Origin of the sequence: Methylobacterium sp. 17Sr1-1 (genome assembly GCF_003173775.1) — a bacterium.
Classification (GTDB): Bacteria; Pseudomonadota; Alphaproteobacteria; order Rhizobiales; family Beijerinckiaceae; genus Methylobacterium.
The window spans coordinates 1,274,304-1,329,237 of record NZ_CP029552.1 but is presented as its reverse complement, the minus strand read 5'-3'; the positions used below and the strand labels follow the sequence as shown (position 1 = coordinate 1,329,237).

51 protein-coding genes, 3 tRNA genes and 1 pseudogene (2 of these 55 only partly in view) are annotated in these 54,934 nt (G+C 70.7%); 21 read left to right on the top strand and 34 right to left on the bottom strand.

The annotated features are described in order from the left end of the window. Nucleotides 1–755: the 5' portion of a bifunctional demethylmenaquinone methyltransferase/2-methoxy-6-polyprenyl-1,4-benzoquinol methylase UbiE gene (gene ubiE / locus DK412_RS06020; protein ID WP_109971214.1), read on the bottom strand. The gene continues 4 nt to the left of window position 1, outside the view; 755 of the gene's 759 nt are visible here — the first part of the coding sequence; it begins with the start codon at nucleotides 753–755; its stop codon lies off the left edge, out of view. A gap of 119 nt (nucleotides 756–874) precedes the next feature. Here ubiE and mutM point away from each other — a divergent pair, with 119 nt between their 5' ends. Beyond that, a complete protein-coding gene (gene mutM / locus DK412_RS06015; protein ID WP_109971213.1) occupies nucleotides 875–1,765 on the top strand; it encodes a bifunctional DNA-formamidopyrimidine glycosylase/DNA-(apurinic or apyrimidinic site) lyase in 891 nt (296 codons plus the stop codon). A 374-nt stretch (nucleotides 1,766–2,139) separates the two neighbouring features. Here mutM and DK412_RS06010 read toward each other — a convergent pair whose 3' ends face one another. Genes DK412_RS06010 through DK412_RS05985 form a run of 6 tightly spaced genes read right to left on the bottom strand, consistent with a single transcriptional unit; the run spans nucleotide 2,140 to nucleotide 7,564 of the window. Continuing rightward, complete coding sequence (locus DK412_RS06010; protein ID WP_109971212.1) at nucleotides 2,140–2,889, bottom strand: SDR family oxidoreductase; 750 nt, start codon at nucleotides 2,887–2,889, stop codon at nucleotides 2,140–2,142. A gap of 16 nt (nucleotides 2,890–2,905) precedes the next feature. Continuing rightward, nucleotides 2,906–3,562, bottom strand: a complete 657-nt coding sequence (locus DK412_RS06005) for an ATP-binding cassette domain-containing protein (RefSeq protein WP_109971211.1) — start codon at nucleotides 3,560–3,562, stop codon at nucleotides 2,906–2,908. Continuing rightward, entirely contained in the window at nucleotides 3,549–4,319 is a 771-nt protein-coding gene (locus tag DK412_RS06000; protein WP_109971210.1) for an ABC transporter ATP-binding protein, read from the bottom strand. Before DK412_RS06000 ends, DK412_RS06005 begins: the two co-directional genes overlap by 14 nt. After that, on the bottom strand, nucleotides 4,316–5,248 hold the full coding sequence (locus DK412_RS05995; protein WP_109971209.1) for a branched-chain amino acid ABC transporter permease: 933 nt from the start codon (nucleotides 5,246–5,248) through the stop codon (nucleotides 4,316–4,318). The genes DK412_RS06000 and DK412_RS05995 overlap by 4 nt, the downstream gene beginning before the upstream one ends. A 28-nt stretch (nucleotides 5,249–5,276) precedes the next feature. Next, nucleotides 5,277–6,209, bottom strand: a complete 933-nt coding sequence (locus DK412_RS05990; protein ID WP_109975085.1) for a branched-chain amino acid ABC transporter permease — start codon at nucleotides 6,207–6,209, stop codon at nucleotides 5,277–5,279. Between the two features lie 14 nt (nucleotides 6,210–6,223). Further along, complete coding sequence (locus DK412_RS05985; protein ID WP_109971208.1) at nucleotides 6,224–7,564, bottom strand: ABC transporter substrate-binding protein; 1,341 nt, start codon at nucleotides 7,562–7,564, stop codon at nucleotides 6,224–6,226. A 523-nt stretch (nucleotides 7,565–8,087) separates the two neighbouring features. On the opposite strand from DK412_RS05985, the gene DK412_RS05980 reads away from it, so the two are divergent. Continuing rightward, nucleotides 8,088–9,086, top strand: a complete 999-nt coding sequence (locus DK412_RS05980) for an SDR family oxidoreductase (RefSeq protein WP_109971207.1) — start codon at nucleotides 8,088–8,090, stop codon at nucleotides 9,084–9,086. Nucleotides 9,087–9,124: 38 nt separating this feature from the next. Continuing rightward, complete coding sequence (locus tag DK412_RS05975) at nucleotides 9,125–9,448, top strand: YnfA family protein (RefSeq protein ID WP_109971206.1); 324 nt, start codon at nucleotides 9,125–9,127, stop codon at nucleotides 9,446–9,448. 7 nt (nucleotides 9,449–9,455) lie between these two features. Here the strand turns inward: DK412_RS05975 and DK412_RS05970 are convergent, their stop codons facing one another. From DK412_RS05970 to DK412_RS05930, 9 genes are all read right to left on the bottom strand, one after another. After that, the gene (locus tag DK412_RS05970; protein WP_109971205.1) at nucleotides 9,456–10,454 is read right to left on the bottom strand and encodes a helix-turn-helix domain-containing protein; all 999 of its coding nucleotides are present in this window, start codon (nucleotides 10,452–10,454) and stop codon (nucleotides 9,456–9,458) included. A gap of 325 nt (nucleotides 10,455–10,779) precedes the next feature. Then, entirely contained in the window at nucleotides 10,780–12,351 is a 1,572-nt protein-coding gene (locus DK412_RS05965; protein WP_109971204.1) for a GMC family oxidoreductase N-terminal domain-containing protein, read from the bottom strand. Between the two features lie 10 nt (nucleotides 12,352–12,361). Next, nucleotides 12,362–12,658, bottom strand: a complete 297-nt coding sequence (locus DK412_RS05960) for an antibiotic biosynthesis monooxygenase family protein (RefSeq protein ID WP_109971203.1) — start codon at nucleotides 12,656–12,658, stop codon at nucleotides 12,362–12,364. 10 nt (nucleotides 12,659–12,668) lie between these two features. Continuing rightward, nucleotides 12,669–14,183 (bottom strand): amidase, encoded by a 1,515-nt coding sequence (locus tag DK412_RS05955; RefSeq protein WP_109971202.1) that lies wholly within the window; start codon nucleotides 14,181–14,183, stop codon nucleotides 12,669–12,671. Nucleotides 14,184–14,509: 326 nt separating this feature from the next. Next, nucleotides 14,510–15,211, bottom strand: a complete 702-nt coding sequence (locus DK412_RS05950; protein WP_109971201.1) for an ATP-binding cassette domain-containing protein — start codon at nucleotides 15,209–15,211, stop codon at nucleotides 14,510–14,512. Nucleotides 15,212–15,221: 10 nt separating this feature from the next. Next, a complete protein-coding gene (locus DK412_RS05945; protein WP_109971200.1) occupies nucleotides 15,222–15,950 on the bottom strand; it encodes an ATP-binding cassette domain-containing protein in 729 nt (242 codons plus the stop codon). An 80-nt stretch (nucleotides 15,951–16,030) separates the two neighbouring features. Beyond that, nucleotides 16,031–17,077, bottom strand: a complete 1,047-nt coding sequence (locus DK412_RS05940; protein ID WP_109971199.1) for a branched-chain amino acid ABC transporter permease — start codon at nucleotides 17,075–17,077, stop codon at nucleotides 16,031–16,033. Between the two features lies 1 nt (nucleotide 17,078). After that, nucleotides 17,079–17,945, bottom strand: coding sequence for a branched-chain amino acid ABC transporter permease (locus DK412_RS05935; RefSeq protein WP_109971198.1), 867 nt, complete (start codon nucleotides 17,943–17,945; stop codon nucleotides 17,079–17,081). A gap of 210 nt (nucleotides 17,946–18,155) precedes the next feature. Further along, the gene (locus DK412_RS05930; RefSeq protein WP_109971197.1) at nucleotides 18,156–19,388 is read right to left on the bottom strand and encodes an ABC transporter substrate-binding protein; all 1,233 of its coding nucleotides are present in this window, start codon (nucleotides 19,386–19,388) and stop codon (nucleotides 18,156–18,158) included. A gap of 294 nt (nucleotides 19,389–19,682) precedes the next feature. On the opposite strand from DK412_RS05930, the gene DK412_RS05925 reads away from it, so the two are divergent. The 3 genes from DK412_RS05925 to DK412_RS05915 are packed head-to-tail and all read left to right on the top strand — an operon-like array spanning nucleotide 19,683 to nucleotide 22,256. Then, complete coding sequence (locus DK412_RS05925) at nucleotides 19,683–20,723, top strand: ABC transporter substrate-binding protein (protein WP_109971196.1); 1,041 nt, start codon at nucleotides 19,683–19,685, stop codon at nucleotides 20,721–20,723. A 10-nt stretch (nucleotides 20,724–20,733) separates the two neighbouring features. Further along, entirely contained in the window at nucleotides 20,734–21,489 is a 756-nt protein-coding gene (locus DK412_RS05920) for an ABC transporter permease subunit (RefSeq protein WP_109971195.1), read from the top strand. Further along, a complete protein-coding gene (locus DK412_RS05915) occupies nucleotides 21,477–22,256 on the top strand; it encodes an ABC transporter ATP-binding protein (RefSeq protein ID WP_109971194.1) in 780 nt (259 codons plus the stop codon). Before DK412_RS05920 ends, DK412_RS05915 begins: the two co-directional genes overlap by 13 nt. A 183-nt stretch (nucleotides 22,257–22,439) precedes the next feature. Here DK412_RS05915 and DK412_RS05910 read toward each other — a convergent pair whose 3' ends face one another. Then, complete coding sequence (locus tag DK412_RS05910) at nucleotides 22,440–23,510, bottom strand: hypothetical protein (protein ID WP_109971193.1); 1,071 nt, start codon at nucleotides 23,508–23,510, stop codon at nucleotides 22,440–22,442. Then, entirely contained in the window at nucleotides 23,507–24,973 is a 1,467-nt protein-coding gene (locus tag DK412_RS05905; protein WP_109975084.1) for an FAD-binding oxidoreductase, read from the bottom strand. Before DK412_RS05905 ends, DK412_RS05910 begins: the two co-directional genes overlap by 4 nt. Before the next feature lie 127 nt (nucleotides 24,974–25,100). Here DK412_RS05905 and DK412_RS05900 point away from each other — a divergent pair, with 127 nt between their 5' ends. From DK412_RS05900 to DK412_RS05880, 5 genes are all read left to right on the top strand, one after another. After that, nucleotides 25,101–25,799 (top strand): fumarylacetoacetate hydrolase family protein, encoded by a 699-nt coding sequence (locus DK412_RS05900; protein ID WP_109971192.1) that lies wholly within the window; start codon nucleotides 25,101–25,103, stop codon nucleotides 25,797–25,799. 127 nt (nucleotides 25,800–25,926) lie between these two features. Next, entirely contained in the window at nucleotides 25,927–26,397 is a 471-nt protein-coding gene (locus DK412_RS05895) for an NUDIX domain-containing protein (RefSeq protein WP_109971191.1), read from the top strand. Nucleotides 26,398–26,499: 102 nt separating this feature from the next. Next, nucleotides 26,500–26,574 (top strand) — tRNA-Gly (locus tag DK412_RS05890). A gap of 28 nt (nucleotides 26,575–26,602) precedes the next feature. After that, a tRNA-Gly gene (locus DK412_RS05885) sits at nucleotides 26,603–26,677 on the top strand. A gap of 24 nt (nucleotides 26,678–26,701) precedes the next feature. Further along, nucleotides 26,702–26,776: transfer RNA gene (locus DK412_RS05880), tRNA-Gly, on the top strand. Between the two features lie 117 nt (nucleotides 26,777–26,893). Here the strand turns inward: DK412_RS05880 and DK412_RS05875 are convergent. Beyond that, nucleotides 26,894–27,352 carry a helix-turn-helix domain-containing protein gene (locus DK412_RS05875; protein ID WP_109971190.1) on the bottom strand — a complete coding sequence of 153 codons (459 nt, stop codon included), beginning with the start codon at nucleotides 27,350–27,352 and terminating at the stop codon, nucleotides 26,894–26,896. 128 nt (nucleotides 27,353–27,480) lie between these two features. On the opposite strand from DK412_RS05875, the gene DK412_RS05870 reads away from it, so the two are divergent. Then, a complete protein-coding gene (locus tag DK412_RS05870) occupies nucleotides 27,481–28,164 on the top strand; it encodes a glutathione S-transferase family protein (RefSeq protein ID WP_109971189.1) in 684 nt (227 codons plus the stop codon). A 564-nt stretch (nucleotides 28,165–28,728) separates the two neighbouring features. Here the strand turns inward: DK412_RS05870 and DK412_RS05860 are convergent. The 5 genes and pseudogenes from DK412_RS05860 to mnmA form a co-directional block, all read right to left on the bottom strand. After that, a pseudogene (locus tag DK412_RS05860) lies at nucleotides 28,729–29,624 on the bottom strand (LysR substrate-binding domain-containing protein). Nucleotides 29,625–29,669: 45 nt separating this feature from the next. After that, nucleotides 29,670–31,106, bottom strand: a complete 1,437-nt coding sequence (locus DK412_RS05855; protein WP_109971187.1) for a HAMP domain-containing sensor histidine kinase — start codon at nucleotides 31,104–31,106, stop codon at nucleotides 29,670–29,672. Between the two features lie 160 nt (nucleotides 31,107–31,266). Continuing rightward, the gene (locus DK412_RS05850) at nucleotides 31,267–32,121 is read right to left on the bottom strand and encodes a TVP38/TMEM64 family protein (RefSeq protein ID WP_109971186.1); all 855 of its coding nucleotides are present in this window, start codon (nucleotides 32,119–32,121) and stop codon (nucleotides 31,267–31,269) included. Next, a complete protein-coding gene (locus DK412_RS05845; RefSeq protein ID WP_109971185.1) occupies nucleotides 32,118–32,771 on the bottom strand; it encodes a class I SAM-dependent methyltransferase in 654 nt (217 codons plus the stop codon). Before DK412_RS05845 ends, DK412_RS05850 begins: the two co-directional genes overlap by 4 nt. A gap of 105 nt (nucleotides 32,772–32,876) precedes the next feature. Further along, nucleotides 32,877–34,025: a tRNA 2-thiouridine(34) synthase MnmA gene (mnmA, locus tag DK412_RS05840; protein ID WP_109971184.1), complete on the bottom strand. Its 1,149-nt coding sequence runs from the start codon at nucleotides 34,023–34,025 to the stop codon at nucleotides 32,877–32,879. Nucleotides 34,026–34,287: 262 nt separating this feature from the next. On the opposite strand from mnmA, the gene DK412_RS30550 reads away from it, so the two are divergent. The 9 genes from DK412_RS30550 (at nucleotide 34,288) to DK412_RS05790 (ending at nucleotide 42,976) form a co-directional block, all read left to right on the top strand. After that, on the top strand, nucleotides 34,288–35,583 hold the full coding sequence (locus tag DK412_RS30550; RefSeq protein ID WP_245447445.1) for a flagellar hook-length control protein FliK: 1,296 nt from the start codon (nucleotides 34,288–34,290) through the stop codon (nucleotides 35,581–35,583). Nucleotides 35,584–35,619: 36 nt separating this feature from the next. Next, a complete protein-coding gene (locus DK412_RS05825) occupies nucleotides 35,620–36,300 on the top strand; it encodes a flagellar hook capping FlgD N-terminal domain-containing protein (protein ID WP_093566344.1) in 681 nt (226 codons plus the stop codon). A 112-nt stretch (nucleotides 36,301–36,412) separates the two neighbouring features. After that, a complete protein-coding gene (locus DK412_RS05820) occupies nucleotides 36,413–36,688 on the top strand; it encodes a DUF1153 domain-containing protein (RefSeq protein ID WP_048436039.1) in 276 nt (91 codons plus the stop codon). Between the two features lie 528 nt (nucleotides 36,689–37,216). Then, on the top strand, nucleotides 37,217–38,857 hold the full coding sequence (fliF, locus tag DK412_RS05815; protein WP_109971183.1) for a flagellar basal-body MS-ring/collar protein FliF: 1,641 nt from the start codon (nucleotides 37,217–37,219) through the stop codon (nucleotides 38,855–38,857). A gap of 161 nt (nucleotides 38,858–39,018) precedes the next feature. Next, nucleotides 39,019–40,068, top strand: a complete 1,050-nt coding sequence (gene fliG / locus DK412_RS05810; protein WP_109971182.1) for a flagellar motor switch protein FliG — start codon at nucleotides 39,019–39,021, stop codon at nucleotides 40,066–40,068. Between the two features lie 46 nt (nucleotides 40,069–40,114). Further along, on the top strand, nucleotides 40,115–40,753 hold the full coding sequence (locus DK412_RS05805) for a FliH/SctL family protein (RefSeq protein ID WP_109971181.1): 639 nt from the start codon (nucleotides 40,115–40,117) through the stop codon (nucleotides 40,751–40,753). Nucleotides 40,754–40,799: 46 nt separating this feature from the next. Continuing rightward, nucleotides 40,800–41,150, top strand: a complete 351-nt coding sequence (gene fliN, locus DK412_RS05800; RefSeq protein ID WP_109971180.1) for a flagellar motor switch protein FliN — start codon at nucleotides 40,800–40,802, stop codon at nucleotides 41,148–41,150. A gap of 45 nt (nucleotides 41,151–41,195) precedes the next feature. After that, nucleotides 41,196–42,557, top strand: coding sequence for a sigma-54 dependent transcriptional regulator (locus DK412_RS05795; protein WP_109971179.1), 1,362 nt, complete (start codon nucleotides 41,196–41,198; stop codon nucleotides 42,555–42,557). A 239-nt stretch (nucleotides 42,558–42,796) separates the two neighbouring features. Continuing rightward, entirely contained in the window at nucleotides 42,797–42,976 is a 180-nt protein-coding gene (locus DK412_RS05790; RefSeq protein ID WP_109971178.1) for a hypothetical protein, read from the top strand. A 225-nt stretch (nucleotides 42,977–43,201) separates the two neighbouring features. Here the strand turns inward: DK412_RS05790 and DK412_RS05785 are convergent, their stop codons facing one another. From DK412_RS05785 to DK412_RS05740, 10 genes are all read right to left on the bottom strand, one after another. Further along, nucleotides 43,202–43,453 carry a hypothetical protein gene (locus DK412_RS05785; protein ID WP_109971177.1) on the bottom strand — a complete coding sequence of 84 codons (252 nt, stop codon included), beginning with the start codon at nucleotides 43,451–43,453 and terminating at the stop codon, nucleotides 43,202–43,204. Between the two features lie 128 nt (nucleotides 43,454–43,581). Next, nucleotides 43,582–45,129, bottom strand: coding sequence for an ATP-binding cassette domain-containing protein (locus DK412_RS05780; RefSeq protein WP_109971176.1), 1,548 nt, complete (start codon nucleotides 45,127–45,129; stop codon nucleotides 43,582–43,584). Nucleotides 45,130–45,163: 34 nt separating this feature from the next. After that, nucleotides 45,164–46,090 carry a branched-chain amino acid ABC transporter permease gene (locus DK412_RS05775; RefSeq protein WP_109971175.1) on the bottom strand — a complete coding sequence of 309 codons (927 nt, stop codon included), beginning with the start codon at nucleotides 46,088–46,090 and terminating at the stop codon, nucleotides 45,164–45,166. A gap of 35 nt (nucleotides 46,091–46,125) precedes the next feature. Further along, a complete protein-coding gene (locus DK412_RS05770) occupies nucleotides 46,126–47,001 on the bottom strand; it encodes a branched-chain amino acid ABC transporter permease (RefSeq protein WP_109971174.1) in 876 nt (291 codons plus the stop codon). Nucleotides 47,002–47,118: 117 nt separating this feature from the next. Continuing rightward, nucleotides 47,119–48,384 carry an ABC transporter substrate-binding protein gene (locus DK412_RS05765; protein ID WP_109971173.1) on the bottom strand — a complete coding sequence of 422 codons (1,266 nt, stop codon included), beginning with the start codon at nucleotides 48,382–48,384 and terminating at the stop codon, nucleotides 47,119–47,121. Nucleotides 48,385–48,885: 501 nt separating this feature from the next. After that, entirely contained in the window at nucleotides 48,886–49,491 is a 606-nt protein-coding gene (gene leuD, locus DK412_RS05760) for a 3-isopropylmalate dehydratase small subunit (protein ID WP_109971172.1), read from the bottom strand. 1 nt (nucleotide 49,492) lies between these two features. Further along, the gene (leuC, locus tag DK412_RS05755; protein WP_109971171.1) at nucleotides 49,493–50,899 is read right to left on the bottom strand and encodes a 3-isopropylmalate dehydratase large subunit; all 1,407 of its coding nucleotides are present in this window, start codon (nucleotides 50,897–50,899) and stop codon (nucleotides 49,493–49,495) included. A 264-nt stretch (nucleotides 50,900–51,163) separates the two neighbouring features. Next, entirely contained in the window at nucleotides 51,164–52,552 is a 1,389-nt protein-coding gene (locus DK412_RS05750; protein WP_109971170.1) for an FAD-dependent oxidoreductase, read from the bottom strand. Then, a complete protein-coding gene (locus DK412_RS05745) occupies nucleotides 52,549–53,160 on the bottom strand; it encodes a cysteine hydrolase (RefSeq protein WP_109971169.1) in 612 nt (203 codons plus the stop codon). Before DK412_RS05745 ends, DK412_RS05750 begins: the two co-directional genes overlap by 4 nt. Further along, nucleotides 53,157–54,934 carry the 3' portion of a hydantoinase/oxoprolinase family protein gene (locus DK412_RS05740; protein WP_109971168.1) on the bottom strand. Its footprint extends 289 nt past the window's final position, so the window shows 1,778 of its 2,067 coding nt (coding positions 290–2,067); its start codon lies beyond the right edge, outside the window; its stop codon occupies nucleotides 53,157–53,159. Before DK412_RS05740 ends, DK412_RS05745 begins: the two co-directional genes overlap by 4 nt.

The following is a 54,934-nucleotide window of genomic DNA, read 5'->3' as shown; positions in this document are numbered from 1 at the left end:
GCGAGCTTCCAGCCGGAATGGATGGCGCAGATGCCGCCCGAGAGCGGCCGGTGGGTGACGTGCCCGAAGCCCGCCTCCTCGATCATCCGGGCGAAGGAGCCCGGCGTCGGGAAGCGGCGGATCGACTCGACGAGGTACTGGTAGGATTCCTTGTCGCCGGCGACCAGCGAGCCGAGCCGCGGGATGACCTTGAACGAGTAGGCCTCGTAGATCTTGTCGAGCCCCGGCACGTCGACGTGGGAGAATTCGAGGCACAGGAAGCGCCCGCCGACCTTGAGCACCCGGTGGGCCTCCTGGAGCGCCAGCTCTATCCGCGGCACGTTCCTTATGCCGAAGGCGATGGTGTAGGCGTCGAAGGTCTCGGGCGGCAGCGGCAGCGACTCGGCGTTGCCGGCGACGAAATCGATCCGCGAGCCGTAAGCATGGCCGGCGCGCTCGCGGCCGACGCCGAGCATCGCCTCGTTGATGTCGAGGACGGTGACCTTGGTGTCGGGCCCGCCGGCTTCCAGCGTGCGGAACGCGATGTCGCCGGTGCCGCCGGCGACGTCCAGCAGCCGGAACGGCCGGGTGCGCGAGGGCCGTAAGCTCGACACGAAGGCGCTCTTCCACGCCCGGTGCAGGCCCCCCGACATCAGGTCGTTCATCAGGTCGTAGCGCTTGGCCACCGAGCGGAAGACCTCGTTGACGCGGTCCTGCTTCTCCGCGAGCCGGACGCGCTCGAAGCCGAAATCGGTGCTGGTCTCGTCGCCGGCCATGCCATCAGGTCCCCTGTCGTGGCGGCCTGCATAGCGAAGCCGGTGAGAAATCACCATCTTGGCCTGCATCTGCGAGGGGTGCGCTTCGTCGCGCCCACCTCCTTCTCCACGGAAGAGCGATGCCCGAACTGCCCGAAGTCGAGACGGTGCGCCGCGGCCTGGAGCCGGCGATGGTCGGCGCCCGCGTCACCGAGGTCGTGCTGAACCGGCCGAACCTGCGCTTTCCCTTCCCAGCCCGTTTCGCCGAGCGGGTGCGTGGCCACGAGGTGACCGCCCTGTCGCGGCGCGCCAAGTATCTCGTCGCCGACCTCTCCTCCGGCGAGGCGCTGATCATGCATCTCGGGATGAGCGGGCGCTTCGACGTGCAGTTGCCCGACGGCCGCACCGTCTCGCCCGGCGACTTCTACCTCGACGGGGCGCAGGGGCAGGGCAAGCACGACCACGTCCGGTTCGCGCTCTCGAACGGCGCCCGGGTCGTCTACAACGACGCCCGTCGCTTCGGCTTCATGGACCTCGTGCCGTCGGCCGACCTCGCGACCTGCCGCCACTTCGCCGGCATGGGCATCGAGCCGCTCGGCAACGAGCTGTCCGGCGAGACGATCGCGGGCCTGTTCGCGGGCAAGCGCACGCCGCTGAAGGCCGCGCTCCTCGACCAGCGGCTGATCGCGGGCCTCGGCAACATCTACGTCTGCGAGGCCCTGCACCGGGCGAAGCTCCACCCGGAGGCGCCGGCCGGCACCCTGGCGGACGCGGCCGGCCGCCCGACCGCGAAGGCCAAGCGCCTCGCCACCGTGATCCGCGACGTGCTGACCGAGGCGGTGGCGGCCGGCGGCTCGACCTTGCGCGACTACGTCCATACCGACGGCAGCGCGGGGGCGTTCCAGCACGCCTTCCGGGTCTACGACCGGGAGGGGCTGGGCTGTACGGCGAAGGGGTGCCGGGGGGTGGTGCGGCGGCTGGTGCAGTCGGGGCGCTCGACGTTCTATTGCGAGACGTGCCAGCCGCGGTGAGTGTATCAATTTGTCCGGACGCGAGGCGATGACGCGCCGGCTCGTTTATCCCCTCGGGATGAGGTTGCACATTGTTGAGACGGGCCCACGACCGTCGATCGTGAAGACCTCGCAGAAGAAGGCGAGGGTCTCCTCCTCTCCCCGCGGGCGGGGAGAGGCCTGAGCTCCGAAGGGGCTCAGGGAGCAGCGAACCGAAGGTTCGCCGCGAGGGTGAGGGGGTATTCCCGGAGGAGCCCATCCGGCGACCCCCCCCTTACCCTCGCTTCGGCTGCGCCTCCGCTTGCCGTGTCACCTGGACGGTGCCACGGCCCTCTCCCCGCCCGCGGGGAGAGGAGAAACCCGAGCTTGATTCTTTCGCGAACGGCTGGCTGAAATCAAACCGTCCGGCCGCCGTCGATCGGCATCTCCACACCGGTGATGAACTCCGCCTCGTCGGAGGCCAGGAACAACGCCACGTTGGCGATGTCGGCGGCCCGCGACATCCGGCCGAGCGGGATCGTGGCGACGAACTTCGCCCGGTTCTCCGGGGTGTCGGGCACGCCCATGAAGGCCTCGAGCAGGCCGGTCTCGCCCATCACCGGGCAGAGCGCGTTGACGCGGATCTTCCACGGGGCCAGCTCGACGGCGAGCGACTTCGACATCAGGTTCACCGCCCCCTTCGAGGCGTTGTACCAGGTCAGGCCGGGACGGGGCCGGATGCCGGCGGTCGAGCCGACGTTCAGGATCACGCCGCCGCCGTTGTCGCGCATCGCCGGGGCCAGCGCCCGGACGAAGTGGAAGATCGACTTCACGTTGACCCGGAAGACCCGGTCGAAGGCCTCCTCGTCCACGTCCATCAGCGGCTGGTTGCGGTGGGTGGTGCCGGCATTGTTGACGAGGATCTGCGGCGTGCCGAAGGCCTCGGTGGTGCGCCGGACCGCCTCCTGCACGTCCTCGGCGCTGCCGACATCGGCCGCGATGGCGATCGCCGACGGGCCGATCTCAGCCGCGACGCGTTCCGCCGCGTCGCCGCGCAGGTCGAGCACCGCGACCTTGGCGCCTTCCTCGGCGTAGCGCTTGGCGATGCCCTCGCCGAACCCGCCGCCGGCGCCGGTGACGATCGCGACCTTGCCGTTCAGCCTCATGGGAAACACTCCTTGGTCAGGCGGCCGAGATCTCGCCGCGCTCGATCTGGATGGTGGTGTCGACGAGCGCCCGCAGCAGGTCCGGGCTGCTCTCGGTGATGAGGATCGCGACGTCGGGGAGCGCGGCCCGCAGGCGGGCCAGGGCCTCGGCGTAGCGAAGGGCCAAAGCCGGGGCGAGACCCTGGAACGGCTCGTCGAGGAGCACCGCGCGGGTGCCGACCATCAAGGCGCGGCCGAGCGCCACCATCTTGCCCTGGCCGCCCGACAGCCCCGCCGCCTTGCGGGGGGCGAAGTCCTTGAGTTCCGGCAGCAGCGCGTAGACGGAATCGAGCCGCCGCGAGACCTCCGCCTTCGGCAGCCCCAGCACCTGGGCCGGCAGCAGCAAATTGTCCTGCACCGTGAAGCTGCCGAACAGCTTGCGCTCCTCCGGGGCGTAGCCGATGCCGAGCCGCGCGCGGTGATGCGCCGGCACGGAGCCGGCCTCCTGCCCGTCGAGCACCAGCCGGCCGGCCTGGAGGGGGAGGAGCCCCATCAGGGCGCGGAGCGTCGTGGTCTTGCCGGCGCCGTTGCGGCCGATCAGCGCCACGCGCCCGCCCGGCGGCACCTGGAGCGACACGCCGCGCAGCACCGGCGCGCCGGCGATCGCGACCGCCGCTCCCTCAAGCCGCAGCATGGGCGCCTCCCGCGGGTGCGATGCCGATCACCGTGCGCTGCACCTCCGGGTCGTTGAGGATCTGGGCCGGCGGTCCGAGCGCCGCGATCTTCCCCTGGCCCCACACCGCCACCCGGTCGGCGAAGCGCCCGACCACCTCCATGTCGTGCTCCACGAACACCGCCGTGACGCGCGCCTCGCGCAGGACCCGCACCAGGGTCTCGACGATGCCCATCTTCTCGGCCGCGGCGACGCCGCTCGTCGGCTCGTCCATCAGGAGGAGGCGGGGGCGGAGCGCCACCGCCATGGCGATGTCGACGAGCTTGCGCGCACCCTCGTTGAGCGCGTCGGCCCGCACGTCGGCGATGCGGGTGAGGCCGAAGCGCCCGATCAGCTCCGCCGCCTCGTCGCGGAAGCGCGGGCGCAGGAGCGGGGTCAGCACCGACCACACGCCCTCGCGGGCCGCCACCGCCAGCGCCACGTTCTGCAAGACGGTGTGCTCGGTGAAGAGCTGCGGCAGCTGGAAGCTGCGCGCGACGCCGAGCCCGACGATGCGGCGCGGCGACAGGCCGAGGATCGGCTTGCCTTCGAAGGCGATCGAGCCGCCTTGCGGCTTCAGGTAGCCGGTGGTCATGTTGATGAAGGTGGTCTTGCCGGCGCCGTTCGGGCCGATGATCGCCAGGAACTCGCCGGCCTCGACGTCGAGGTCGATCCCATCGGCAGCTTTCAGGCCGCCGAAGGCGAGGCGCAGACCCCTAGCCTGGAGGAGCGCGGTCATGCGGCCCTCCTGCGGCTCGCAATCATGCCCCAGAGGCCGCCCGGCGCGAACACGATGACCCCGAGCAGCACGAGGCCGAGCACCAGCTGCCAGGCATTGGCGAAGGTGGCCGCCGCGTAGACGCGGGTCAGCTCGTAGGCCGCCGCGCCCAGGAACGGCCCGATCACGCTGCCGGCCCCGCCGAGGATCGCGATGAAGACGAGCTCGCCCGAGGTGGTCCAGTAGCTCAAGGCCGGCGTCACGTGGCGGGTGGTGAGGGCGATGATCGCCCCGGCGAAGCCCGCCATCACGGCCGAGGCGACGTAGGCCGCCAGCAGCACGCGCTTCGGCGACACGCCCATGAAGTCGAGCCGCGTCTCGCGGGTCTTGATGCCGGCGAGCGCCTCGCCGAGCGGGGAGGCCAGGGCCACCCGCACCAGGGCGCCGCAGGCGAGCGCCAGGACGAGGGCAAGCCCCAGCACCGTCCACTCCCCCGCCTCGCCGGCGAGCGGCCGGCCCAGGAACGTGACCGGCGGCAGCCGGATGCCGTCGGCGCCGTGGGTGAGGGCGTAGAATTTTTCCAGCACCGAGTAGAACACCATGCTGAGCGCGAGATTCAGCATGCCGAAGAAGATCTCGCGGTAGCGCACCACGAAGAGCCCGATGAGCAGGCCGAGCAATCCGGCGAGGATGGCCGCAAGCGGCACGAGCAGCAGGGCCTCCGGCAGGACAAGAGCGCCGAACGCCACCGTGTAGGCGGCGAGCGCGAGGTAGAGGGCGTGGCCGAAGCTGACCTGGCCGGCGCGCAGCAGCAGCAGGATGCCGAGCACCGCCAGCCCCTTGGCCAGCGCGATGGTGAGGACGAAGCGCAGCCACGGCACCGCGTAGGCGAGCGCGACGACCAGCACGGCGCCGGCGAGCGCCAAAAGGGTTTCGGAGCGGCGGGTCATGGCGCCACGCCTCCTTCAAGGATGTAGGTCATATCCGCCGGGTCTCCGCCACGCCGAACAGGCCTTGGGGCCGGAACAGCAGCACCGCCACCATGATGGCGTAGGGCACCACCACCTCGAATTCCGGCGCGACGTAGACCGCGAAGGAGCGGCCGAGGCCGATCAGCAGGGCGGCCAAAGCCGCGCCCTCGATCTGGCCGAGGCCCGCGGTCGCCACCACCGCGAAGGAGAGCACGATGGTCGAGGCGCCGACGCCCGGCACCAGCGAGACGGTGGGGGCGGCGAGCGCGCCGCCGAGCGCCGCCAGCGCGGCGCCCACCGTGAAGGTGAGCATTGTCACCTTGGCGGCGTCGATGCCCATTGCGCGGGCCGCCTCGCGGTCGACCGTGACCGCCACGACCATCCGGCCGGTGAGCGTGTAGCGGAGCACGTAGGCGAGAATGGCGAGGGTGGCGAGCGCCACCCCCGGCAGCACGTAGAGCTGGTAGGCGGTGAACGGGATCACGTCCTGGCCGAACGGCACGTCGACCGTACCGAGCCACTTCAGCGGCGCGTCGAACACCACCGGCTGCACGCCCCAGACCAGCTTCTGCAGGTCCTCCAGGATCATGAACAGCGCGAAGGTGACGAGGAGCTGCAGCACCGGCTCGCGGTCCTGCATCCGCCGCAGCAGCAGCCGCTCGATCACCGGCCCGAGCACCACGCCGACCAGCACGGAGGCCGCGAGCAGGATCGGCAAGCCGAGCCAGGGCGGCGCGCCGAGCGAGGCGGCGAACAGCCCGAGGGAGGCCGCGGCGTAGCCGCCGATGGCGTAGAGGCTGCCATGGGCGACGTTGAGCACCCGCAGCACGCCGAACACCAGGTTCAAGCCCACCGCCACCATGAACACGGCGGCGGCGTAGGACAGCCCGTCGAGCAGGGCGAGCCCGACGAGGATTCCGTTCTCCGACAGCCAAGGCATCGACAGCAAAGCCATCAGCTCTTGAAGGCCTGCGCCTGCGGGAGTTTGCCCACCATGTCGGGGGTCAGCGTCTTCAGCCAGTCGGCGCTCTTCTGGCCGACCGGCGTCGTCACGGATTCGGCCGGGAAGACGATCATGTCGGTGAGCACCGGGAACGGATACTTGTCGGAGTGCAGGGTGGTGCCGATGAGCTGGTTCTCGAGGCCCTGTCCGTCCTCGCGGATGCGCACGCTGGCGGTGGGCGAGGGAAATTCGAGGCCCTTGAAGGCGGCGGCGAGTTCCGCGTCGGTCGGCCAGCCGCCGTTCTTCGCCGCCACCGCCTTCTCGATGCCGGCCCTCATCGCCGAGACGGCTTGCGCCATGTGGAAGCACGGATAGATCGGCCAGGCATTGTACTTGGCGCGGTAACTGTCACTGAAGCGCTTCAGCCGCTCCGGGTCGGCCGGGGAGGGATGCAGGAACCAGTGGTCGCCGCGGGCGCCGACGATGTGGCCGGCCGGCAGCGCCTTGCCGACGCGCTGGAGCGAGGATTCGGCGAGCGGCATCACGAAGGCCGAGCGCTCGAACAGCTTGCGGTCCGAGGCCTGGCGGATCAGCGCGTCGAGGTCGCCGCCCCAGGAGGTCGACAGCACCACGTCGGGCCGCAGCGCCAGCACGCGGGTGATCTCGGTGGAAAAGTCGGTGGCGCCGAAGCGCGGAAACAGCTCGGCCGAGACCTTCACCCCGGGCTTCAGGGTGTTCATCGCCGTGCGAAAAATGTCCCAGGAATCGCGGCCCCAGGCGTAGTCCTGGTTGATCACCGCGATCGACTTGAAGTCCGGCTTCACCTTCAGGAGGTAGAGGAGCGCCGCCAGGATCTCCGGCGTCGCGTTGGCCTGGGTGCGGAAGGCGTAAGAGTAGCGGTTGTCCTCGAAGATGCGCTGGGTGCCGCAATCCCACAGCAGGGTCGGACGCTTCAGCTCGTCGGCGAGCGGCGCGCAGGCGATGCAATCGGCCGACGAGATCGCCGCGAAGATCAGATGCACGCCCTCCGACTGCACGAGGCGACGGTACTCGCCGACGACGTGGTCGACGCCCGGGCCCTCGTCGACGAAGATCGGCCGCACCTTGACGCCCGCGATGCCGCCGGCGGCGTTGATCTCGTCGAACAGCATCTCGGCGGTCTGGCGGCCTGGTACGCCGAAGACGCTCGCCGGGCCCGACAGGTAGGTGGCGATGCCGACCTTCAGCTCGGCGGGTTTGGCCCCTTGCGCGAAAGGAGAACCGCCCGGCAGCATCAGGCTCGCCCCCGCGGCCCCTGCGCCGACCAGCGCCTCGCGCCGCGTGAGCATCCCGGCACGACCCGTCCCAGCCATCGGCTTCCTCCCTGACATTGTACCGCGCACGGGCCCCTCTGGAGTGTGGCGTCGGGGGCCTCGCCGCGGCGCGGATCATGGGGGTGCGGTGACCGCCTGTCCAATAGCTTGTGCGGGCTTGTGCCAGAGGTTCGAGATATGGCTGGGGACGGGCGGCTCGATCGTGGCGCAGAGCGGTGGTCGATCATTGAGGGGGATCTCGCCCGGGCAGCCAGCTTTCCGAAAAAAATCACCACGCCCTTTCCCGGACGACTGAAACGCAGTGGAAGGAGATCCGGGATCCAGCGCAAAAAGTCGCGAAGCGTCTTTATGTCTGTAACGTCGCAAAGACAGAGCCGCTTCGCGGCACTTCTTCCGCTGGATCCCGGATCTCCTTCCGCTTCGCTACAGTCGTCCGGGAAAGGGGAAGGAGACGGGATTGGCGGCGCATCGTAGCCGCCGCGAGCGCCGCCATTGATGGAATGAACGAAGCACGCCCACCATCGTTAGGGCCTGGATACCCCCATCCTGTACGGAGGATTCCATGAGCCACGCCCACAAGCCTCTCGGCGAGCAGGTGATCGTCATCACGGGCGGCTCCAGCGGCATCGGGCTCGCCACGGCCCGGATGGCGGCGCGGGCGGGTGCCCGGGTGGTGCTCGCCTCGCGCAACGCCGAGGCGCTGGCGACGATCCAGGAGGAGATCGAGGCTTCGGGCGGCGAGGCGACCCACGTCGTCGCCGATGTCGGCCGGCGCGAGGAGGTGCAGGCCATCGCCGACAAGGCGGTGCAGCGCTTCGGCGGCTTCGATACCTGGGTCAACGATGCCGGCATCTCGATCTACGGCCGGCTGGAGGAGGTCTCGGACGAGGACCACGACCGCCTCTTCCAGACCAATTTCTGGGGCGTGGTCTACGGCTCGCTGGTGGCGGCGCCTTTCTTGCGCCGGCGCGGCGGCGCGATCATCAATCTCGGCAGCATCGCCTCCGACCTCGCGATCCCGCTCCAGGGCATGTACTCGGCGAGCAAGCACGCGATCCGCGGCTTCACCGACGCGCTCCGGTCCGAGCTGGACCTCGATCGCGCGCCGGTCTCGGTGACGCTGATCAAGCCGGCGGCGATCGACACCCCGTTCCCGCAGCACGCCCGCAACTACCTCGACCGCGAGCCGAAGCTGCCGCCGCCGGTCTATCACCCGGACGAGGTCGCCCACGCGATCCTGCACGCCGCGGTGTATCCGCAGCGCGAGATCATCGTCGGCGGCGGCGGCCGGGCGATGACGGGCCTCAAGAAGCTCGCGCCCGGCACCTTCGACCGCCTCGGCGGCGTGATGGCGGGCCAGCAGCTGCGCGCCGAGCCGCCGCGCGACCCGAACGGCGCCCTCCACCGGCCGACCCAGGACGGCCACGTGCGCGGCGACCATCCGGGGATGGTGCGCCACACCAGCACCTACACGCGGGCAAAGCTCAACCCTCTCGCCACCGGGGCGGTGATGGCCGGCGTCGGCCTCGCGGCGGCGGCCCTGATGAAGCGGCGGGCCTGATCTTTCGCGCGGCGGCATGGCGTGGGAGAAGCCGCGCCATGCCGACCTTTCTCCTCTACGCCGCCGCCGCGCTCGCCGAGATCGCCGGGTGCTTCTCGGTCTGGGCCTGGTGGCGGCTCTCGGCGTCGCCGCTCTGGCTGATTCCGGGGGGCCTGGCGCTCGGCGCCTTCGCGTTCCTGCTCGCGCTGACCGAGTCGGACGCCGCCGGGCGCGCCTTCGCGGCCTATGGCGGCGTCTACATCGCGGCCTCGCTCGCCTGGCTCTGGGGCGCGGAAGGGCAGCGGCCGAACCGGTTCGATTGCGCCGGGGCCGCCCTGTGCCTCGCGGGAGCGGCGGTGATCGTGCTGGCGCCGCGGGGGTGAGCCGGCCTCACCCCGCCGCCCGCAGCACCGATTTCGGCATCACCCCGTAGGTCTTCTTGAACGCCCGGCTGAAATGCGAGAAGTCGCTGAAGCCGCATTGCATCACCACCTGCCCGACATTGCGGGCCTGGCCTTCCTCGAGCAGCCGGTGGGCGAGGGCCAGCCGCTGCTGCCACAGCCAGCGGATCGCCGTGGTGCCGTCCGACGCGAAGGCGCGGCAGAGCGTGCGCAGCGACACGCCGAGGCGGTTCGCCACCGTGGCGAGGTCGAGGTCGGGATCCTCGATATGGGCGAGCAGGAAGGTCTTGGCCTGGCGCACCAGGTCGGCATCGGCGACCTTGCGCCCCGGTGCCGTCAGGCTCGCCTCCAGCGAGGCGGTGAGCAATTCGAGGAACGCGTTGCCGAGGCGCTGCGAGCCGCTCTCGCTCAACGGGGTTTCCAGTTCGACGATGTCGGTCAGGGTGTGGGCGAGGGTCGAGGCCAGTGGCTGGTCGGGCCGGATGATCCGCGCGGCCAGGTGCTCGAAGTCGGGCAGGCGCGCCGCCATCTGCCGTCGGGCCATCCGGGCGACGATCATCCGGGTGTCCTGCTCGAACTCCCACAGGAACGGCCGGGCCGAATCGTACACCACGAGGTCGCCGACGGAGGGAAGGGCGCAGCGGTCGTCCTGCACCAGCCGGCCGGTGCCGCTCTTCATCAGCGCCACGAACACGTCGTCGTCCGGCATCCGCCGCAGGCAGGCGGCGTCGCGGCGGTTCTCCATCGGCGAGAACCGGATGTCGCAGACGTTGACCTTGCCGAGCGCCACCTTGCGCAGGCGCGCCGAGAACGGTCCGTCGTCGATCTTCCGCATCGTCTCCGACGGGCTCAAATGCGCGCAGATCGCGTCGCGCCAGTAGGAGAAGCGGTATTGTTCCGCGAGTACGTTGGTGTCGAAGGTGGTGATCGGGGCGGGCGAAGGGGCCGAGGAGAAGGCCGACGGCGGCGAGGCGGTGAGCGATGCCATGACTGTCCCTCCGGCGGATCCGGGCCTCGGGCGGGCCCGCGATGCGCGTCGCGTCCGGACCGGCTCAAGCAACGACGGTGCCAGCCGGGAGCGAGACGGGCGGTCATAGGCCGAGTGGGCTGGTCGGCCGGGGCAGGAAGGGGCCTGGAGCGCTTCCCGATCGCGCTGCAATCGCGAAGCGCTCCAGGTCTCTGGTTTGGCCGCATTTTCTACGACGAGCCGGTTTCCGCTTCGTCGGACAATGCTCTGGCCGTCGTCGGAACCGTGGCGACCGCCTGACCGGGGACTTTCGACGGCGCGGTGTTCATCTCGGCCGGCCTTCGCGTCACCCCGCCAGCGCCCGGGCCGCCCGCTCGGCCACCAGGATCACCGTGGCGTTGAGGTTGGCCGAGATCATCCGCGGAAACACCGAGGCGTCGGCGACGTACAGGCCGTCGAGCCCGTGCACCGCGAAGCTCTGCGGATCGACGACCGCGCCGGGATCGGTGCCCATCCGGCAGGTGCTCGACGGGTGGTAGAGCGAGGCGAGGTGGCCGCGGACGTGCCGGGCGATGCCGGCCTCGTCCCGGCATTCGGCCGAGGGGCTCAGCTCGTGGGCGATCACCGCGGCGAGCGGATCCGCCGCCGCGATGGCCCGGTTGATCCGCACGCCCTCGACCAGGGTGGCGAGGTCGCGGCCGCCCTCGTCCGAGAGGTAGCGCGGGTCGATCGCCGGCGCCATGACCGGGTCGGCGGAGCGCAGGCGGATCTCGCCGCGGCTCTCCGGCCGTTGCAGCACCGCGAACAGGGTGAAGCCGGAGCCCGGATAGAGGAACCGGCCGTAATCGCGATGCGGGGCGGCGATGCCGTAGAGCTGGAGGTCGGGTTCGATGCCGGCCCACGTGGCGACGTGGCCGCCGGCCGCGGCCCAGTTCGAGGTCCGCGGGCCGGTGCGATGCGCCTGCCATTCCGCAAGGCTCTCGGCCGCGTCCACGGCACCGGGGCCGACCGGGCGCGTGGCCGCGAAGGCGAGGGTGATCGCCGGGTGGTCCTGCAGGTCCTGGCCGACACCGGGGAGATCGTGCAAAGGCGCGACCCCGGCCGCCCTCAGCGCATCCGCCGGGCCGATCCCGGAGAGCATCAGGAGGTGCGGCGAGGCGATGGCGCCGGCCGCGAGCACGACCTGCCCGGCCGAGGCCCGCTCGGGCCGGCCGTCGCGCAGGTACTCGACGCCGACGGCGCGGCCGTGCTCGATCACGAGGCGGGTGACGAGGACGCCGGTCTCGACCGTGAGGTTTGGCCGCTCCCGCGCCGGGTCGAGATAGGCCCGCTTGGTCCCGAAGCGCTCGCCGCCCCGGGTGGTCAGCTGGAAAAACCCGACGCCTTCCTGGCAGCCGCCGTTGAAATCCGGGTTCGCCGGATGGCCGGCCGCCACGGCGGCCTCGTGCCAGAGCGTCTCGCCCTCGTCGCGATACGGGCAATCCTCGACCGGCAAAGGACCGCCGGTGCCGTGCAGCGGGGTGTTGCCGAAGCGGCGATTGTCCTCGGACGAGAGGAAATCCGGCAGCACGTCGCGCCAGCCCCAGCCGGGGCAGCCCAGGGCCTCCCAGGCATCGTAGTCCGAGGGCAGGCCGCGCAGGTAGATCATGGCGTTGAGCGAGCCGGAGCCGCCGAGCATCCGGCCGCGGGGCCAGAAGATCCGGCGGTCGCGGCAGCCGGCCTGAGGCTCGGTGTGGAAGCCCCAGTCGGCGCCGGTGTTGAACAGGCTCGGCCAGTCGGACGGGATGACGGCGCCGAGGGGCGGCTCACCGCCGGATTCCAGCAGCAGCACCCGGCGCGCCGGGTCGGCGCTGAGCCGCCCGGCGAGCACGCAGCCGGCGCTGCCGGCGCCGACGATCAGGGTGTCGTAAGGAGTCATCGGCGAGAGGTCATCGTGCGGAGATCTCGTCGGCGGTCACCAGGATGACCTCGCCGTCGAGGATCGGCTGCGCGACGGCGAAGAACCGCGCCACCGCCGCCGAGCCGTTGTGCCGGTCCATCGCCGCCTGGTCGGCGAAACGCTCGTAGGTGGTGAAGCGGGTGGAATCGCCCGCATCCTGCGAGACGAAGAAGCCGATCGTGTCCGGCTCGTTTTCGGCGACGTGGGCCGCCACGTCGAGGAGGGCGGCCCGCAGGGTCGCCTCCGCGCCCGGCTTGGCGCGGAGGATGGCGCTGATGGTCTTCATGGGCCCGCCTTCAGAAGGTCTTCCAGTCGCCGGCGGCCTCGAAGGCGTGGGCGGCCTGGTAGATCGCGCTCTCGTTCCAGTCCTTCGCGGTCAGCATCAGCCCGACCGGCAGGCCGTCGACGAGGCCGCAGGGGATCGACATCGAGGGATTGCCGGTCACGTCCATCGGCGAGGTCGAGGCGACCATCTCGAAGGCGCGGACGATGATCTCTTCCAGCGGCGCGCCCTTCTCCGGCAGCTTGGTGGCGGTGCAGGGCAGGGTCGGGCACAGCAGCAGGTCGTAGGTCTTGAAGCAATCGGCGAAATCCTCCCGCACCTTGCGGGCGAGGTTCTGCGCCTTGGCGTAGTAGCGGCCGCGATAATGGGTCAGGCCCCACTGGCCGATCAGCATCGAGATCTTGAGCGTCTCGGAGAGGTCGTCGGCCTTGGCGCGCCAGGCCGAGTGGGCGTCGAACAGGCCGACATCGTAGGCGCCCTTCCAGTTGAAGCCCATGCCGTTGCCGAGCATCATCTGCTGCGTCAGGCCCTCCAGCCCGATCGGCGTCCAGACCGAGGCCGCCGTCCGGTAGGCGGGCAGCGAGACCTCCTCGACCGTGGCGCCCAAGGCCTCGAACCGGGCCGCCGCCGCCCGCACCTTGTCGGCCACCGCCTCCTGCATGCCGGGCGCGGAGAACCCCTCCGTCAGGAGGCCGATCTTCAGGCCCTTCGCGCCCTTCTTCAGCGCTTCCGTGTAGGCGGCGACCTGCGGCGCGACCTGGCGCGGGTCGAGCCCGTCCGGTCCGGCCAGGACTTCGAGCAGCAGGGCGTTGTCGCCGACGCTCGCGGTCATCGGGCCGGTATGGTCGATCGTGGTCTCGATCGGCATCACGCCGGTATAGGGAACGAGACCGTGGGTCGGCTTCATCCCGTAGATCCCGCAATACGAGGCCGGGATGCGGATCGACCCGCCCTGGTCGCCGCCGATCGCCATGTCGACCTCGCCGGCCGCCACCAGCGCGCCGCTGCCCGAGGACGAGCCGCCGGCCGAGTAGCCCATCCGGTGCGGGTTGTGGACCGGCCCGGGATCCGAGGTGTGGCTGCCGCCCGAGAGGCAGAAATGCTCGCAGACCGCCTTGCCGAGGATCGTCGCCCCGGCATCGAGCATCCGGGTGACGATGGTGGCGTCGGAGGCCGGCACGAAGCCTTCGAGGGTCGAGGCGCCGTTCATCATCGGCACGCCGGCGAGGGCGACGTTGTCCTTGAGCGCGACGGTCTTGCCCTTGAGCTTGCCGGTGTCGGCGCCCTTCACCTCGCTCTTCCAGTACCAGGCGCCGAGGGGATTCTCCTCCGGGGTCGGCCGGGTGCCGGGGGTGCGGGGATACTTCACCGGGGGGATGTGGTCGGGCAGGGCGTCGACCACGTCGTAGGCGTCGAATGAGGCGTCCATCAGGGCGCGGTAGGCGGCGGCCTCCTCGGGCGACAGCGACATGTGGAGGCTGGCGGCGAGCTCGCGGACCTGGTCGGCGCTCGGGCGGGTGATGGCCATGGGGCGTCTCCTGAGTTGGGGTGGCGAAGAGCTTCCATTCAAGCTCCCCTTTCCCGGACGACTGTAACGAAGTGAAAGGAGATCCGGGATCCAGGGGAGAAGTGCCGCGAAGCGGCTCGATATTTGCAATGTTGCAGACTCACGGTCGCTTCGCGAGTCTTATGCTGGATCCCGGATCTCCTTCCGCTGACGCTCCAGTCGACCGGGAAAGGGGCGGGCAAGAGAAACGGCTGGCTTAGTGTCTCTCACAAAACTCCCGATCGCCGTTGTCGCTCGATGTGGCGGCGTCAGCGCGGCGGGAGTTTTGTGAGGTGCACTCAACCCCGCTACGCCGCCGCCATGCCGATCCGCCCCGCCAGCAGGTCCTCGCGCGAGACCTCGCCGGTGATGCGGCCCTTCTGGATGCCGAGCACCCGGTCGGACAGCGAGGTGATGAAGTCGAGGTTCTGCTCGACGATGATCATCGACAGGTCCCAGCGCTTCTTGAGCGCCAGCAGCGTCTCGATGATCTCCTCGATGATCGAGGGCTGGATGCCCTCTGTCGGCTCGTCGAGGAGGACGAGCTTCGGCCGGGTGCAGAGGCAGCGGGCGAGGGCGAGCAATTGCTGCTCGCCGCCCGAGAGCGCGCCGCCGCGCCGGTCGAGCAGGCGCACGAGGCGGGGGAAGTCGGCGAGCACGTCGTCGATGATGCGGGGATCCTCCTTCGGGGCGCTGGCTAGCCCCATGCGCAGGTTCTCGCGCACGCTGAGGGTGGCGAAGATCTCGCGGCCTTGCGGCACCAGACCCATGCCGAGGCGGGCGCGCTGGTGGATGGGGAGCCGGGTCACGTCGGTGCCCGAAAAGCGCACCGCGCCGGCCGTGGCCGGGATGTGGCCCATCAGGGTCCGCATCAACGTCGTCTTGCCCATGCCGTTGTGGCCGAGGATGCCGAGATATTCCCCGGGCGCCAGGCTGAAGTCGACGCCCATCAGGATCGGCACCCGGCCGTAGCTCGCCCGCAGGTCTTCCACGTCCAGAAGCGCGCTCATGCCATCCCCTTCATGCCGCCATCGTCTTACCGAGATAGACGTCGCGCACCCGCCGGTCGGCGAGCACGGCGTCGATCCCGTCCTCCATCATGATCCGACCCTGGTGGAACACCGTGACCGTACGGGCGATCATCTTGATGAACGCCATGTCGTGCTCGACCACGACGATCGCCCGGCTCTTGTTGATCTCGCGGATGATCTCGGCGGTGCGGTGGGTCTCCTCGTCGGTCATGCCGGCGGCCGGCTCGTCGAGGAGGATCAGGTCGGGATCGCCCGCCAGCACCGTGCCGATCTCGACCCATTGCCGCTGGCCGTGCGAGAGCTGGCCGACCGTCGCCCCGGCGAGATGCGTCAGCCGGATCTTCTCCAGGATCTCGTCGACGAGCGGCCCGGTGAATTTCGGCGTCGTCTTGCGGCGGGCCGAGAGCCAGATGTTCTCGCGCACCGACAGCCCGTTGAACACGTTCGGCACCTGCGTCTTGATGCCGATGCCGAGCCGGGCGATCTGGTGGCTCTGCAACCCGGTCAGGGGCTGGCCGCGGAAAGCGATGGTGCCGGAGGTCGGGGTGAGCTGGCCGGTGAGCATCTTGAAGAAGGTGCTCTTGCCGGCGCCGTTCGGGCCGATCAGGCAGCGCAACTCCATCTCTCCGAGGGTGAAACTGACGTCGTCGTTGGCGACGACGCCGCCGAAGCGCATCGTCAGGTGCTCGGTCTTCAGGAGGGGGACGAGGGGGTCCATCAGTGCACCTCGCGACACTCCCGTGGCGCCGACGCTGCCACGGCGAGAGATGACGGTGATCGGGAGTTTCGTGAGAGACACTATTCGGCTCCCGCGATCTGGGTCCGGGCGGCGGTGGAGGCGGCCGGGCGCCGTCTGGCCTTGCGGCCGAGCCCAAGGAGGGCATTCTTCAGCGTCGGCACGATGCCTTTCGGCAGGAGCAGCACGAAGCCGACCAGGATCACCCCGAGGACGAGGTTGGCGTTGAAGGCCTGCTGCGAGCCGATCTTGGCGTTGAGGAACTGGATCAGGACGCAGCCGACCACCGGGCCGATCAGGGTGCCGAGGCCGCCGACGGTGATCCAGATGATGATCTCGGCCGAGAGCGACAGGGAGAAGATCGTCGGGCCGACGAAGGCGCCCCAGTTGACGTAGAGCGCGCCGGCGAGCCCCGCGACCGCGCCGCCGACCATGAACACCCCGAGCTTGATCAGCCGCGGATCGTAGCCCAGCAGCGCCGCCCGGGTCTCGTTCTCGCGCACCGCCACCGCGATGCGGCCGAACGGGCTGGCGAGCAGGAGCCGCATCAGGAGGTAGACGGCGATGAGTACGCCGCCGGTGACCCACCATCCGGCCTCGGGGCTCAGCACCGCGTCCGGGGTGTAGGGCGCATTGAAGGTCGGCACCGAGGGGATGCCGTTGAAGCCGCCGAGCCGGGCCTGGCCGATCGTGTAGGCGTCGCCCGCCGTCGAGTTGACGACGTTGAACAGGATCAGCGTGACGGTGAGCGTGATGACCCCGAGATAGACCTCGCTGATCCGGCCGTAGAACACGAAGTAGCCGAGAGCCGCGGCGAAGAGGGCGGGAAAGAGGATCGCCAGCAGGATCGCGTTGGTCGAATCGCCGAAATTGATCGCCGCGATCGCGTAGGTGTAGCCGCCGAGACCGAAGAACGCGGTCTGGCCGAAGGACAGGATCCCCCCGAAGCCCCAGATGAAGCCGAGGCTGAGCGCCAGCACGCCCATGGCGGCGAACAAGGTCAGCTGCATCAGGGTGAAGAGTTCGACGTAAGCTGGCAGGACGACGACCAGGGCGGCGGCGGCGAGAATTGCGAGGCCCTGGAGGGCGCGCGACAGGGCGGCGGGCATGTCAGAGCGTCCCCTTGAAGAAGCGGCCGGAGATGCCTTGCGGCAGCAGGCGGATCAGCAGGATCGCGGAGAGGAAGAGGATCACCTCGCCGTAGACCGGGGTGGTGAAGTAGGCGCCGAGCTGGTTGACGAAGCCGAAGAGTCCGGCGGCCGAGAGCGTGCCCGAGATGATCGTCGCGCCGCCGCCGACGACCGTGATGAAGCACTTGGCGACGAAGGCGGTGCCCATCACCGGCGTGATGCCCGAGACCGGCGCCAGCAGCCCGCCGGCGAGCCCGGTGACGGCGGCGCCGATGCCGAAGGTCGCCATGTAGATCTTCGCCGGGTTGACCCCGAGGGTCGCGGCCATGCCGGGATTCAGCATCACCGCCCGGGCGACGAGGCCGAAGCGGGTGAAGCGGAGCACGCCGTAGACCAAGGCCATCATCACGACGGCCATGGCGAGCAGGAAGATCGTGTACCAGCTCGACCGGTAGGCCCCGACCTGGAACCCGCCGAGCGGCGTCGGCACGCCGTTGATGGTGTTGCCGAAGATCGTCGTCACGAGGCCGATGAGGCAGAGGCTCAGGCCCCAGGTCGCCAGCATCGAATCGACGAGGCGCCCGTACAGGAAGCGGATCAGGCAGCGCTCGATGACGAGCCCGACGAGGCCGACGAAGAGCGGGGCCACCACCAGCATCGCGATCCAGATGTTGAGCCCGGCATTGGCCGAGATCACCGTGGCGTAGGCCCCCAGCATCACGAACTCGCCGTGGGCGAGGTTGATGATCTTCATCATCCCGAAGATGATCGCGAGGCCGAGGCAGAGCAGGAACAGGGAAGCGGCCCCGTTCACGACGTCGAGCGCGATGATGAGCGACAGGTCCATGACGTCATCCGGGTGGGGGAGGGGGACTGAACGGATAGGCTGACCCGATCGCCGCTGCTGTTTTCCCACGCGCGACCTCATCCTGAGGTGCCCACGCAGTGGGCCTCGAAGGAGGCGTCCAGGGATCGCGGAGAGTTCTGGAGGCCTCCTTCGAGGCTCGTTTCACTCGCACCTCAGGATGAGGTCGCGGGTGGGAGGGCTGAGAGAGACTCAGATCGAGATCTCGTACTGCTTGTTGTCCCGCGGGTTCTTGATCAGGTTGCACACCGCGGCGGTATCCTGGGGCTTGGCATCCGGAAACGTCTCCCGCACCGTCCATTTCCGGTCCTTGACCGCCGCCAGGTAGGCGTTGCGGGTGACGTGGTGGGTGGCGTGGTCGATCGTCACCTTGCCGGTCGGTCCGTCGAAGGACAGACCGGTCTCGAGCGCCTCGGTCACCGCCATCCGGTCGATGGACTTCGCCTTCTTCACCCCCTCGACCCAGAGGTAGAAGCCCTCGTAGGTCGCCGCCGCCAGCTCGCTGATGTAGGGGATGCTCGGCGACTGCTTCTTCAGCTTGGCGACGTAGGCCGTGCTCGCGGGCGTCGTCAGTTCCTCGAAATAGCCGTAGGCGCCGAGCACGCCGTCGCTCTCGGCGGCGTTGAGGGTCGAGGGCTCGTTGACGAGGCCGAAGGTGGTCGAGGCGATCGGGATCTGGCCCTTCATGCCGGCCGAGGTCCATTGCCGGTAGAACGCCGTGTGGTTGCCGCCGACCAGGGCCGAGAGCAGCAGGTCGGGCTTGGCGGCCTGGATCTTCGAGATCGTCGGGCCGAAATTCGTCACGTCGAGCGGGAAGAAATCGACCGAGACCGTCTCGCCGCCCTGGTCCTTGACGTATTTCTGCATCCACTTGGCGGTGATCTGGCCGTAATTGTAATCGGCGGCGATGATGTAGACCTTCTTCTTGTCCTTCCCCATCGCGTAGGGCACCAGCTTCTCGACCGTCTGGGCCGGGGTCGTACCGGTGCAGAAGGTGTTGCGGTCGCAGACCCCGCCCTCGTACAGCACGTTGTAGAAGTACAGCACCCGGAAGCGGTTGAAGGTCGGGCGGATCGCCTCGCGCGAGGCCGAGGTGATGCCGCCATGGACCACCGCCACCTTGTCGCGCACGGCGAGCTGCTGGGCGTATTGCGAGTACATCTGGATGTTGGACTGGGTGTCGTAGTGCACGAGCTGCAGCGGCCGGCCGAGCAGGCCGCCCGCGGCGTTCACCTCCTCGATCCCGAGCTTCAGGCTCTCGACCATCGGCGTGCCGGAGGCGGCGATCGGTCCGGACTGGTCGTGCAGCGAGCCGACGAGGATCGGCGTCTCGGCCCGGGCGGACCGGAGCACGGCCGGCATCGCCAGGGTGGAGAGCGGAACGGCGGCCGCGGTACGGAGGAGGTCACGACGCGAGAGGGCCATCCTGGTCCGGGCTCCTGTTGCAGCACGAGGCGCGTTGCCGACGACCCGAGGTTAGAAGAGGCCGGAGCGCCGGTGCTTGCCTGTGCTGACCAAAAAATTGGACTGGCCGTGCCAGGGGTGGGGAGGGCGCCCCCGGGCCGGTCCGGAGGTTCTTCTCCGTCAATGCTGCGTAAGAGAAATTTGTACTATCATGCGCCATGAGAAGAGATGAAATTTCTTAGTTCCGCGCCGTTCTTGCACGGCCGCAGGAGGATGCCCTAAGCGGAGGCGTTCCTTCCCCACAGACGGCCGGCCATGACCATCACGCGACGCAGCATCCTCGGGGCAGCCCCGGTCCTCGCCGTCGGCGCCGCCCTCGGACGGGTGACGCCGGTGCTCGCCCAGGGCCGCGCCGCGCCGTTGCGGGTCGGCGTGATCCCGATCCTCGCCGCGGCGCCGATCTACGTCGCCGAGAAGGAGGGCTGGCTGAAGCAGGCGGGGCTGTCGCTCGCGGTCACGACCTTCGAGTCGGGCCCGAACATGATCCAGGCGCTGGCGTCGGGCACCCTCGACGTCTACGTCGCCGGCGTGGCGCCGCTCTGCGTCGCCCGCCAAAAGGGCATCGACGTGAAGGTGGTGGCCGCCACCTCGGTCGAGGAGAACGTCTTCGTCGCCGGCCCCAAGCTCGCCCGCTTCGCCGAGACCGGCGTCGCCCCGGCCGAGGTGTTCCGGCGCTACCGCGAATCCACCGGCACCCCGGCGCGACTCGCCACCCAGCCCCTCGGCTCGGTGCCGAACACCACCCTGCAGCACTGGCTGTGGGAGGTGGCGAAGGCCGACCCGAAGGACGTGACGATCGTCTCGATGGGGATCGACGCGACCCAGCAGGCGGTGCTCGCCGGCGCGGTCGAGGGCGGAATTCTGCGCGAGCCCGCGGTCTCGATCGTCACCGGCCGCAACCCGGCGATCCACCTGATGGCGCTCGGCGGCGAGATGTTCCCGAGCCAGCCGGGTACCGTCGTCGCCGTCACCCGCGCCCTCCTCGACAAGGAGCCCGAGGTCGCCCAGGCGATCGTCACGGGTGTCGTGCGGGCGGTCGACCTGATCGGCCGCGACCCGGAGCGCGTCGCGCCGATCGTCGAGGCGTCGCTCGGCAAGGGCCTCGTCGACACCGCCACCATCCGCCGGGCGCTGGCCTCGCCGGCGACGCGCTTCTCCGCCGATCCCCGCCGCATCGTCGAGGCGACGGCGGCGATGCAGCGCTACCAGGTGAAGATCGGCGCGCTGGAGCGCGAGGTGGCCCTCGACGGGCTGTTCGAGCCGCGGCTCTACGAGCGCGCCGTCGCCGGCAAGTGAGAGTTCACCCGTGAGATCCCGCCCCGCGGCGTTGCTGCTCCCGCTCCTGGGGCTCGCCGCCTTCTTCGTGCTGTGGGAGGCCGTGCCCCGGCTCGGCCTCGTCAATCCGGCCTTCCTGCCGCCGCCCTCGGTGCTGCCGGAAGCATTTTTGCGCGAGCTGCGCTCCGGCCAGTGGCTCGCGGCCATCGGCGGCAGCCTCGGGCATTACCTCGGCGGTCTCGCCCTCGGCCTCGGCCTCGGCATCGCCGCCGGCACCCTGACGGGAATGTCGCGCACGGCCGAAGGCCTGACCGCCTGGGTGGTGCGGGTCCTGCGCCCGGTGCCGGGCCTCGCCTGGGTGCCCTTCGCCATCATCTGGTTCGGGGTCAGCCCGGAGGCGGCCCTGTTCATCGTGGCGATCGGGGTGTTCTGGATCGTCTACTTCGCGAGCCACGGGGCGATCCGCGGCGTCGACCGCGACCTGATCGAGCTCGCCGCCGCCTTCGGCTTCCGCTCCGCCCCCGAGCGCCTGGTGACCGTGGTGTGGCCCGCTGCCATGCCGGGGATCCTCGTCGGCGTGCGCACCGCCATCGGGCAGGCCTGGATGGCGGTGGTGGCGGCCGAGATTTTTGGCGTCGCCGGCTTGGGCCAGCGGATGATGCAGGCGTCGACGCTCCTCGCGACCGACATCGTGGTCGTCTACATGCTCACCATGGCGCTGCTCTACGGCGTGTTCGACGCCGCCTTCACGGCGCTGCAAGGCTGGATGCTCCGATGGCGGGCCTGATCGCGATCCAGGGCCTCGCCCTCACCTTCACCCGCGATGGCACCCGCACCACGGTGCTGTCCGGCCTCGACCTCGACATCGAGCCCGGCGAGTTCCTGGCGATCGTCGGCGCTTCCGGCGTCGGCAAGTCGACGCTGCTGCGCGTGATCGCCGACCTCGTGCGCCCAAGTGCCGGCACCGTCTCGGTCAGTGCGCCCGAGCCGGGTCGCCGGGCCGTCGCCCTGGTGTTTCAGGATTCGCGCCTGCTGCCCTGGCGCCGGGTCCTCGACAACGTCGCCTTCGGGCTCGAGAAGCTGCGCCTCCCCCGGGTCGAGCGGCGCCGGCGGGCGCAAGCCGCCCTCGACCGGGTCGGTCTCGGGGCGCTCGCCGGGCGCTGGCCGTTCCAGCTCTCCGGGGGCCAGCGCCAGCGGGTGTCGCTCGCCCGGGCGCTGGCGGTCGAGCCGCACGTCCTGCTCATGGACGAGCCGTTCTCGGCCCTCGACGCGCTCACCCGCGAGACGCTGCAGGACGAGCTCGCCCGGCTCTGCCGCGCTTCGGGCCAGACCGTCCTGTTCGTCACCCACGACATCGAGGAGGCGGTCTACCTCGCCGACCGGGTCGTGGTGCTGGCAGGGAGCCCGGGCCGCATCGTTGCGGCCCACCGCATTGCGGCGGGCCAGCCGCGGGACCGGGCGGCGCCGGAGCTGAAGGCGATCACGCAAGGCATCCGGGAGGATCTGGCGGGGGTGGCGGGCGAGAGGCGGGTGGATCTGCAGGACGCGCGGTGACGATGTCGCTCGGACCGCCCGTATCCTCCAGGGCTGGATAGGAAACCAACCTCCGTTCCCACGCTCGCCCCTTTCCCGGATCTCCTTCCGCTTCGCTTCAGTCGTCCGGGAAAGGGCGGAGGATTACAGATGGGCGGGTTTCGAGCCATAAGGCTGTGAATGGCAGCCCTCGGGTACCGTGCCTCACCCCACCCCCGGCAGGCACCCCTCCGTCACCCGCCATCCCCGCATCTCCACCGCCGTACCGGCCGGCCCCGCCAGCATCAGGCCGACCGTGGCCTCGCTCTGGCGCTTGCGCATCCGGGTGGCGCCGTAGATCGTCTGCCAGCTGCCGCGGCGGCTGAGATCCGCCTCCCGGCGGGCATGGGGCGCCGCGTCGACGAAGGCGAGGGCGGCCCGCGTCCCGCGAAAATCCTCGGGCAGCCGGATCTCCGCCGCGACGACGTGGAGGCGGTTCGGCCGCAGGCCCGCGACCGGGTAGGAGGCGGCGAGCGCGCCCGGCTCGGGCGCGGCGACGGCCAGCGCGGGGCGGGTGGTGTCGGTCGCTTCGAAGAGCGGCGGGCCGTCCGGCGCCAGGGCAGGGGGCTCGACCAGGCTGTGGCGCAGGGCGTAGGCCCGGCCGCAGACCGCGAGCCAGCCCGGCAGGTCGGCGTCGGTCGCCGCGGCATAGGGGGCGAAGTGGGGCAGCGCCCCCTGCATCAGGCCCTCGCCGCGCCAGACCACCCGGCCGGGCGGAGCCTCCTCCGCCGCGCAGACCCGCAGCAGGGTCACCGGGCCGATCGCCCGCAGGGCGCCGAACAGGCGGCGCACCGCGCCCTCGCTCTCCCCCGGCGGTCCCTTGCGGACCAGGATTTTCTCTCCCGCCGCGAGGTCGGCGAGCAGCCGGTCCTTGAGGTAGTCGACCCGGCGGATCTCCCGCGCCAGGATGTCGGCGGGCTTCACGCGGGGCGCGGTGTCGCCGGTGTGATAGGCGAAACCGTACCGGCGGCTGTGGCAGAACAGGTAGCCGCCGGCGCCGACCCGGACCTCGATGTCCTCTGCCCCGCCGTAATGGGAAAACCGCGTCTCGACCGCGTGGACGAGGTCGCCGATCGGCGCCGAGGAGAGGCGGAACAGCCCGAGGGGGTCGGCGCCGGCATAGCGCTGGGCGATGCCGAACTCGCAATTGTCGCCGAGGCTCTCGAAGGCACCGAGCAGGGTGGCCGCGGTCAGGCCCGCCGGTGCCGGAGCGGCCTGGCGAAACAGCGCGATCATGCTGCCGACGCTTTGCCCGGGAACCACTCGGGGCCGCCTTCCCCGGCCAGAACCTTGCCGGGATTCAGGATGCCGAGCGGGTCGAGGGCGCCCTTGAGGCGGCGCATCAGGTCGAGGGCGACCGGGTCCTTGTAGCGGGTCAGCTCGTCGCGCTTGATCAGCCCGACGCCGTGCTCGGCGGCGATCGAGCCGTCCATGGCGTGGACGATGTCGTGGACGATGCGGTTGAAGCGCGGCCACTCGGCGAGGAAGGCGGCCTTCTCGGCCCCCACCGGCTGGGTCAGGTTGAAGTGGATGTTGCCGTCGCCGAAATGCCCGAAGGCGCAGACCCGCACGCCCGGCAGCGCCGCCTCGCAGGCGGCCGATGCCCGCTCCAGGAACTCCGCCACCCGGGAGACCGGCACCGAGACGTCGTGCTTGATCGAGCCGCCCTCGTGCCCTTGCATCTCCGACAGGCTCTCGCGCAGGCGCCACAGGGCGGCCCCTTGCGCCGCGCTCTGGGCCAGCACCGCGTCCTCGACGAGCCCGGCCTCGATCAGGCCGCCGAGTTCCGCCTCCAGCTCCTCGGGCGCGTCGGGCGCCGGCGAGGAGATCTCGACGAGGGCGTAGGAGTGGTGGTCGCCGGAAAGCGGCCGCACCGCGCCGGCCAAGTGGCGCAGCACCACCTCCAGGGGGAAGCGCGGCACGTACTCGAAGGCGGTGAGCCGGGGCCCGAGCCGGTCGCGCAGACGGCCGAAGGCGTCGAGCGCCGCGCGCGCCGAGGCGAGGCCGAGGAAGGCGGTGGCCTTCGAGACGGGCTTGGGGTGCAGCCGCAGCACGGCGGCGGTGATGATGCCGAGCGTGCCCTCCGAGCCGACGAAGAGGTTCTTCAGGTCGTAGCCGGAATTGTCCTTGCGCAGGGCCCGCAGCCCGTTCCAGACCTGCCCGTCGGCCAGCACCACCTCGAGGCCGAGGGTCAGCTCGCGGGCATTGCCGTAGGCGAGCACCGCGGTCCCGCCGGCATTGGTGGCGAGGTTGCCGCCGATCCGGCACGAGCCCTCGGAGGCGAGCGAGAGCGGAAATAGCATCCCGGCGGCGTCCGCGGCCGCCTGGACGTTGGCCAGCACGCAGCCGGCCTCGACCGTGATGGTGGAATCCAGAGGATCGACCGCCCGCACCCGGTCGAGGCGGGCGAGCGAGATCACCACGCCGCCGAACGGCACGCCGCCGCCGACGAGCCCGGTATTGCCGCCATGGGCCACCACCGGCACCCGCGCCGCGGCGCAGGCCCCGACCACGAAGGCGACCTCCTGCGTGTCGCGCGGGCGCACGACCGCCAGCGCCTCGCCCCGGTAGAGGCCGCGGGTCTCGGCGAGGTGGGGGGCGAGGTCGGTCGCCTCGGTGAGGACGTGCGCGGGCCCGAGGCGGGCCGCGAGGGTGGCGAGCAGGCTGTGGGTCGAGCTGTGGTTCACGGGGGCGCGCATCATGAGGCAGGAGGGTTGCGGCGGGACGGGATGGCGCACCGCGGCACCGCCCTCTAGATAGCGGTCGGCCGGCCGCTTTTCCAAGATGCGCGGCCCTTCGCGAAACTTCGCCCGAGACAGCAGCCTCATGCTCTCCGTGATCCCGAACCCGCCGCGCACCGCGCTCCCGATCCATGGCACCGACGACCTGTTTCCCGTGCGCCGGGTCTACTGCGTCGGGCGCAACTTCGCCGCCCATGCCCGGGAGATGGGCGCCGACCCGACCCGCGAGCCGCCGTTCTTCTTCATGAAGCCCGCCGACGCCCTCCAGGTGGTGCCGGACGGCCAGACCGTGGAGCACCCCTACCCGCCGAAGACCGCGAACTACCACCACGAGGTCGAGATGGTGGTGGCGATCGCCAAGGGTGGCCGCGACATCCCGGTGGAAGAGGCCCTCGACCACGTCTACGGCTACGCGGTCGGCCTCGACATGACCCGCCGCGACGTCCAGGACGAGGCCAAGGCCCTGCGCCGGCCGTGGGAGCTCGGCAAGGCCGCCGACCTGTCGGGGCCCGTCGGCACGCTCAAGCCCGCTTCGGTCATCGGCCATCCGGACAGGGGTGCCATCACCCTGTCGGTCGACGGGACCGTCCGCCAGAAGGGCGACCTCTCCGACATGATCTGGTCGGTGGCCGAGCAGATCGCCTACCTGTCGACCTACTTCGTGCTGGAGCCCGGCGACATCATCTTCGCCGGCACGCCGGAGGGCGTCGGCGCGGTGACCCGCGGCCAGACCATGGTCGGGGCGATCGAGGGCGTCGGCGAGATCCGCCTGACCGTCGTGTAACCTCGCGGCGTCTTCGGACTTGTTCGAAGACGCCGGGCAAGCCCGACCGGGCGCCGGCGCTGATGCGCCGAACGCCGCGCCATCGACGCGTCGATGGCGCGGCGCGATGAGAAGAGGGAGTCGCGGAATGACGCGCCGACAGGCCCTGCTGATGCGGGGCGCCCACCTCGTCTGGCGCTTCACCCGCGGGATGACCCTGGGGGTGCGTGGGGCGGCGATCGATCCGGACAACCGGGTCTGCCTCGTGCGCCACACCTACATGGACGGCTGGCACCTGCCGGGCGGCGGGGTCGAGCCGGGCGAGACGGCGCTCGCGGCCATCGCCCGCGAGTTCCGCGAGGAGACCGGGATCGTCCTCGATCCGACTGCTCCGCCGACCCTGCACGGCTTCTACTTCAACGACCGCGCCTCGAAGCGCGACCACGTCGCACTCTACGTCGCCCGCGCCTTCACGCTGCCGGTGCCGAAGACGCCCGACCGCGAGATCGCGGCCGCCGCCTTCTTCCCCCTCGACGCCCTGCCGCCGGAGACCACCCCGGCGACCCGCGCGCGGCTGGCCGAGATCCGCGACGGAACGGCGCCCGCCGCGACCTGGTAGGGAGGCTCCGCAACCGACGCCGCAACCTCTTGCGCTCCCCGGCGGAATGGTGTTTATGCCGCTCATCGGCGCCGCCACGGTGACGCCGACGGAAAACAGCGAGCGGGTGTAGCTCAGGGGTAGAGCACAACCTTGCCAAGGTTGGGGTCGAGGGTTCGAATCCCTTCGCCCGCTCCAGTTTTTCCACGAGGCCGAACGGGTTTGGGCGGGTGTAGCTCAGGGGTAGAGCACAACCTTGCCAAGGTTGGGGTCGAGGGTTCGAATCCCTTCGCCCGCTCCAAGTTCGCACGGCCTGACAATGTGAGCGGGTGTAGCTCAGGGGTAGAGCACAACCTTGCCAAGGTTGGGGTCGAGGGTTCGAATCCCTTCGCCCGCTCCATACATCCAAAGACCTCGTGTCAGTATCCAGGGCAGCCGGCGGGGCCTCGGTTCGCAAGTTCCAGCCTCGCGAGAGATCGGGACGCGCGCCTGGGCCGTCAGCCAGACTGTTCTCGCTTCAGCGCGACAGCTTCGCGAGCGCATCCGCCAATCCGGCAGCTTCCTGGTCGGTCAGCTTCGCGCCCATGTGCGCCTGGATCGATGCGGCGTAGACGACCCACATCCTCGTCTGCATGGCGCGTCCTGCCTCGGTGATGACGATCCATCGACCGCGGCCGTCTCCGTCGAACGCGTCTCGGCGGACGAAGGCCTCCGTTTCCATGCGATCCAGAAGGCGCGATAGATTGTGTTGCGCCAGCAATGTCCGAGCCTCGATCTCGTAGGGACGCAACCGTCCCCCCTCGGCGCGGGACAGTTCGAGAAGCACGTCGTACCAGCCGAGGGGCGGAAGGCCGGCTCGCTTCAGATCTTTCTCGACGGCGCTCAGGATGACGCGCTGCGTGCGCATGAGGCCGATCCACGCCCGCGTGACGGAGGCGGTGGGCGTCGGGGGTGAGGTCGGAGAGGAAACGGACATAGATGCACCTACATCCGGATTGACGCGACGATCAATCTGGAATTGGATGCATCTGCATATATCTCGATCGACGGCGCGTGGTGCCGTTCGACGCCTCTTCGCCGAACCGCCCCGTGGAGACCGCCCCCATGTCCGGCAGCCCTCTCACCCTCGTCAGCCACGTCCTCTGCCCCTACGTCCAGCGGGCCGCGATCGCCCTGTCCGAGAAGGGCATCGCCCATGACCGGCGCGACATCGATCTTTCGCGGAAGCCGGACTGGTTCTCCGCCATCTCGCCGCTCGGCAAGGTGCCGCTGCTGCTCGTGACGCAGCCCGACGGAACGCAAGCCGTCGTCTTCGAGAGCATGGTGATCTGCGAGTACATCGAGGAGACTCGGCCGGATCCGCCGCTCCACCCGGATGATCCGCTGACAAAGGCGCGTCACCGCGGCTGGATCGAGTTCGGCTCATCCATCCTGGCCGATCTCTGGGGCTTCGAGACGGCCAAGGACGTCGGCCCCTACGAGACCAAGCGCAGAGGGCTCACCGACAAGTTCGCGAGGATCGAAGCCGAACTGGGAGAGGGCCCCTTCTTCGCCGGTCCCCGATTCAGCCTGGTCGACGCGGTCTTCGCGCCGATCTTCCGATACTTCGACGTATTCGATGCGATCGCGCCGACCGGGGTGCTCGACGGTCTGCCCCGAACGCGAGCCTGGCGCCGCGCATTGGCCGCGCGCCCGAGCGTACAGGGAGCCGTGACGGCTGCCTATCCGGATCATCTCGAGGCGTTCCTGAAGAAGCAGGACGCCTGGCTGCTGAAACGGGTCGCGTGAATGCGCAGCGTCTGGCGTGACGAACGGCGCCGACGTGGCGGAAGGTCGAAACCCGTGAGGGATGAGGCGCTTGCGCATCACCCAGAAGTCGCGCCGTTCACCGTCCGCCTCACTCCGGATCGCCTCGGCAACAATCCCCGCGACGTGCCAGCCGGCGCGTTCGTAGAACCGTCTCGCGCGTTCATTGCCGACGAGGCAACGCAACTCGGCTTCCGCGATCTCTGCCCACGCAGCCTGCGTTCCGCAGCCTCCATGAGGCGCTGGGCGAAGCCGGACTCACGGGCGGAGGCGTCGAGGAAGAGTTGGCCGAGGCGTGACCCCTTCCACGCAGCAAACCCGACGATCGCAGATCCCGCTTCGCAGACGACGACGTTCGGCATCAGCCCCGTCATGCGGTTCAGGAAGAAGCACTCCTGCCGCGCGTCCCGCTCGGCCTGTGGCATGTGCGGGCGGTGGGTCTCGTGCCAGACGCGGTGGTAGAGTTCGGCGATCGGCGCGAGGTCTCGCGCGTCCGTGGGACGACTCATGGATGCGCCTCAGGGCGCAAACCAAAATCTTCCTCACTCACGCCAGATCCTCCGGCAGCACCAGCCCCATCTCCTGCGCCAGCCAGCGGGCGAAGACCCGCAAAGGCGCCCGCCGCCGCGTCGTCGCCGGGTAGACGAGGTAGTGGCCGACGTAGGTCACGTCCTGCGCCAGGCCGCGGAGCGGCGCCACGAGGCGGCCGCTGGCGATCTCGCGCTCCGCCAGCAGCGTCGATTCGAGCGCGACCCCGAGCCCGTCGGCGGCGGCCGCGATGGCGAGGAAGCTGCGGTCGAACCGCACCCCGAGGGGCGGGGGGCCGGCAGGCCGTTGCGGGCGAACCAGAGCGGCCAGCGCACCTGCTTGTTGTCGCTCTGGATCAGCACCTGGTCGAGGAGGTCTTCCGGGCGGCGGATGCGGGCGGCGCGCGCGGGGTCGCAGAGCGGGGTCACCGTCTCGGTGCAGAGCGGCACCGCCACCAGCCCCTCGCCCCGGGGCGGGCCGTAGACGAGGTCGGCGTCGAACTCGTCGCCGACGAAGCGGGCATAGTCCATGCCGGCGGCGAGCCGCACCTCGAAGCCCGGATGGGCGGCGAGGAACCGGGCGAGGCGCGGCGTCAGCCACTGCGCCGCGAGGCTCGGCGCGCAATGCAGGCGCAGCAGCTGGGGCCCCTGCGCCGCGACGAGGTCGAGGCCGCGATGCAGCTCGTCGAAGGCGCGGCTCACGTGCTCCAGCAGCGCCTCGCCGGCGGCGGTCGGCACCACGCCCTGGCCCTGGCGCTCGAACAGGGTGACGCCCAAGACGGCCTCCATCTTGCGGATGGCGTGGCTGACGGCGCTCGCGGTGAGGTTCAGCTCCGCCGCCGCGTCCTTGAACGAGCGGCGGCGCGCCGCCGCCTCGAAGGAGCGCACGGCGGAGAGGGGGACGCGCAGGGACATGACGCTACGATGGGGCGTCGGCGCGCACCTTGGCAACCGCTCCGTTCAGCCGTCGCGGTCGGTCAGCAGGATGCGGAAGCGCGCTCCGGACCGGGTCTCGTCGAGGCTCAGGGTTCCCCCGTTGAGCCGCACCAGCTCGGCCGCGATGGCGAGGCCGAGCCCCGTGCCGCCGGAGCGGCCGGAGCCCTGGAACGCCTCGAACAGGTGGGTGCGGGCCCGCTCCGGCAGGCCGGGACCGTTGTCGGAGACGAGGATCGTGACGGTCGGGCCGGTGCGCTCGGCCTCGATCGTGACCAGCGGAGCGCCCTCGCCGGCCCCGGCGAGGCCGATCGCCTGCACGGCGTTGCGCACCAGGTTGACCAGCACCCGCGAGAGCTGGTCGGGGTCGGCATCGACGCTCAACCCCTCCGGCGTGCGGTCCTCGATGGTGACGGCGGCGCCCGGCGCCAGCCCGGCGAGGTCGAGGGCGTCGCGCAGGATCGGCCGCAGCAGGGTCATCCGGCGCTCGGGCGGGCGCTCGGCGGCGCGGCCATAGGCGAGGGTGCCCTCGCAATAGCGGATCGCCCGGCCGAGGGTCGCGACGAGGCGGGGCGCCACCCGTTGCACCCCCGGCTCGCTGACATGCTCGAGCCGGTCGACCAGGAGCTGCGCGGTGGTGAGCAGGTTGCGCAGCTCGTGGTTGATCTTGCTCACCGAGAGGCCGAGATCGGCCAGGCGCCGCTTCTGGCGCAGCTCGTCCGACAGGATGGTCTCCATCCGGGCGAGCGCCGTCTCGGCGGCGCCGATCTCGTCGCTGCGCCAGGAAGGGTTGATCCGCCGCGACAGGTCCTCCGGATCCTCCGCGAACGTCGCGATGTTGCGCGCCAGCCGCCGCACCGGCCGCACGATCGAGAGCTGCAGCACCAGGAAGACGAGGCCGGCGGTGATGCCGGAGATCGCCAGCGAGGCGATGAGGATCCGTCCCGAGAAGGCGACCATCGCCCGACGCAACGGGGCCGGATCGAGGACCAGCTCGACGAAATCGACCCCGTCCATGCCGTGGCCGACGACCCGGATGGGCAGGGGATCGCGCCGCGCCAGCGTGCGCCAGGCGCCGCGGATGCTCTCCAGCCAGCCGGCCTCGCGCAGGTCGACGGTCTCGCCCACTTCCGGCGGCATCGGCGTGAGGTTGAGGAGGCGCCGCGCCCCCCCGGCCTTGAGGGCGATGGCCTGGGCGCCGACCCCCATCAGCAGGCGCCGGGCGAGGTCGTCCGAGACGCGGCTCTGGGGCGCGGCATCGAGGACCAGGGCGGCGACCTGGGCGGCGGCGACCCGGTCGGAGAGCCAGGAGCGCCGGTAGCTCGCGACGCTCGGCACGTAGATCAGCACCTCGGCGATGAGGACGAACACCACCGTGAGCAGCAGCAGCCGGCCGGACAGGCCGATCCGCCCGGCGAGACGCCGGATGCCACCCTGGCTCGCCGCGTCATCGGCCCAATGCACGGTCTCGACGTCCTCGCTCGCCCGACTCTCGCACGCGCCGGCCGGACACTAACATACCTGCTCCGCCCTGACCCCTCGCACGGGGCCGGCGGGGAAGCTATTCTCAAATTGTCGAAGATCCAGTCGCCGGCAAGCGAATCGCGCGTGATCGTCCGGTCGCTCAGCCGGGACGGCCGCGCCAGCGCCGCCAGAGGACAGGCAGCAGCGCCAGGACGCCGAGGCCGACGAGGGTAGCGACAAGTTGCGGTGTCACGAGGGCCCGCAGCGACAGGGCGGCGTCGCAGGCGATGCCCCCGGCCACCATGCAGGCCTCCTTCGCCGCCTGGTGCGCCGCCACGATGGTCTCCACCCCGGCCCCCGCCGAGGCGTAGATGAAGGCGCCGGGGCTGATGCCGATGAGGGTGGCGAGCGCGAAGGTCCGCAGGCGCACGCCGAAGATCGCCGGCGCCAGGTTGGTCATCCAGAACGGGAAGACCGGCAGGAGGCGCAAGACCATCACGTAGGAGAAGGCGTCGCGGCGGAAGCCCTCCGCGAGCCGCCCGAGCCGCGAGCCGGCGCGCCGCAGCAGCACCTCGCCGGCCGCGGTGCGGCCGATCGAGAACACGATGACGGCGCCGGTCGTGGCGGCCGAGATCGACACCAGCGCCCCGGCGACCGGCCCGAACAGGAAGCCGCACAGGGTCGTCATGACCACCGAGACCGGCAGCGACACGATCACCGTGCCGACATAGGCGAGGTAGGCGCAGGCATAGGCGCGCCAGAACCCCTCTGCGACCCAGGCCTTCGCGAAGGCCCGGGAGGCGAGGAGCTGGTCGAGGCTGAACCAGCGCGTGAAGCCGCCGACGAGGAGCCCGATCGACAGGGCCACCAGGGCGACGAGCGGCAGCACCCGCAGCCAGCCGCGCCACGCCGGAGCCGCCACGGATTCCGGGCCGGCGGCCGGCGTCGGGTCGGGCGCGGGTTCTTGCGTCAGGGGATCTTGCGGGGGATCTTGCGGCCGGGTCAGCGCGCTCACCCGGGCTTCTGCATGCGCAGGATCTTGAAGAACCCGCCCGGGAAGGTCGGACGCACGCCGATGAAGGTCACGCCGCGGCTCCTGGCCCAGGCCTCGATCCGGGCGGCCTTGAAGGCCGAGCTCCAGCCGATCTTCTCGCAGAGCGGCGCCACGATCTCCTCGACCTTGGCGACGGTGCCGGCATCCTGGCCGAAATGGTTGGCGAGCACGATCATGCCGCCGGGCCGCACCACCCGCAGGAACTCGTCGAGGGCGCCTTCCGGGTCCGGCACGAGGGTGATGAGGAACTGCGCCACCACCGCGTCGAAGCTCGCGTCGGCATAGCCGAGGCGGCAGACATCCATGACCTGGAGGCCCTTGACGTGGGTGAGGCCGCGCCGCGCCACCTTGCGGTTGGCGCGCTTCAGCATGTCCTCGGACAGGTCGACGCCGTAGACCTCGGCATCCTTCGGGTAATAGCCGAGCGACAGGCCGGTGCCGACGCCGGCCTCCAGGATCCGCTTGCCCCCCGCCAGTGCCGCCTCGACCGCGTCCCGCGCCGCCGGCTCGGTGAGCTTGTCGTAGACCACGTCGTAGACCGGCGCCCAGCGCGCATAGGCCTTGCGCATCAAGGCGGTGGTGGGCCCCGCCTCTCGCGGCTCGCTCAGCATGTCCGTATCGTCTCCGAGGAAAATCGTCGCGCGGGGCGGCTACGCGCGAGGGTGTGATACGGTTTCCCGAAGAAATCTTCGGAAAATCGCATCGGGTGGTCCGTATCAGGCCGCCGCGAGGCGCTCCGCTTCGACCCGCCGGATGGTGCCGCCGCCCAGCACCCGCGCGCGGGGCCCGTCATCGGCATAGATGACGCAGGCCTGGCCCGGCGACACCCCGTCCTCGGGGGTCGCGAGGGTGATCTCGGCGCAATCCGTGTCCGGGTTCCAGGTGAGCTGCGCGGGGCGCGGCTCGCGGGTCGAGCGCACCCGCACCGCGACCGGCAGATCGCGCGCGGCCGAGAGCGGCGCGTCGCCGAGCCAGTTCGGGTCGGCGAGGCGGATCACCGAGGTGGCGAGCGCCTCGCGCGGGCCGACCACGACCCGGGCCTCGCCGGGCTCGAGGCGCACGACGTAGAGCGGCTCGCCCGCCGCGACGTTGAGGCCGCGGCGCTGGCCGACCGTGAAGCCGATGATGCCGTCGTGCCGGCCGAGCCGCCGCCCGTCGAGATGGACGATCTCGCCCGGGCGCACCGCGTCGGGCCGCAGGCGCGCGATCACGTCCTGATAGCGTCCCTGCGGCACGAAGCAGATGTCCTGGCTGTCGGGCTTGTCGGCGACCGACAGGCCGAAGGCCTTGGCGAGCGCCCGGGTCTCGTCCTTCGGGCGCTCGCCGAGGGGGAAGCGCAGGAGGTCGAGCTGCTCGCTCGTGGTCGCGTACAGGAAGTAGCTCTGGTCCCGCGCCGGATCGAGGGCGCGGTGGAGCGCCCGGCCGCCGCCCGGCAGCGCCCGGCTCGCGACGTAGTGGCCGGTGGCGAGCACGTCGGCGCCGAGGTCCTGGGCGGTGGTGAGCAGGTCGCGGAACTTGATCGAGCGGTTGCACTCGACGCAGGGGATCGGCGTCTCGCCCTGGAGGTAGCTGTCGGCGAAGCGGTCGATCACCGCCTCGCGGAACCGGTCCTCGTAGTCGAGCACGTAGTGCGGGATGCCGATGGTCTCGGCGGCGCGGCGGGCATCGTGGATGTCCTGGCCGGCGCAGCAGGCGCCGCGGCGGTGGGTGGCCGCGCCGTGGTCGTAGAGCTGCAGCGTGATCCCGACCACGTCGTAGCCCTCGCGCTTCAGCAGCGCGGCGACGACCGAGGAATCGACGCCCCCGGACATCGCCACCACGACGCGGGTGTCCTCCGGGGCCTTGTGCAGATCGAGCGAGTTCATGACCGTGCGAGAGATGACGCATCGCGGCTCCCGGGATCGACCCCGGCGCCGCACGCGGAGTCTATAGCGATCCGACCGGCATTCTGCCAGGGCGGGGCGACGCGGGGCCCGCAGGGAAGTTCTTGCCGGGGCCTCGGCAGATTTCGACCGGGCGGCCTTGCCGGACCGATCGCCTTCGGAAAATCATCTCGCTGAATCAATGGCTTGCATGTCCGTCCGGACTGGCAGGGGGCTTGCTCTGCCGGGACCCAGGAGGTCGGCGATGCAGATCAGTGGAGCGGGTGAGGGGGGACGGGTTGCGGGGCGCGAGCCGGCCCGGCCGGCGAGGGCCGCCGCGCACGAGCCGTTCCGCTTGGGCGACCGGGAGGCGGTACGGACCGTCCGCACGACCTCGCGGGAGGCTGACGCCCCGGCGCGGCCCGGCTCCGAGACGAAGTCCGCCGACACGCGGAACGAGGCCAAGTCCGCTGAAGCGAAGCACGCCGAGGGTAGGCATGCCGATGCCGCCGAGGCCCGGTCCCGCCGTGACCGCGCCGACGACGCGGCCGAGACCGCCGCCCGCCGCAAGGACGTGGTCGCCAAGGACAAAGCCGCCAAGGACAGAGCCGTCAGGGACAAGGCGACCCGCGATGCGGCGGCCGATGACGGGGTGAGGAAGGATGTCGCCGCGAAGTCGGCTGCCGCGACCGGCGCGACGTCACCGGCGGCGGATCCCGATGCGGCGCAGGCCGAGGCGGTCCGCGCCGCGGCCGGCGAGACCGCGCAGGCCGATGACGGCGACGAGCCGGTGACGGAGGGCGACGCCCCCGACGGGACCCCCACCTTGATCCCGCCGGCACTGGCCGCCCCGGCCCCGACGGCGCCCGCGACCGGCAAAGCTGCCGCGCCCGGTGCGGCACCGGCCGATCCGGGCGCCGCCGCGATCCAGCCGGCGGCGACCCCCGCCGATCCGCGGATCACCGCGCTGCTGGCCGAAGCCTCGAAGGCGGGCGGCCCCGAGGACCAGACGCAGGAGGGCGGCGCGGCGGCCGCGCCCGACGGCCTGGCCGCCCCCGATCCGTCGGCGCCCGCGCCGCAGGCGAAGGGCGCCGACGCCGCGACGCCGGCCGCCGCCGAGAACCGCCCGGCGGTCTCGGTCCAGGCTCCCTTGAGCGCGGTGCCGCTCACGATCGGGATGCGGGCGCTCGCGGGCTCGAACCGCTTCGAGATCCGCCTCGATCCCTACGAGCTCGGCCGCATCGACGTCCGCCTCGACATCGACCGCCAGCACGGCGCCGTGAAGGCGCATCTCGTGGTCGAGCGGCCCGAGACCCTGGCGCTGCTCCAGCGCGACGCCGCCAGCCTGCAGCAGGCGCTCTCCCAGGCCGGGCTCGATCCCGGCGAGGCGGGCCTGAGCTTCTCCCTACGCGACGGCGGCGGCCAGAATCCGCAGCGCGACCAGGCCGGCCGGGCGCCGGGGGCCGAGCGCGCGACACCGGTCGCGGCGGAAGCCGAGGCGCAAGGCCTGCCGCCCCTGCGCAACCTCGGTCAGCGCCTCGGCCTCGACCTTCGAATCTGACGATCCTCCGATGAATCCCGAACCCGCGAGGCCCCGATGACCGCCGGCATCAGCAGCCTGACCAGCCTCTCCACCGCGAGCACCGGAGCCAAGACCGGGAGCGACGCCAGCACGATCGCCGGGAACTTCAACCAGTTCCTGACCCTGCTGACGACGCAGCTGCAGAACCAGAACCCGCTCGACCCCCTCGACACCAACCAGTTCACCCAGCAGCTGGTGCAGTTCGCCTCGGTCGAGCAGCAGCTCAAGACCAACGACCAGCTCGGCAGCCTGATCACCGCCAGCAAGGCGTCGGCCGCTGCGACCGCCTCGGGGCTGATCGGCAAGACCGTGACGGCGGACGGCGCCACGACCTCCCTCGCCGAGGGCGCTGCGACCTGGACGCTCAACCCTGCGCGAGCCGCCGCCAAGGCGGTGATGACCATCACCGACGCCAAGGGCAACGTCGTCGCCACCCAGACCAAGGCCCTGCCCGCCGGCAGCCAGAGCTTCACCTGGGACGGGCGCGCCTCGACCGGGCAGCTCGCCGCGGACGGGAAATACACCCTGAAGGTCCAGGCCCTCGATGCCACCGGGTCGAGCGTCGCCGTCGACACCAAGATCTCCGGCGCGATCACCAGCGTCGACGTCACCGGCGCCGAACCGGTCCTGACCATCGGCGACCGCACCGTGGCCCTCAGCAGCGTCGAGGCGATCGGTGGCACCGGCGGCAACTGATTCGGTGGATTGCTGTGGATTACGAATCACATGCGAGGGAAATGATTCAACCAATCTTAAGCGCGGATGCCTAGCGTCGGTCTCGACAGGTCAGTCGAGTGTAGAGCGTATCATGACCGAACCGCATCGCCCGAGGGCGAAGTACGTCATCGGGCCAGACGGAAGTCCGCTAACGATCGCGGACCTTCCGCCGACCGACACGCGCCGATGGGTGATCCGGCGCAAGGCCGAAGTGGTGGCCGCGGTGCGCGGCGGGCTCCTGAGCCTGGAAGAGGCGTGTCAGCGTTACACGCTGACCACCGAGGAATTCTTGAGCTGGCAGTATTCGATCGAGCAGCACGGCCTCGCCGGCCTGCGCACGACGCGGATCCAGCACTATCGGCAGTGAGACGCGGTGCCTGCGTCTTGAATGCGGCACCCGCAGGCCTGCCCGGGAAAATATAAGGCGCGGGTTTCTCCTCTCCCCGCGGGCGGGGAGAGGGCCGAACCCTCGTTCAGAGGGTGCGGCAAGCCCGTGTAGCGAACCCGAGGTTCGCCGCGAGGGTGAGGGGGTGTTTCCGGATGAGGCTCTTCCGGCACCCCCTCACCCTCGCTCCGGCTTTCGCCCCCGCTTGCCGTGTCTCCTGAACGGAGACACGGCCCTCTTTCCGCGAGAAGTCGGGCTTGCCCGACTTCGTCCCTTGATTGCAGCTCCCGGGCAAGCCCGGGATATGTCGGGGAGAGGGGAAACCCGCGCCAATTCCTTTCCCCGGACGTCGTTTGATCTGCCGTCCCGGTCCACCCCGCTTCCCCCGGAAGTCGCAGGTGTCCCGGGCCTGAGCGCAATCCGTTGCGCGCCGTTAACCAAAGCCTAACCACGACTCGGCAAATTTTGCCCTGGGGCCGCCGTGGCCCCGGTTGGCGGGTGCATGACGTCGTGAAGCCGGTCCTCGATCTGGTGGCGAAGCTGGGGCCCGCGCGGCTCGCCGCGATGGGTGCGGTGACCCTCGCGCTCATCGGTTTCTTCGCCTTCGTCATCCTGCGGGTCTCGCGGCCCGAGATGGGCGTGCTCTACACCGACCTCTCGGTGCAGGATGCCGGCGCGGTCGTGCGCGACCTCGACGCCAAGGGCATCCGCTACGAGACCAAGGGCGATGCCGGCCAGACCGTCATGGCGCCCCGCGCCGAGCTCGCCCGCCTGCGCATGGATCTCGCCGCCAAGGGCCTGCCGAGCGCCGGCGGCGTCGGCTACGAGATCTTCGACAAGGGCGACGCCTTCTCGTCGACGAGCTTCGTCCAGAACGTCAACCACCTGCGGGCGCTCGAAGGCGAGCTCGCCCGCTCGATCCGGGCCATCGGCCGGGTCCAGGCGGCCCGCGTCCATCTCGTCCTACCCGAGAAGCGGCTGTTTTCCCGCGACCGCGAGGCGCCGAGCGCCGCCATCGTGGTGCGGCTCGCCGGCGACCTCGATCCGGGCCAGGTCCGGGCGGTGCGCCACCTCGTCGCCTCCGCGGTCGAGGGCCTGAAGCCCGAGCGCATCTCGATCGTCGACGAGCGCGGGCGGCTGCTCGCCGACGGCGCCCGCGGCGCCGAGGCGCAAGCGGGGATCGGCCTCGACGAGCGCCAGACCGGCCTCGAGCGGCGCCTGCGCAACCAGGTCGAGGAGATCGTCGCCGGCATCGTCGGCCAGGGCAGAGCCCGGGTCCAGGTCTCGGCCGAGCTCGACGCCAACCGGATCGAGAGCCGCTCCGAGACCTTCGACCCCGAGAGCCGGGTGGTGCGCTCGACCCAGACCCGCAGCGAGAACTCGCAGTCGCAGAGCAACGAGACCGGCGTCACCGTCGGCAACGAATTGCCGGGCGCCAACCAGGGCCAGCAGAACCAGGGTCCGCGCGAGGCCTCGAACAAGAACGAGGAGACCACGAACTACGAGATCTCCCGGGTCACCCGCACCGAGGTGAGCGACGGCGGCCGGGTCAAGCGCCTGTCGGTGGCGGTCCTGATCGACGGCACCTACGCGGCCGGCCCGGACGGCAAGCCGGTCTACGCAGCCCGGCCGGCGCCGGAGCTGGAGCGCATCACCGCGCTCGTGCGCACCGCGGTCGGCTACGACAAGGCCCGGGGCGACCAGGTCGAGGTGGTGAACCTGCGCTTCGCCGACGCTCCCGCGGTGCCGGACATGCAGGAGCCGGGCCTCCTCGCCTCGCTCCTCCAGCCGACCAAGGAGGACGTGCTGCGGGTGGCCGAGATGTCGGTGCTCTTCCTCCTCGGCCTCGTGGTGCTGATGACGGTGGTGCGCCCGCTGGTGCAGAAGGTCGTCGCGTCCGAGGTGCCGATGCTCGCCCCGGTCTCGATCCTGTCGGCCGAGCCCGGCCTGGTGATGGCGGTCGAGGGCGGGACCGCGAGCGCGGTCGCCTCCGAGCTCGCGCCGCCCGAGAACGAGGCCCGGCGCCTGGTCGAGTTCGCCAAGATCAACGGCAAGATCCAGGCCGAGACGATCGAGCGCGTCGTCGACATCGTGAAGTCGAACCCGACCGAGACGGTCGAGGTGCTACGCACCTGGATCAACGACCGCTGACACCGAGAGCATTTCCCGACGAAGTGGATTCCTGTTCGTCGAAGACAATGCGGCAAAACTGAAGACCTGGAGCACCATCCGATTGCAGCGCGATCGGATGGTGCTCCAGGGGCCCGCCCGAACCCCTCACGTTTCCGTCTCGCCCGAGAGAATCCGACGCCATGGCCGTGACTTCGATGCCGGCATCCCGCTCCGCGGCTGCGGGCCTGAGCTTCGCCGAGATGCCCGGGACCCAGCGCGCCGCCGCCCTGCTGCTGCTGCTCGGCGAGGCGGACGGCGCCCCGATCTGGCGGATGCTGGAGGAGGACGAAGTCAAGAAGGTCTCGCACGCCATGGTCCAGCTCGGCTCGCTCGAGGCCGAGGCGGTCGAGCACCTGATCGTCGACTTCGTCTCGCGGCTCTCGTCGAGCGGCGGCATCACCTCGAGCTTCGAGCGCACCGAGTCGCTGCTCCTGAAGATCTTCCCGCCCGAGCAGGTCGCGGTGATCATGGCCGAGGTGAAGGGCGCCTCGACCCGCCGGGTCTGGGCCAGCCTGACCCAGATCGACCCCGAGATCCTGGCCTCGTTCCTGCGCAACGAGTACCCGCAGACCGTCGCGGTGATCCTGTCGCGGGTGCGCTCGGACTACGCCGCCAAGGTCCTGACCATCCTGCCGGAGGACTTCGCCATCGACGTCCTCAACCGGATGCTCCGGATGGAGACGGTGCAGAAGGAGGCCCTGCGCCACATCGAGGAGATCCTGCGGGTCGAGTTCGTCTCGACCATCGCCCAGACCACCCGTCGCGACGCCCACGAGCTGCTCGCCGACGTGTTCAACGCGTTCGACCGGCAGACCGAGATCCGGTTCCTGACCGCCCTCGACCAGGCCAATCGCGGCTCGGCGAAGAAGATCCGCCAGCTGATGTTCACCTTCGACGACCTGATGAAGCTCGACGCCGGCAGCGTCCAGACCCTGATGCGCAGCGTCGACCGCGACGTGCTGGCCCGGGCGCTCAAGGGCGCGTCGGATCCGGTCCGGGCCTACTTCTTCGCCAACATGTCGAGCCGCTCGGCCAAGAACATGCAGAACGACATGGAATCGCTCGGGCCGATCCGCCTCAAGGAGGTCGACGAGGCCCAGGCGAAGATGACCGACCTCGCCAAGGAGCTGGCGGAGAAGGGCGAGATCATGATCGCCAAGAACAGCGCCGAGGAAGAGCTGGTCTACTGATGCGCCCCTGCCGGACGATCACGGTCGAAGCGAAGGAAAAAGCCTGATGGCGCAGATCCGGCGCTTTCTGTTCGACACCGATTTCCGCCAGCCCGCCGGCCCGCCGCCGGCCGAGGAGGCGCCCGCCCCCGAGGCGGAGGCGCTCCGCGCGGCCGAGGCCGCCGCCCGGGAGGCGGCCGCCCGGGCCGAGGCCGAGGCGGCGGCCTATGCCCGCGGCCTCCACGAGGGCCGCGCCCAGGCCGAGGCGCAGGTGCAGGCGCGGCTCGCCGACGCCCTCAACCGCGTCGCGGCGGCTGCCGCCGGCATGATCGCCGGCGCGGATGCCCGCGACGCCGAGCGCGAGGCCCAGGCCTTCGATTTCGCGGTGGCGCTCGGGCGCAAGATCGCCGGCGCCGCCCTCGACAGCCAGCCGGTGGCGGCGATCGCCGAGGCCGCGGGCCGCGCGCTCCAGCACCTGCGCGGCGTGCCGCACCTGGCGATCCGGGTGCACGACGCGCTCGTCGAGGAGACCGAGCGACAGGTCGCCCGGCTCGCCCGCGAGCGCGGCTACGAGGGCCGTCTGATCGTGATGGGCGATCCCGGCATGGCGCCGGGCGACGCCCGCATCGAGTGGGCCGATGGCGGCGTGGTGCGCGAGCGCGCGGCGATCGAGGCCGCGCTCCTCGCCGCCTTACCGGTGACCTGACGCCCCGACCCCGAAACAAGACCTTATTTTCTCACGAGGTACGCGAATGTCCTCCGACAACGATCTCGGCCTGCCGCAGCTCAGCGAGGCGGATCTCGCCTTCGACACGACGGTGACCGCCGCGATGCGCGACGCGCCGGTGGCGGCGAAGTCGGCCTCCGACCTCGAGCAGGTCTTCGACGTGCCGGTGATGGTCTCGGCGGTGCTCGGCTCGTCCCGGATGCCGATCGGCGACCTCCTGCGCCTCGGCCCCGGCACGGTGCTGGAGCTCGACCGCAAGGTCGGCGAGGCGATCGACATCTTCGTCAACAACCGCCTCGTCGCCCGCGGCGAGGTGGTGCTGGTGGAGGAGCGCCTCGGCGTGACGATGACCGAGATCGTCAAGGTCGACGGCTGATCTTTCGCCCCCGCCGCCCGGAAACCGCCCCACGGAGTGCCCGCCATGCGGCTCTTGATCATCGGACGCCTGAACGGCGAACTCGTCACCGCCTCCCGGATCGCGATGAGCCGCGGCGCCGCCGTCACCCAGGCCGACGGGGTCGAGCAGGGCCTCAACGCGCTGCGCGCCAAGGGCGCCGACCTCGTGATGTGCGAGGCGTCGCTGTCGATCCGCACCCTGGTGACGGCGCTCGCCGACGAGCGCATCCGCACGCCGGTGGTGGCCTGCGGCACCGGCACCGATGCCAAGTCGGCGGTGGCGGCGATCCAGGCGGGGGCCAAGGAATACATCCCGCTGCCGCCCGATCCCGAGCTGATCGCGGCGGTGCTCGAGGCGGTGACGGCGGATGCCCGCGCCTTCGTGTGGCGCGACGCCTCGATGGAGCGGGTGGTCAAGCTCGCCGAGCAGGTCGCGCGCTCCGACGCCTCGGTGCTGATCACCGGCGAGAGCGGCACCGGCAAGGAGGTGCTGGCGCGCTACGTCCACACCCGCTCGAACCGGGCCTCGAAGCCGTTCGTCAGCGTGAACTGCGCGGCGATCCCCGACGCGCTGCTCGAATCCGAGCTGTTCGGCCACGAGAAGGGGGCCTTCACCGGGGCGGTGGCCCGGCGCATCGGCCGGTTCGAGGAGGCCAATGGCGGCACGCTGCTCCTCGACGAGATCTCCGAGATGGACGTGCGGCTCCAGGCCAAGCTCCTGCGGGCGCTGCAGGAGCGGGTGATCGACCGTGTCGGCGGCACCCAGCCGGTGAAGGTCGACATCCGGGTGCTCGCCACCTCGAACCGCAACCTCGCCGAGGAGGCGCGCAAGGGCACGTTCCGGGAGGACCTGCTCTACCGCCTCAACGTGGTCCACCTGCGCCTGCCGCCCCTGCGCGACCGCCCGTCGGACATCATGGAGCTCGCCGGCCACTTCGCGCGCAAATACGCCGAGGCGAACGGCATCGCGCCCCGGCCGCTCTCGGCCGAGGCGCGCCGCCTCGTCGCCCAGAACCCCTGGCCCGGCAACGTGCGCGAACTGGAGAACACCCTGCACCGGGCGGTGCTCCTGGCGAGCGGCCCCGAGATCGACGCCGACGCGATCCGCTCGCCGGACGGCGAGGCCCTGACGGGCGCCAGCCCCGCCGCCCGCGCGGTGCAGGCCGCCGAGGCGGCGACCCGGGCCTTCGTCGGCCGCTCGCTCGCCGAGGTCGAGCGCGACCTGATCCTCGACACCCTCGACCATTGCCTCGGCAACCGCACCCACGCCGCCAAGATCCTCGGCATCTCGATCCGAACCCTGCGCAACAAGCTCAACGAGTACACCGATGCCGGCATCCCGGTGGCCGAGCCGGGCCACACCCGAGCGCTGGCGGCCTATGGCTGACCGGCGGAAGGCGATCCGGCGAGGTGATCGGGCAAACGATCCGGCAAGCGATTCAGCACGTCGATGACGCCACGGACCGTCGAGACGATTGCCGATTTCGCAACGAAAACCTGCAACGAGCGGCGTCCTGGTCGAATGCAAACCGCTCCTCTGTCGTGTCTCTGTTCAGCACATCGGCTGTCGTATGATCGTTGCTGAATGAAAGATAGGAAAATCGTCGGATATTCGATTCGCCTGTAATGGCAAGAAATTGCTCATCGCAGGTCGTCTCCGACCACATCGACGCGGTGCAGCAGGGCGCCGACCGCACCGGCGGCACCGCCGCCCAGGTGCTGCGCGCCGCCCAGGCCCTGGCGCACCAGGCCGTGACGCTGCAGCGCGAGATCGGCGGGTTCGTGGCGGAGATCAAGGCGGCGTAAGCCTTACTCCGGGATCATCATCCTCGACGTCATCCCGGGGCTCGCCGAAGGCGAGAACCCGGGATCCGTATCCGCTAAGGATTGCGAATGAGGCGGAGCGCGTTCAGCCTCGCCTTGCTTTGTCAGCGGTTATGGATCCCGGGTCCGCCTTCGCGGCCCCGGGATGACCCGGGGGGTGGAATGCCGGTCGAGCGCGCCTGTCCTCCAGGCTGGGTCCTCTGCGGTCTAGTTCGCCTGCAACCGCGGGATCGCATCGGCGAACCGCGCGATCGGCAGGAAGACGCTGAAGCGGCGCTCCTTGTCCTCGACGTGGATGATCGCCTCCTTCCACTCGGGCTCGCGGCAGGCGCGCCGCTTCAGCAGCACCGCGATATGGGCCGAGCAGGTGATGATCTCGTGCGGCTCCTTGAGCTCGACGCCGCGGGTGTCCCGGATGAGACGGCTGCCGACCTGGAAATGGAAGTAGTAGCAGGACATTCCGCTCTCCCCTGGGGTGGCTGTCCTGCACCGTTACGACCGATGGTCTCCGGCCGCCTTAACCCGAGTCAAGCGTTCTTCGTTTCGCCCTTCCTGCCGAGCTTGTTCCCGCGACTGTTGTTCGGCACCTATAGGTATCCTGTCCCGGCCTCCGCGGCGAAGCGGTCGGGCGTACCCTCCCAGACGATGCGGGCGTGCTCCAGCACGTAGACCCGGTCGGCATGGGGCAGCGCGAAGGTGACGTTCTGCTCGCCGAGCAGCACCGTGATCGGCGTCGTCTGGCGCAGGCGCTCCAGCGCCTTCGAGAGCTGCTCCAGGATCACCGGGGCGAGGCCGAGGGTCGGCTCGTCGAGGATCAGGAGACGGGGCTTCATCATCAGCGCGCGGGCGATGGTGAGCATCTGCTGCTCGCCGCCCGAGAGGGTGCGGGCCATCTGGCCGCCGCGGCTCTTCAGGATGGGAAAGAGCTCGAACAGCCATTCGAGCTGGCGCGCGCTCTCGGCCTTCGGAAGGTGCTGGCCGCCGAGGTCGAGGTTCTCGCGCACGCTCATCTCGCCGAACAGCTCGCGGCTCTCCGGCACCTGGACGATCCCTCCCCTGATATCCCCCTTGGCGATGCTCGCCGGCGTCCGCTTCGCCAGCGGCTCGCCAGCGAAGCTGATCCGGCCGGCATGCGGCACGAGACCCGAGATCGCGTTGAACAGCGTCGTCTTGCCGGCACCGTTGAGGCCGACCACCGAGACGAACTCGCCCTCGTGGACGTGGATCCCGACCTGGCGCAGCGCCTGGGCCTTGCCGTAGAGCACGTCGAGCCCCTCGACCTTCAGCAGCGGCTCGCCCGAGAACTTCGCCTCCGGCCGGGAAGCGGTCTCGATGCTGCCGCCGAGATAGACCCGGCGCACGGTCTCGTTGCGCATCACCTCGGCGGCGGTGCCCTCGGCGACGCGCTCGCCGAGATACATCGCGAAGACCCGGTCGACGAGGGCCGACACGCTCTTCACGTTGTGGTCGACGAGGAGCACCGCCTTGCCCTCGTCGCGAAAGCCGCGGATCAGGGCCGAGAAATCCGCCACCTCGGCCGAAGTCAGGCCCGCGAAGGGCTCGTCGACCAGCACCACCTTGGGGTCGCGGGCGATCGCCTTGGCGAGCTCCATCCGGCGCAGGTCAGCGAAGGGCAGGGTGCCGGGGCGGCGGTCCATCACGGCGCCGAGACCGACCCGCTCGGCGATCGCCCGGGCCCGCGCCTCGACGCCCGCATCGGCGAAGAGGCGAATCAGGCTGTCGGGCAGGAGCGCGAGCTTGATGTTCTCCAGGACCGTCTGGCGGTGAAGCGGCCGCGAGTGCTGGAAGACGAGGCCGATCCCGGCCCGCGCCACCCGGTGCGAGGGCCAGCCGGCGATCTCGGTGCCGTCGAGCCGCACGCTGCCGGCATTCGGGCGCTCCAGGCCCATGATGAGCTTCATCACCGTCGACTTGCCGGAGCCGTTCGGCCCGATCAGCCCGACGATCTCGCCGGCCCGCACCGTGAAGCCGATGGACTTGGCGGCGACGAGGCCGCCGTAGCGCTTGGTCAGCCCCTCGACCGCGAGCAGCGGCGGTCCGGCTTCCGCGGCGGGACGCGCACCGGAGGGCAGGGGGGAGAGCAGAGGGGAGGGGGCGAGGCCGGCCGCACTCATGGACGCAACCCTTGTGATGCGAGGACGGTGGACATCAGGCGTGCCGCCCCTGGCGGGTGAGGATCCCGAGGAGGCCGGCCGGCACGAACAGGATGACGGCGAGCGCCGCGGCCGAGACGACGAAGGTCGAGAGCGAACCGAGCGGGCGCAGCAACTCGCCGGCGGCGATCAGGAAGACGGCGCCGAGCACGCCCCCCACGATGGTGCGCCGGCCGCCCAGCACCGCCCCGATGATGACCTGGACGCCGACCGAGACGTCGATCAGCGTGCCGACCGAGGCGGTGCCCATGTAGAAGACGAACAACGCCCCCGCGAGCCCGGAGAAGACCGCGCTGACGCAGAACGCCGCGAGCTTGTGCTTGGCGACGTTGAAGCCGAGCGCGCCGGCCTCGACCGGGTCCTGCCCGCTCGCCTGCAGGATCAGCCCGACCGGCGAGACCGCGATGGCGTAGAGGACGAGCCCGCTCACCCCCATGAAGCCGAGCGCGATCCAGTAGTTCGTCGCCGCGTCGATGCTGATGACGTCGGGCACGGTCAGGCCGATCTCACCCCCGGTCGTGTCGGCGAAGACGACGATCAGGTTCTGCAGGATCAGCACCGCCACGACGGTGGTGAGGCCGAAATAGGGCCCGCGCACGCGGAGCGCCGGCAGCGCCAGGACGAGGCCGCCGATCACCGCCGCGACGGTGCCGGCCAGGAGGCAGAGCGGGATGCCGATTCCGTGGCCGTTGAGGATGCCGGCGGTGTAGGCCCCGAGCCCGATCAGGAAGGTCGGGCCGAAATTGACCTCGCCGGCGAAGCCGAACAGGAGGTCCCAGGCCATCGAGAACACGCCGAAATAGTACGCGACGGTGAGGAGCCCGAGGATGTAGCCCGAGACCCAGAGCGGCAGCACGCTGGTGAGCGCGAGGCCGATCAGGCAGAGCCAGAACAGCGGATTGCGGAGAGTCTTGGCAAGCATGCAGGCCTCTTGTTGGAATCCGGGGCGGCCGCGGGTCAGCGGCGCCCGAGCAGGCCCTGCGGGCGGACATACATCACCGCCACCAGCAGCAGCAGCGCGGGGATGGTCCGGTAGGCCGGGGAGACGAGGTAGGCGGTGAGTGTCTCGAGGTAGCCGACGACGTAGGCGGCGATCAGCGAGCCCGAGACGCTCCCCAAGCCGCCCAGCACCACGATCGAGAAGGCGCTCGCCGTGAGCGGACCGACGCTGTAGCTCGACACGCCGAGGAACTGCCCGAGCAGGACGCCGGCGATGCCCGCGAGCACGCCGTAGATGAGCCAGATCGCCACGTAGATCTGCGACAGCTCGAACCCGAGGAGCGTCACGCCGCGAGGGTTCATCGAGGCGGCGAGCAGCACCTTGCCGGTGCGGGTGCGGTTGACCAGGAGCCAGAGCAGCCCGATCACAGCCCAGCAGACGACGGCCGTGAACACCTGGTTCCACGGCGTGCGCACGCCCGCGATGGTCACCACGCCCTCGACGATCGGCATCACCGTCTTGGCGTTGCTGGTGAACAGGTAGGCGATGAACTCCTGGATCATGATGCCCCAGAGCAGCGTGCCGGTGAGGATGAAGATCTCCTTCTCCTCCGGCGGGATCGCCCGGGACTTGTCGATGGGGCGCACCACGACGCCGTAGGTGGCGAGCGTCAGCGCCGTGCAGACGACGATGCCGGCGGCGGCGCCCGCATAGGAGCCGAGGCCGAGCTCGCTCGACGCCGCCCAGGCCACCACCGCGGCGGTGACCATCAGGGCGCCGTGCGAGAGGTTGAGCACGCCCGAGACGCCGAAGATGAGGGTGAAGCCGGTGGCGCCGAGCGCGTAGAGCGCCGAGATGGCGAAGCCGTCGATGAGGATCTGGATCGCGGTCATGTCGCGTGTCTTGGGGCTCGCGGTGAAGATGAGGGGGCGGCGCGCGCGAACTCCCCTCTCCCGTTTGGGAGAGGGGATCCCACGCTGGCTGGAGCACGGTTGGATCGATGAGCGGGATCAGTTCGCCGCCGTCCCCGCCTTGACGAAGCTCGGGAAGGTGATCTTCCCGTTGGCCACGTTCTGTGGCCAGATCGCCAGTTGCTTGCCGTCCTGCCACTGCATCATCATGCCCGACACGAGGCCCGGGCCGTACTTGATCGAGTGGGTGAACTCGTCGTCCTTGCCGTAGAACTGGATGCGCCCGAGGGTGCCCTCCCAGTCGGTCTTCTCCAGCGCCTCGACGAGCTTGTCGGGATCGGTCGAGCCGGCCCGCTTCACCGCATCGGCGATGTAGTAGACCTCGTCGTAAGCCGTGTAGCCGGCATAGCCCGGGTAGCTGCCGTACTTGGCCTTGAAGGCTTCGGCGAAGGGCGCGGTCTTCGGCGTCACGTTGGTGCCGGGCGCGGCGAACATCTCGAACAGCACGCCCTCCGTCGCGCCGTTCGTCTCCTTCCAGAAGGTGGCGTTGGTCGCCTGCGAGGCGATGCCGATCATCGGGATCGGCACCTGCTGGCTGCGCCACTGCACCGTCGGCTGCACGCCGACATGCGAGATGCCGGTGACGATCACGTCGGGCTTGGCGCCCTCGATGCGGCTGAAGATCGGGTTGAAGTCGGTGGTGCTCGGCGAGAACCGGATGTGGTCGAGCACCTTGAGGCCGACCTTCGGCAGGCACTCCTTGTAGCCTTCGTCGAGGGGCTTCGTCCACGCCGCGTCCTCGCTCATGATGACGGCGGTCTTCATCTGGCGGCCCTCGACGAGGATCGCCTTGGCGGCGTCGCAGACGGCTTGCGACTGCGCCTTCGAGGTCAGGTAGCCGTGGAAGGAGTACTTGTTGCGGGCATAGTCCTTGTGGACGTTGAGCGGGATCTCGTTCGAGGCCGCACCCGGCGTGATGAAAGGCAGCTTCAGCCGGGCCGACCAGGGCTGGAGCGCCAGCACCACCTCGCTGATGTAGCTGGCGATGACCGCGTGCGCCTTGTCCTCGCTCGCCGCGCGCTGGAAGGCGCGGACCGAGTCGGCGGCCGAGCTCTTGTTGTCGTAGGTGACGATCTCGATCTTGCGGCCGTCCATCCCGCCCTTGGCGTTGATCTCGTCGGCGGCGAGTTGCGCGGCCTGCGGGATCGCCGCCCCGGCGATCGCCTGCGCCTCCGCGATCACCGCGATGCGGATCGGGTCCGCGGCCTGAACGGTCGAGAGCGAGGCATTGGCGGCCAACAGGATGGTCGAACCAAGCAACGCGCGGACGAGCCGCCGCCCGGCGACGGGTGCGCATTCCAGCATGACGTTCCCTCTTCCGGCCGCTGTTTGATTGATGGCGTCGCGGCTCGGGCGGAGAGTGTAGCGGGCGGCGGATCGATCACAAGATGCTGATCGGCGCGGGCGTGCGGAGGGGCGGGATTAAGCCGCGAGCCATCGCGTGAGTGCATGGCTGGGGGGTGAGGCGTCCCGCCGGGACGCGGGGCGCTTCCTCAACGGCGCGCTGCCTGGGCAGCAGCGGCAGGACCGCCCCGAGATCTGTGCTCGCGCGAGCGGTCGCTCGAACGCCGGCGCTGTCTCGATCTCGGCGAGAGGATTGAAGCCCTCCGGGTCATTCCGGGGCCGCGCAGCGGAGCTCGGAATCCGGAACCTCAGTTCGTTCGGGACGAGGCGGACAGCGTACCGCTCGCTTCTCTTACATCTGCGTGTCTGGATCCCGGGCTCCGCATGCGCGGCCCCGGGATGAGCCCGTGGGGGGAGGTCGCGCGCAGCCCCCGCGTGCGGAAGATCGAGGACCGCGGGAGGTCACGCCCCCGCCGGCACCCGCCACGGCGCCGTCTCCGCCGCCCGCGCCTCCCAGGCCGCGATGGCCTCAGAATGCTCCAGCGTCAGCGCCACGTCGTCCAGGCCCTCGACGAGGCAGCGCTTCTTGAACGGGTCGATCTCGAACGGGATCGCGGCCCCGTCCGGGTCGGTCACCGCCTGGGCCGGCAGGTCGACCGTGATGCGGGCGCCCGGCTCCGCCTTGAGGCGCGCGCGCAAACCCGCCACGACCTCCTCCGGCAGCGTCACGGTCAGGAGCCCGTTCTTGGCCGCGTTCGACGCGAAGATGTCGCCGAAGCTCGGGGCGATCACGCAGCGGATGCCTCCGTCGACGAGGGCGTAGACCGCGCCCTCGCGCGAGGAGCCGCAGCCGAAGTTGCGGTCGGCCACCAGGATGCCGGCGCCGGCGTAAGGTGCGGCGTCGAGGGGCACCGCCTCGCTGCGGCGGCGCTCGTCGTGGAACAGGAAGTTGCCGTAGCCGGCGCTGCGCGGCTTCTTGAGGAAGCGGGCCGGCAGGATCTGGTCGGTGTCGACATTGGCGACGTCGAGGGGCACCGCGACGGCTTGAAGCGTGGTGAAGGGCTGCATGTCAGCGGCTCCCGAGCCGGCGGATGTCGGTGAGGCGGCCGGTGACGGCGGCGGCGGCGGCCATCGCCGGGCTCATCAGGTGGGTGCGGGCGTTCGGGCCCTGGCGGCCCGGGAAGTTGCGGTTGGTGGTCGAGGCGCAGCGCTCGCCCGCCGGCACGAGATCGCCGTTGATGCCGACGCACATCGAGCAGCCCGGCTCGCCCCATTCGAGGCCGGCTTCGCGAAACACCTGATCCAACCCTTCGGCCTCGGCCTGTCGCCGCACCGGGCCGGATCCGGGCACGACGAGGCCCGGGACCGCGGCCTTCTGGCCGCGCAGCACGTCGGCTGCGGCGCGCAGGTCTTCGATGCGCGAGTTGGTGCAGGAGCCGATGAAGACCCGGTCGATCGCGACCGCTTCGAGCGGGGTGCCGGGGGTCAGGCCCATATAGTCGAGCATCGCCCGCATCTGCCCGGCCTTGGTGGCGTCCGCCTCCGCGCCCGGATCCGGCACCGTCGCGGTGACGGGGAGCGCGGTCTCGGGGCTGGTGCCCCAGGTCACGGCCGGGGCGATGGCGGCGGCATCGAGCGTCACCTCGCGGTCGAACCGGGCGCCGTCGTCGCTCGGGAGTTGCCGCCAGGCTGCCACGGCCACATCGAACAGCGCACCCTTGGGAGCATAGGACCGGCCCTCCAGGAACGCGAAGGTGGTGTCGTCGGGCGCGATCATGCCGGCCCGGGCGCCGGCCTCGATCGACATGTTGCAGATGGTGAGCCGCCCCTCCATCGACAGGCCGCGGATCGCGCTGCCGGCATATTCGAGCACGTGCCCGACCGCGCCGCCGGCCCCGAGACCTGCGATGATCGCCAGGATCACGTCCTTGGCGGTGACGTGGGGGCCGAGCTCACCCTCGATACCGACCCGCAGGGTCTTGGGCCGGCGCTGCCACAGGGCCTGCGTCGCCAGGACGTGCGCGACTTCCGTCGCCCCGATGCCGAAGCCGAGCGCCCCGAAGGCGCCGTGGGTCGAGGTATGGGAATCGCCGCAGACGACCGTGAGGCCCGGCAGCGTGAGACCCTGTTCCGGCGCCAGCACGTGGACGATGCCCTGCGCGCGGTCGTCGAGGCCGAAATGCCGGATGCCGTGCCGGCCGGCATTGTCGGCGAGCGTCGAGACCATGTTGGCGATCTCGGGGTCGGGGATCGGGCCGCCGCGGTCGCGGGACGGCACGTAGTGGTCGGCGACCGCGAAGGTCAGGTCCGGGCGGCGGATCTGGCGGCCGGCATGGTCGAGCATGCCGAAGGCGTGGAACGAGCCCTCGTGCAGCAGGTGCCGGTCGATGGCGAGGAGCGCCTGCCCGTCGGGCCGGGTCGCCATGACGTGGGCGTCCCAGACCTTGTCGAGGAGGGTGCGAGGGGGCGGGGTCATGGGGCGTCCTCCGTCTTGTTGTCGAACTCGAAACACTGACATCCGCCCCCTTTCCCGGACGACTGGAGCGAAGCGGAAGGAGATCCGGGATCCAGCACGAGAATTCGCGAAGCGTCTGCTTGTCTGTGATGGTGCAACATCCAGAGCCGCTTCGCGGCGAGTCCTTCTGCTGGATCCCGGATCTCCTTTCGCTGACGCTCCAGTTGTCCGGGAAAGGGGGAGGGTATCATGAGATGACCTGATATAGATGATGCGCGGCAGGCGCTAACGCATCCCCATCGCCCCCGCCGCTTGGCCCGCGATGCGCCCGAGCGCCACCGCCGCCAGCAGCCCGTTGCCCGACAGGTACCCGCCCGGTCCGGTCCCCGACACGCCGCAGGCCGCGCCTCCCGCCGCGAACAGGTTCGGGATCGCCGCCCCGTCCACCGTCAGCACCCGGGCGTCGTCGCCGACCACGAGCCCGCCCTGGGTGTGGAACAAGGCGCCGGTCACCCGCACCGCCCGGTAAGGTGCGGTGAGCGCCGGCACGCCGGCGAAGGAGCGCCCGAACCCGTCCCGGCCGCCGTCGCGCTTCAGCGCCTCCACCTCGGCGAGGGTGGCGGCGAGAGCATCCTCCGGCAGGTGCAGCCGCGCCGCCAGTTCCGCCACCGTGTCGGCCGCGGCGATCGCCCCGGCGCTCTCGGCCTTCCGAAAATCTTCGAACTGTCGCGCGATGCCGGCGATGCGCTCATCGAACACCGTCACGGCGGTGCCGCCCGGCTGGCGCAGCACCTCGGCCGCCTGCTCGGAATAGCCCTTGCTCTCGTCGGAGAAGCGCCGCCCCTCGGTGTTCACCTGGAACCCGCCCTCGGTGACCGTGGCCCAGGTGATCAGGATGCCGTGCGGATGCGCCACCGAGCCGTGGCCCTGGTGACCCGAGAGGTGGCGGGTCGCGGCGCCGAGCGCCTCGCCCCAGAGCAGCGCGTCGCCCTGGTTGCCCTCGTGGCCGAAATAGAGCGCGCCCGACAGCTCCGGCACGTGCCGCGCCACCAAGGCCTTGTTGCCGCCGTAGCCGTTGCAGGCCAGCACCAGCGCCCGGCAGCCGACGCGCTCGCGCGAGCCGTCGGGGCGGTTGAGGCCGATGCCGCGGATCGCGCCGGACTCGGTGTAGAGCGTGTCGACGGTCGCCTCGCAGAGGACCGGGACGCCGGCCTCCTCGACGGCGCGGGCCAGGCGGTCGACCAGCTCCTCGCCCGACCGGCTGGGCAAGCCGTGCATGCGGTTCGCCGAATGGCCCGGATAGCGGAAATCGGTGATGACCGAGAAGGGCAGGCCGTGGCGATCAGCGAGCCATTCGAGGGTAGGACCGACGGCGCCGGCGAGGCGGGCGACGAGGGCCGGATCGGGCTCGTTCTTCGCCTTCGCCATGATGTCGGCAGAGAACAGCTCGGGGCTGTCCTCGATCCGGGCCTCGCGCTGCCAGCGGGTGCCGGGGGCCGGGACCAGCCCGGCCGAGAGGGCGGTCGAGCCGCGCGGGACGGGATCGCGCTCGACCACCAGCACCTCGGCCCCGGCCTCAGCGGCGGCGAGCGCCGCCACCAGCCCGGCGGCCCCGGCGCCGATCACCGCGACCGGCACCTCGATGTCGAACGAGGCGGCGGGTTCGACCTTCATGCCGACAGCTCCCGGACGATCTCGGCGACGTCCGCCACCCGGCAGACGGGCTTGAGCGCCTCGATCGCGGTCTGGTGCACGCTAAGCGAGAAGGCCGCGCAGCCATCCGACAGGACGGTGACCGAGAAGTCCCGCACATGGGCGTCCCGCACCGTCGAGGCGACGCCGCCATTGGTGACGATGCCCGACACGATCAGCCGCTCGATGCCCGCCTTGCGCAACACCCATTCGAGCCGGGTCATGTAGAAGGCCGAGTAGGCGACCTTCTCGACCGAGAGGTCGGCGGGTTGCAGTTCGTCCACCAGGCCGTGGCCCCAGGCGCCGGGCAGGAAGTCGCCCTTCCGCAGGAACGGGCGCAACTCGCGCAGGTGGGGCGAGATCAAGGGCTCGCCGCCCTTGCCCGGCACCAGCGTGAAGTGGGTCGAGACGATGAACCCGCCACGCGCCCGGATCAGCTCGGCGAGGGGCCGCACCCGCGCCGGCACGGCGGCGATCTCGGGCGCGGACTGGCCGGCGCGGCCATAGGCGCCGTCCGGGTGCAGGAAGTCGTTCTGGAGGTCGCAGATCAGGAGCGCGGTGCGCTCCATCGGAACCGGGGCATGGCTCATGCGGGCTCTCCCGTGCGGGTGACCACGACGTTGCCGAGCCGGTCGACCCGGGCCGTCAGGTCGGGATCGACCACGGTCGTGGCGTCCGGCTGCTCCAGGATCGCCGGTCCGGGGATCTCGGCCCCGACCGGGAGCGCCAGCCGGGCATAGACCGTGGCCTCGTGCCAGGCTCCGGCGAACCAGACCGACCGGCTGCCGAGGCGGGCGGCCTCGAGCGACGTGTCCGGTCCCGGCGCCAGGGCGGCGAGGTCGAAATGCGGCCGTCGTCCGATCGCGGCGGTGCGCAGGTTGACGATCCGGGTGCCGAGGCCCGGCAGCAGCCGGCTGAACGAGGTGCGGTAGGCCGCCTCGAACGCCGCCTGGATCACCTCGATGGTGACGCCGGTGGTGCCGTTCCGGACCGTCACGGGGAGCGCCACCGCGACGGTGTGGGTCTGCCCGACATAGTGCATGTCGAGCTCGAACACCGTGTCGATGCGCGAGACGGTGAGGCCGGCGGCCTCGACGACCTGCCGGGCGGCCTCGGCTTCCGCCACCATCCGCCGGTCGAGGGCGGCGGCGTCGAGGCCGGCGAGCGACAGGTTCAGGGTCTGGACCTGGTCGTGCCGGATGTCGGCGATGACGCAGCCGAGCGCCGAGGTCACGCCCGGATAGCGCGGCACCAGGGCGCCGCGCAGGCCCACATCCTTGATCAGCGCCCCGACATGCAACGCCCCGCCGCCGCCGAACGGCACCGCGGCGAACTTTTGCGGGTCGTGGCCGCGCTCGATCGAGACGAGGCGGATCGCGCCCGCCATCTTGCCGTCGGCGACGCGGACGATCGCTTCCGCCGCCGTCATCACGTCGAGGCCGAGCGGCGCGGCGACGTGCTCGGCGATGGCGGCCTTCGCCGCCTCGACGTCGAGGCGCTTCAAGGCCCCGCCGATCGGCCGCTCGGCGTTGATGCGGCCGAGCACGACGTTGGCGTCGGTGAGCGTCGGGCGGGTGTTGCCCTGGCCGTAGCAGACCGGGCCCGGCCGCGACCCGGCGCTCTCCGGCCCGACCTGGAGCAGCCCGCCGGCATCGACATGGGCGATCGAGCCGCCGCCGGCTCCGATCGTGCTGATCTCGATCATCGGCGTGCGGATCACGAGACCGAAATCGATCGTCGTCTGGGCCGCGAGCGCCGTCTCGCCCTCGACCACCAGCGAGACGTCGAAGGAGGTGCCGCCGAGATCGCCCGTGATCACGTTCGGGAAGCCGGCCTCCTTGGCGATGGCGGCGGCCGCGATGACACCGGCCGCCGGCCCAGACAGGGCGGTGCGGACGGGGAGCCGCCGGGCGGTGGCGGTGGACATCACGCCGCCATTCGACTGCACGATGTGGAAGCGGCCCGAAAACCCTTCCGAGTCGAGTGCCCGGTCGAGCTTGCCGAGATAGCTGCCGACGACCGGCTGGAGGTAGGCGTTGAGCACCGTGGTCGAGGTGCGCTCGAACTCGCGGATCTCCGGCAGGATGCCCGACGAGCGCTCGACATTGGCGTTGGGCCACACGGCGCTCGCGGCGTCCAGCGCCACCCGCTCGTTCTCCGGGTTGGCGTAGGCGTTGACGAAGCAGATCGCCAGGGCCTCGGCGCCGTTCGCCAGCAGCGCGCGGGCGGCCTCGGCCACCTGCTCCGGATCGACGCTCTGCCGGATCGTGCCGTCGGCGAGCGTCCGCTCGTCCACTTCCAGTCTCAGGTCGCGGTCGACGACGGGGACGAAGTCGCCCCACAGGCCCCAGGTGTGGCGCCGGT

What these genes read in the sequence shown, in the direction of transcription:
- mutM (WP_109971213.1), top strand. Translation starts at nt 875, where the DNA reads ATGCCCGAACTGCCCGAAGTCGAGACGGTGCGCCGCGGCCTGGAGCCG.
- DK412_RS06010 (WP_109971212.1), bottom strand. Translation starts at nt 2,889, where the DNA reads ATGAGGCTGAACGGCAAGGTCGCGATCGTCACCGGCGCCGGCGGCGGG.
- DK412_RS06005 (WP_109971211.1), bottom strand. Translation starts at nt 3,562, where the DNA reads ATGCTGCGGCTTGAGGGAGCGGCGGTCGCGATCGCCGGCGCGCCGGTG.
- DK412_RS06000 (WP_109971210.1), bottom strand. Translation starts at nt 4,319, where the DNA reads ATGACCGCGCTCCTCCAGGCTAGGGGTCTGCGCCTCGCCTTCGGCGGC.
- DK412_RS05995 (WP_109971209.1), bottom strand. Translation starts at nt 5,248, where the DNA reads ATGACCCGCCGCTCCGAAACCCTTTTGGCGCTCGCCGGCGCCGTGCTG.
- DK412_RS05990 (WP_109975085.1), bottom strand. Translation starts at nt 6,209, where the DNA reads ATGCCTTGGCTGTCGGAGAACGGAATCCTCGTCGGGCTCGCCCTGCTC.
- DK412_RS05985 (WP_109971208.1), bottom strand. Translation starts at nt 7,564, where the DNA reads ATGGCTGGGACGGGTCGTGCCGGGATGCTCACGCGGCGCGAGGCGCTG.
- DK412_RS05980 (WP_109971207.1), top strand. Translation starts at nt 8,088, where the DNA reads ATGAGCCACGCCCACAAGCCTCTCGGCGAGCAGGTGATCGTCATCACG.
- DK412_RS05975 (WP_109971206.1), top strand. Translation starts at nt 9,125, where the DNA reads ATGCCGACCTTTCTCCTCTACGCCGCCGCCGCGCTCGCCGAGATCGCC.
- DK412_RS05970 (WP_109971205.1), bottom strand. Translation starts at nt 10,454, where the DNA reads ATGGCATCGCTCACCGCCTCGCCGCCGTCGGCCTTCTCCTCGGCCCCT.
- DK412_RS05965 (WP_109971204.1), bottom strand. Translation starts at nt 12,351, where the DNA reads ATGACTCCTTACGACACCCTGATCGTCGGCGCCGGCAGCGCCGGCTGC.
- DK412_RS05960 (WP_109971203.1), bottom strand. Translation starts at nt 12,658, where the DNA reads ATGAAGACCATCAGCGCCATCCTCCGCGCCAAGCCGGGCGCGGAGGCG.
- DK412_RS05955 (WP_109971202.1), bottom strand. Translation starts at nt 14,183, where the DNA reads ATGGCCATCACCCGCCCGAGCGCCGACCAGGTCCGCGAGCTCGCCGCC.
- DK412_RS05950 (WP_109971201.1), bottom strand. Translation starts at nt 15,211, where the DNA reads ATGAGCGCGCTTCTGGACGTGGAAGACCTGCGGGCGAGCTACGGCCGG.
- DK412_RS05945 (WP_109971200.1), bottom strand. Translation starts at nt 15,950, where the DNA reads ATGGACCCCCTCGTCCCCCTCCTGAAGACCGAGCACCTGACGATGCGC.
- DK412_RS05940 (WP_109971199.1), bottom strand. Translation starts at nt 17,077, where the DNA reads ATGCCCGCCGCCCTGTCGCGCGCCCTCCAGGGCCTCGCAATTCTCGCC.
- DK412_RS05935 (WP_109971198.1), bottom strand. Translation starts at nt 17,945, where the DNA reads ATGGACCTGTCGCTCATCATCGCGCTCGACGTCGTGAACGGGGCCGCT.
- DK412_RS05930 (WP_109971197.1), bottom strand. Translation starts at nt 19,388, where the DNA reads ATGGCCCTCTCGCGTCGTGACCTCCTCCGTACCGCGGCCGCCGTTCCG.
- DK412_RS05925 (WP_109971196.1), top strand. Translation starts at nt 19,683, where the DNA reads ATGACCATCACGCGACGCAGCATCCTCGGGGCAGCCCCGGTCCTCGCC.
- DK412_RS05915 (WP_109971194.1), top strand. Translation starts at nt 21,477, where the DNA reads ATGGCGGGCCTGATCGCGATCCAGGGCCTCGCCCTCACCTTCACCCGC.
- DK412_RS05910 (WP_109971193.1), bottom strand. Translation starts at nt 23,510, where the DNA reads ATGATCGCGCTGTTTCGCCAGGCCGCTCCGGCACCGGCGGGCCTGACC.
- DK412_RS05905 (WP_109975084.1), bottom strand. Translation starts at nt 24,973, where the DNA reads ATGCGCGCCCCCGTGAACCACAGCTCGACCCACAGCCTGCTCGCCACC.
- DK412_RS05900 (WP_109971192.1), top strand. Translation starts at nt 25,101, where the DNA reads ATGCTCTCCGTGATCCCGAACCCGCCGCGCACCGCGCTCCCGATCCAT.
- DK412_RS05895 (WP_109971191.1), top strand. Translation starts at nt 25,927, where the DNA reads ATGACGCGCCGACAGGCCCTGCTGATGCGGGGCGCCCACCTCGTCTGG.
- DK412_RS05875 (WP_109971190.1), bottom strand. Translation starts at nt 27,352, where the DNA reads ATGTCCGTTTCCTCTCCGACCTCACCCCCGACGCCCACCGCCTCCGTC.
- DK412_RS05870 (WP_109971189.1), top strand. Translation starts at nt 27,481, where the DNA reads ATGTCCGGCAGCCCTCTCACCCTCGTCAGCCACGTCCTCTGCCCCTAC.
- DK412_RS05845 (WP_109971185.1), bottom strand. Translation starts at nt 32,771, where the DNA reads ATGCTGAGCGAGCCGCGAGAGGCGGGGCCCACCACCGCCTTGATGCGC.
- mnmA (WP_109971184.1), bottom strand. Translation starts at nt 34,025, where the DNA reads ATGAACTCGCTCGATCTGCACAAGGCCCCGGAGGACACCCGCGTCGTG.
- DK412_RS30550 (WP_245447445.1), top strand. Translation starts at nt 34,288, where the DNA reads ATGCAGATCAGTGGAGCGGGTGAGGGGGGACGGGTTGCGGGGCGCGAG.
- DK412_RS05825 (WP_093566344.1), top strand. Translation starts at nt 35,620, where the DNA reads ATGACCGCCGGCATCAGCAGCCTGACCAGCCTCTCCACCGCGAGCACC.
- DK412_RS05820 (WP_048436039.1), top strand. Translation starts at nt 36,413, where the DNA reads ATGACCGAACCGCATCGCCCGAGGGCGAAGTACGTCATCGGGCCAGAC.
- fliG (WP_109971182.1), top strand. Translation starts at nt 39,019, where the DNA reads ATGGCCGTGACTTCGATGCCGGCATCCCGCTCCGCGGCTGCGGGCCTG.
- DK412_RS05805 (WP_109971181.1), top strand. Translation starts at nt 40,115, where the DNA reads ATGGCGCAGATCCGGCGCTTTCTGTTCGACACCGATTTCCGCCAGCCC.
- fliN (WP_109971180.1), top strand. Translation starts at nt 40,800, where the DNA reads ATGTCCTCCGACAACGATCTCGGCCTGCCGCAGCTCAGCGAGGCGGAT.
- DK412_RS05795 (WP_109971179.1), top strand. Translation starts at nt 41,196, where the DNA reads ATGCGGCTCTTGATCATCGGACGCCTGAACGGCGAACTCGTCACCGCC.
- DK412_RS05790 (WP_109971178.1), top strand. Translation starts at nt 42,797, where the DNA reads ATGGCAAGAAATTGCTCATCGCAGGTCGTCTCCGACCACATCGACGCG.
- DK412_RS05785 (WP_109971177.1), bottom strand. Translation starts at nt 43,453, where the DNA reads ATGTCCTGCTACTACTTCCATTTCCAGGTCGGCAGCCGTCTCATCCGG.
- DK412_RS05780 (WP_109971176.1), bottom strand. Translation starts at nt 45,129, where the DNA reads ATGAGTGCGGCCGGCCTCGCCCCCTCCCCTCTGCTCTCCCCCCTGCCC.
- DK412_RS05775 (WP_109971175.1), bottom strand. Translation starts at nt 46,090, where the DNA reads ATGCTTGCCAAGACTCTCCGCAATCCGCTGTTCTGGCTCTGCCTGATC.
- DK412_RS05770 (WP_109971174.1), bottom strand. Translation starts at nt 47,001, where the DNA reads ATGACCGCGATCCAGATCCTCATCGACGGCTTCGCCATCTCGGCGCTC.
- DK412_RS05765 (WP_109971173.1), bottom strand. Translation starts at nt 48,384, where the DNA reads ATGCTGGAATGCGCACCCGTCGCCGGGCGGCGGCTCGTCCGCGCGTTG.
- leuD (WP_109971172.1), bottom strand. Translation starts at nt 49,491, where the DNA reads ATGCAGCCCTTCACCACGCTTCAAGCCGTCGCGGTGCCCCTCGACGTC.
- leuC (WP_109971171.1), bottom strand. Translation starts at nt 50,899, where the DNA reads ATGACCCCGCCCCCTCGCACCCTCCTCGACAAGGTCTGGGACGCCCAC.
- DK412_RS05750 (WP_109971170.1), bottom strand. Translation starts at nt 52,552, where the DNA reads ATGAAGGTCGAACCCGCCGCCTCGTTCGACATCGAGGTGCCGGTCGCG.
- DK412_RS05745 (WP_109971169.1), bottom strand. Translation starts at nt 53,160, where the DNA reads ATGAGCCATGCCCCGGTTCCGATGGAGCGCACCGCGCTCCTGATCTGC.